General features: G+C 71.7%; 48 protein-coding genes, 1 tRNA gene and 1 riboswitch (1 of these 50 running past the window's edge). Of the genes, 23 read left to right on the top strand and 26 right to left on the bottom strand.

The genetic code is table 11. The annotated features are described in order from the left end of the window. The 3 genes in view from KVT45_RS33505 to KVT45_RS33495 are tightly spaced (each overlapping or abutting the next) and all read right to left on the bottom strand, a layout consistent with a single transcriptional unit that may run on beyond the window. Positions 1 to 172 carry the start of a maleylpyruvate isomerase family mycothiol-dependent enzyme gene (locus tag KVT45_RS33505; protein WP_217552914.1) on the bottom strand. 509 nt of this gene lie to the left of the window's left edge, so only the first 172 of its 681 coding nucleotides appear in the window; the start codon lies at positions 170 to 172; its stop codon lies off the left edge, out of view. After that, entirely contained in the window at positions 169 to 1,083 is a 915-nt protein-coding gene (locus KVT45_RS33500) for a fumarylacetoacetate hydrolase family protein (protein ID WP_217552913.1), read from the bottom strand. The genes KVT45_RS33505 and KVT45_RS33500 overlap by 4 nt, the downstream gene beginning before the upstream one ends. Beyond that, positions 1,080 to 2,294, bottom strand: coding sequence for a cupin domain-containing protein (locus KVT45_RS33495; RefSeq protein ID WP_217552912.1), 1,215 nt, complete (start codon positions 2,292 to 2,294; stop codon positions 1,080 to 1,082). Before KVT45_RS33495 ends, KVT45_RS33500 begins: the two co-directional genes overlap by 4 nt. Positions 2,295 to 2,335: 41 nt before the next feature. On the opposite strand from KVT45_RS33495, the gene KVT45_RS33490 reads away from it, so the two are divergent. The 5 genes from KVT45_RS33490 (at position 2,336) to KVT45_RS33470 (ending at position 8,664) form a co-directional block, all read left to right on the top strand. Next, entirely contained in the window at positions 2,336 to 3,106 is a 771-nt protein-coding gene (locus tag KVT45_RS33490; protein ID WP_217552911.1) for an IclR family transcriptional regulator, read from the top strand. 124 nt (positions 3,107 to 3,230) lie between these two features. Next, positions 3,231 to 3,466: riboswitch (cobalamin riboswitch) on the top strand. Between the two features lie 155 nt (positions 3,467 to 3,621). Next, positions 3,622 to 5,931 (top strand): 5-methyltetrahydropteroyltriglutamate--homocysteine S-methyltransferase, encoded by a 2,310-nt coding sequence (gene metE, locus KVT45_RS33485; protein ID WP_217552910.1) that lies wholly within the window; start codon positions 3,622 to 3,624, stop codon positions 5,929 to 5,931. 93 nt (positions 5,932 to 6,024) lie between these two features. After that, positions 6,025 to 6,576, top strand: coding sequence for a histidine phosphatase family protein (locus KVT45_RS33480; RefSeq protein ID WP_217552909.1), 552 nt, complete (start codon positions 6,025 to 6,027; stop codon positions 6,574 to 6,576). Positions 6,577 to 6,637: 61 nt separating this feature from the next. Then, entirely contained in the window at positions 6,638 to 6,991 is a 354-nt protein-coding gene (locus KVT45_RS33475) for a DUF6204 family protein (protein ID WP_217552908.1), read from the top strand. Between the two features lie 245 nt (positions 6,992 to 7,236). Beyond that, positions 7,237 to 8,664: a hypothetical protein gene (locus KVT45_RS33470; protein WP_217552907.1), complete on the top strand. Its 1,428-nt coding sequence runs from the start codon at positions 7,237 to 7,239 to the stop codon at positions 8,662 to 8,664. Between the two features lie 7 nt (positions 8,665 to 8,671). On the opposite strand, the gene KVT45_RS33465 is transcribed toward KVT45_RS33470, so the two are convergent. After that, complete coding sequence (locus KVT45_RS33465; RefSeq protein ID WP_217552906.1) at positions 8,672 to 9,106, bottom strand: MazG nucleotide pyrophosphohydrolase domain-containing protein; 435 nt, start codon at positions 9,104 to 9,106, stop codon at positions 8,672 to 8,674. A gap of 94 nt (positions 9,107 to 9,200) precedes the next feature. Between KVT45_RS33465 and KVT45_RS33460 the strand changes: the two genes are divergently transcribed. After that, on the top strand, positions 9,201 to 10,199 hold the full coding sequence (locus KVT45_RS33460) for a TAXI family TRAP transporter solute-binding subunit (RefSeq protein ID WP_217552905.1): 999 nt from the start codon (positions 9,201 to 9,203) through the stop codon (positions 10,197 to 10,199). A gap of 103 nt (positions 10,200 to 10,302) precedes the next feature. On the opposite strand, the gene KVT45_RS33455 is transcribed toward KVT45_RS33460, so the two are convergent. Together KVT45_RS33455 and KVT45_RS33450 are read right to left on the bottom strand one after the other, a co-directional pair. Further along, on the bottom strand, positions 10,303 to 11,700 hold the full coding sequence (locus KVT45_RS33455) for a HAMP domain-containing sensor histidine kinase (protein WP_217552904.1): 1,398 nt from the start codon (positions 11,698 to 11,700) through the stop codon (positions 10,303 to 10,305). 9 nt (positions 11,701 to 11,709) lie between these two features. Beyond that, a complete protein-coding gene (locus tag KVT45_RS33450; RefSeq protein ID WP_217552903.1) occupies positions 11,710 to 12,393 on the bottom strand; it encodes a response regulator transcription factor in 684 nt (227 codons plus the stop codon). Positions 12,394 to 12,710: 317 nt separating this feature from the next. Between KVT45_RS33450 and KVT45_RS33445 the strand changes: the two genes are divergently transcribed. From KVT45_RS33445 to KVT45_RS33415, 8 genes are all read left to right on the top strand, one after another. After that, on the top strand, positions 12,711 to 13,487 hold the full coding sequence (locus KVT45_RS33445; RefSeq protein WP_217552902.1) for an amino acid ABC transporter ATP-binding protein: 777 nt from the start codon (positions 12,711 to 12,713) through the stop codon (positions 13,485 to 13,487). A gap of 72 nt (positions 13,488 to 13,559) precedes the next feature. Continuing rightward, on the top strand, positions 13,560 to 14,396 hold the full coding sequence (locus KVT45_RS33440) for a glutamate ABC transporter substrate-binding protein (protein WP_217552901.1): 837 nt from the start codon (positions 13,560 to 13,562) through the stop codon (positions 14,394 to 14,396). Between the two features lie 172 nt (positions 14,397 to 14,568). Beyond that, on the top strand, positions 14,569 to 15,234 hold the full coding sequence (locus KVT45_RS33435) for an amino acid ABC transporter permease (RefSeq protein ID WP_217552994.1): 666 nt from the start codon (positions 14,569 to 14,571) through the stop codon (positions 15,232 to 15,234). Then, positions 15,231 to 16,133, top strand: coding sequence for an amino acid ABC transporter permease (locus KVT45_RS33430; protein WP_217552900.1), 903 nt, complete (start codon positions 15,231 to 15,233; stop codon positions 16,131 to 16,133). Before KVT45_RS33435 ends, KVT45_RS33430 begins: the two co-directional genes overlap by 4 nt. 236 nt (positions 16,134 to 16,369) lie before the next feature. Continuing rightward, the gene (locus tag KVT45_RS33425; RefSeq protein WP_217552899.1) at positions 16,370 to 18,007 is read left to right on the top strand and encodes an FAD-dependent monooxygenase; all 1,638 of its coding nucleotides are present in this window, start codon (positions 16,370 to 16,372) and stop codon (positions 18,005 to 18,007) included. A gap of 63 nt (positions 18,008 to 18,070) precedes the next feature. Further along, the gene (locus KVT45_RS58490) at positions 18,071 to 18,157 is read left to right on the top strand and encodes a putative leader peptide (protein ID WP_350779852.1); all 87 of its coding nucleotides are present in this window, start codon (positions 18,071 to 18,073) and stop codon (positions 18,155 to 18,157) included. Between the two features lie 70 nt (positions 18,158 to 18,227). Then, a complete protein-coding gene (locus KVT45_RS33420) occupies positions 18,228 to 18,776 on the top strand; it encodes a cysteine dioxygenase (RefSeq protein ID WP_308310932.1) in 549 nt (182 codons plus the stop codon). Beyond that, the gene (locus tag KVT45_RS33415) at positions 18,773 to 19,183 is read left to right on the top strand and encodes a rhodanese-like domain-containing protein (RefSeq protein WP_217552897.1); all 411 of its coding nucleotides are present in this window, start codon (positions 18,773 to 18,775) and stop codon (positions 19,181 to 19,183) included. Before KVT45_RS33420 ends, KVT45_RS33415 begins: the two co-directional genes overlap by 4 nt. A gap of 135 nt (positions 19,184 to 19,318) precedes the next feature. Here the strand turns inward: KVT45_RS33415 and KVT45_RS33410 are convergent, their stop codons facing one another. From KVT45_RS33410 to recA, 3 genes are all read right to left on the bottom strand, one after another. Further along, positions 19,319 to 20,278, bottom strand: a complete 960-nt coding sequence (locus KVT45_RS33410) for a sugar ABC transporter substrate-binding protein (RefSeq protein WP_217552896.1) — start codon at positions 20,276 to 20,278, stop codon at positions 19,319 to 19,321. Between the two features lie 657 nt (positions 20,279 to 20,935). Then, positions 20,936 to 21,778 carry a recombination regulator RecX gene (gene recX, locus KVT45_RS33405; RefSeq protein ID WP_217552895.1) on the bottom strand — a complete coding sequence of 281 codons (843 nt, stop codon included), beginning with the start codon at positions 21,776 to 21,778 and terminating at the stop codon, positions 20,936 to 20,938. A gap of 4 nt (positions 21,779 to 21,782) precedes the next feature. Beyond that, entirely contained in the window at positions 21,783 to 22,913 is a 1,131-nt protein-coding gene (recA, locus tag KVT45_RS33400) for a recombinase RecA (RefSeq protein ID WP_089104418.1), read from the bottom strand. A 527-nt stretch (positions 22,914 to 23,440) separates the two neighbouring features. Between recA and KVT45_RS33395 the strand changes: the two genes are divergently transcribed. The 4 genes from KVT45_RS33395 to KVT45_RS33380 all read left to right on the top strand — a co-directional run bounded on the left by KVT45_RS33395 (position 23,441) and on the right by KVT45_RS33380 (position 26,908). Beyond that, positions 23,441 to 23,716, top strand: coding sequence for a polyprenyl synthetase (locus KVT45_RS33395; RefSeq protein ID WP_217552894.1), 276 nt, complete (start codon positions 23,441 to 23,443; stop codon positions 23,714 to 23,716). Then, complete coding sequence (locus KVT45_RS33390) at positions 23,709 to 24,761, top strand: polyprenyl synthetase family protein (protein ID WP_217552893.1); 1,053 nt, start codon at positions 23,709 to 23,711, stop codon at positions 24,759 to 24,761. Before KVT45_RS33395 ends, KVT45_RS33390 begins: the two co-directional genes overlap by 8 nt. Positions 24,762 to 24,863: 102 nt before the next feature. Next, positions 24,864 to 26,024, top strand: a complete 1,161-nt coding sequence (locus KVT45_RS33385) for an oxygenase MpaB family protein (RefSeq protein ID WP_217552892.1) — start codon at positions 24,864 to 24,866, stop codon at positions 26,022 to 26,024. Between the two features lie 89 nt (positions 26,025 to 26,113). After that, entirely contained in the window at positions 26,114 to 26,908 is a 795-nt protein-coding gene (locus tag KVT45_RS33380; protein WP_217552891.1) for a hypothetical protein, read from the top strand. A gap of 53 nt (positions 26,909 to 26,961) precedes the next feature. On the opposite strand, the gene KVT45_RS33375 is transcribed toward KVT45_RS33380, so the two are convergent. Together KVT45_RS33375 and KVT45_RS33370 are read right to left on the bottom strand one after the other, a co-directional pair. After that, the gene (locus KVT45_RS33375) at positions 26,962 to 28,215 is read right to left on the bottom strand and encodes an AI-2E family transporter (protein ID WP_217552890.1); all 1,254 of its coding nucleotides are present in this window, start codon (positions 28,213 to 28,215) and stop codon (positions 26,962 to 26,964) included. Positions 28,216 to 28,275: 60 nt separating this feature from the next. Further along, a complete protein-coding gene (locus KVT45_RS33370; RefSeq protein ID WP_217552889.1) occupies positions 28,276 to 28,470 on the bottom strand; it encodes a DUF3046 domain-containing protein in 195 nt (64 codons plus the stop codon). An 80-nt stretch (positions 28,471 to 28,550) separates the two neighbouring features. Between KVT45_RS33370 and KVT45_RS33365 the strand changes: the two genes are divergently transcribed. Continuing rightward, on the top strand, positions 28,551 to 29,504 hold the full coding sequence (locus tag KVT45_RS33365) for a hypothetical protein (RefSeq protein ID WP_217552888.1): 954 nt from the start codon (positions 28,551 to 28,553) through the stop codon (positions 29,502 to 29,504). 65 nt (positions 29,505 to 29,569) lie between these two features. On the opposite strand, the gene KVT45_RS33360 is transcribed toward KVT45_RS33365, so the two are convergent. From KVT45_RS33360 to KVT45_RS33350, 3 genes are read right to left on the bottom strand one after another with little or no spacing between them, the layout of a single operon-like run. Further along, a complete protein-coding gene (locus tag KVT45_RS33360; protein WP_217552887.1) occupies positions 29,570 to 29,878 on the bottom strand; it encodes an AzlD domain-containing protein in 309 nt (102 codons plus the stop codon). Next, complete coding sequence (locus KVT45_RS33355; protein ID WP_217552886.1) at positions 29,875 to 30,627, bottom strand: AzlC family ABC transporter permease; 753 nt, start codon at positions 30,625 to 30,627, stop codon at positions 29,875 to 29,877. Before KVT45_RS33355 ends, KVT45_RS33360 begins: the two co-directional genes overlap by 4 nt. A 10-nt stretch (positions 30,628 to 30,637) precedes the next feature. After that, positions 30,638 to 31,489: an AraC family transcriptional regulator gene (locus tag KVT45_RS33350; RefSeq protein ID WP_217552885.1), complete on the bottom strand. Its 852-nt coding sequence runs from the start codon at positions 31,487 to 31,489 to the stop codon at positions 30,638 to 30,640. Between the two features lie 546 nt (positions 31,490 to 32,035). Here KVT45_RS33350 and KVT45_RS33345 point away from each other — a divergent pair. From KVT45_RS33345 to KVT45_RS33335, 3 genes are read left to right on the top strand one after another with little or no spacing between them, the layout of a single operon-like run. Continuing rightward, a complete protein-coding gene (locus tag KVT45_RS33345) occupies positions 32,036 to 37,021 on the top strand; it encodes an ATP-dependent helicase (RefSeq protein ID WP_217552884.1) in 4,986 nt (1,661 codons plus the stop codon). Positions 37,022 to 37,069: 48 nt separating this feature from the next. After that, a complete protein-coding gene (locus KVT45_RS33340) occupies positions 37,070 to 37,912 on the top strand; it encodes an Fpg/Nei family DNA glycosylase (protein WP_217552883.1) in 843 nt (280 codons plus the stop codon). Between the two features lie 32 nt (positions 37,913 to 37,944). Beyond that, positions 37,945 to 38,709, top strand: a complete 765-nt coding sequence (locus KVT45_RS33335; protein WP_217552882.1) for an SDR family NAD(P)-dependent oxidoreductase — start codon at positions 37,945 to 37,947, stop codon at positions 38,707 to 38,709. On the opposite strand, the gene KVT45_RS56655 is transcribed toward KVT45_RS33335, so the two are convergent. From KVT45_RS56655 to KVT45_RS33290, 10 genes are all read right to left on the bottom strand, one after another. Then, the gene (locus KVT45_RS56655; protein ID WP_254647719.1) at positions 38,657 to 38,935 is read right to left on the bottom strand and encodes a hypothetical protein; all 279 of its coding nucleotides are present in this window, start codon (positions 38,933 to 38,935) and stop codon (positions 38,657 to 38,659) included. The two genes, KVT45_RS33335 and KVT45_RS56655, sit on opposite strands and share 53 nt — an antisense overlap. A gap of 101 nt (positions 38,936 to 39,036) precedes the next feature. After that, on the bottom strand, positions 39,037 to 39,507 hold the full coding sequence (locus tag KVT45_RS33330) for a Dps family protein (protein WP_217552881.1): 471 nt from the start codon (positions 39,505 to 39,507) through the stop codon (positions 39,037 to 39,039). Between the two features lie 205 nt (positions 39,508 to 39,712). Next, positions 39,713 to 40,087 carry a helix-turn-helix domain-containing protein gene (locus KVT45_RS33325; RefSeq protein WP_089104432.1) on the bottom strand — a complete coding sequence of 125 codons (375 nt, stop codon included), beginning with the start codon at positions 40,085 to 40,087 and terminating at the stop codon, positions 39,713 to 39,715. A gap of 109 nt (positions 40,088 to 40,196) precedes the next feature. Then, complete coding sequence (locus tag KVT45_RS33320) at positions 40,197 to 40,742, bottom strand: CinA family protein (RefSeq protein WP_217552880.1); 546 nt, start codon at positions 40,740 to 40,742, stop codon at positions 40,197 to 40,199. Further along, positions 40,739 to 41,494, bottom strand: coding sequence for a CDP-diacylglycerol--glycerol-3-phosphate 3-phosphatidyltransferase (gene pgsA / locus KVT45_RS33315; RefSeq protein ID WP_217552879.1), 756 nt, complete (start codon positions 41,492 to 41,494; stop codon positions 40,739 to 40,741). Before pgsA ends, KVT45_RS33320 begins: the two co-directional genes overlap by 4 nt. Then, entirely contained in the window at positions 41,491 to 42,963 is a 1,473-nt protein-coding gene (rimO, locus tag KVT45_RS33310) for a 30S ribosomal protein S12 methylthiotransferase RimO (RefSeq protein WP_217552878.1), read from the bottom strand. The genes pgsA and rimO overlap by 4 nt, the downstream gene beginning before the upstream one ends. A 92-nt stretch (positions 42,964 to 43,055) precedes the next feature. Beyond that, a complete protein-coding gene (locus KVT45_RS33305; protein ID WP_217552877.1) occupies positions 43,056 to 43,898 on the bottom strand; it encodes a helix-turn-helix domain-containing protein in 843 nt (280 codons plus the stop codon). A 277-nt stretch (positions 43,899 to 44,175) separates the two neighbouring features. Next, positions 44,176 to 46,920: a DNA translocase FtsK gene (locus tag KVT45_RS33300; protein WP_217552876.1), complete on the bottom strand. Its 2,745-nt coding sequence runs from the start codon at positions 46,918 to 46,920 to the stop codon at positions 44,176 to 44,178. Between the two features lie 122 nt (positions 46,921 to 47,042). Then, entirely contained in the window at positions 47,043 to 47,723 is a 681-nt protein-coding gene (locus KVT45_RS33295; protein ID WP_217552875.1) for a two-component system response regulator, read from the bottom strand. Between the two features lie 274 nt (positions 47,724 to 47,997). After that, positions 47,998 to 53,454 carry a HAMP domain-containing protein gene (locus tag KVT45_RS33290; protein ID WP_217552874.1) on the bottom strand — a complete coding sequence of 1,819 codons (5,457 nt, stop codon included), beginning with the start codon at positions 53,452 to 53,454 and terminating at the stop codon, positions 47,998 to 48,000. Between the two features lie 398 nt (positions 53,455 to 53,852). On the opposite strand from KVT45_RS33290, the gene KVT45_RS33285 reads away from it, so the two are divergent. Next, a complete protein-coding gene (locus KVT45_RS33285) occupies positions 53,853 to 56,609 on the top strand; it encodes a SpoIIE family protein phosphatase (protein ID WP_217552873.1) in 2,757 nt (918 codons plus the stop codon). Positions 56,610 to 56,668: 59 nt separating this feature from the next. Here KVT45_RS33285 and KVT45_RS33280 read toward each other — a convergent pair. Continuing rightward, positions 56,669 to 56,744, bottom strand: a tRNA-Thr gene (locus KVT45_RS33280). Between the two features lie 76 nt (positions 56,745 to 56,820). After that, positions 56,821 to 57,483 carry a DegT/DnrJ/EryC1/StrS family aminotransferase gene (locus tag KVT45_RS33275; RefSeq protein ID WP_217552993.1) on the bottom strand — a complete coding sequence of 221 codons (663 nt, stop codon included), beginning with the start codon at positions 57,481 to 57,483 and terminating at the stop codon, positions 56,821 to 56,823. Positions 57,484 to 57,671 lie beyond the last annotated feature (188 nt).

The following is a 57,671-nucleotide window of genomic DNA, read 5'->3' as shown; positions in this document are numbered from 1 at the left end:
AGTGCACGAGGTTGCCCAACGCGTCGGCGTTGGCGGCCACATGGGCGACCAGGTGGCTTCGGGTCCAGCCGGGCAGCCCGCTGGGCGGGTCCAGGTCGGCGTCGGCGGCCTTGAGGAACAGCTCGGTGCCGGACCGGGCCCAGCGCCGGGCGTCCGCGAGGGTACGGCTCATCGGGCGGACGTCTCCCGTACGACCCGGTTGGCCAGCCGCCCGATGCCCGCGATCTCCGTGACGACGGTCTCGCCGCCCAGCAGGAAGCGCTGCGGCTCGCGGGCCTGGCCGACCCCGCCGGGCGTGCCGGTGGCGATGAGGTCGCCGGGGTTGAGCCGGACCATCGTCGACACGTACTCCACCAGCGCGACCGGGTCGAAGAGCAGGTCCCCGGTGGAGTCGGACTGCATCACCTCGCCGTCGACGGCCAGCCGGATGTCGAGCGCGGGCCGGACACCGCCCGGCAGTTCGTCCGGGGTGACGAGATACGGCCCGACCGGCGTGCTGGAGTCCCACGCCTTGCCCTGAAGCCACTCCCGGGTGCGGAACTGCCAGTCCCGGCAGGTGATGTCGTTGAGGACGGTGAACCCGGCGATCGCCGCCGCGGCCTCGGCCCCGCGTGCCCGCCGTACCGTCCTGCCCACCACGACGGCGAGTTCGGCCTCCCAGTCGAACTGCCCGGTCTCCTCCGGCCGCACGATGTCGTCGCCCGCACCGATCAGGCAGTCCGCGAACTTCGCGAACAGGGTAGGGTGTTCGGGCAGGTCGCGGCCCATCTCCTGAATGTGGTTGCGGTAGTTGAGGCCGACGCACACCACCTTGGAGGGGGCGGGGACGACGGGGGCGAAGTCGGCGCCGGCCAGCGGGTAGGCCGGGCCGGTCGCCGCGGCGGCGAACTCCCGCCAGCCGTCCTGGCGCAGCACGGCACCCACGTCCGGGAGGCCGAGGTCGACCAGCGTCCCGCCGGCCCCGCCGGGCTCGCCGCTCTGGCCGCTCTGGCCGCTCTCGCCGCTCTCGCCGCTCTCGCCGCTCTCGCCGTCGAGGCGTACGGCCCGGGTGGTGGCGCCGGTGCGGAGGGTCGCGAGCTTCATCGGGTGGTTCCTTCCACGTGCGTGCGGTTGAGCCGGAGGGCCTCGAAGACCGGGGAGTCGCTGAACCGGAACAGGTCCAGCGCGCCGGAGTCGGAGTCGGTCGCCCCTGCCTCGGAGCGGACCGACAGCGGCTGCCAGGAGGGCACGACGAACAGGTCGCCGCGCGTGACGGACCAGGACGTCTCCCCGACGGTGACCGTGCCGGAGCCGTCGAAGACCTGGTACACCGACGAACCGGTCTCGCGGACGGGCGCGGTCTCGGTGCCGCGCGTGACGCGGTGCATCTCGGCGCGGACGGTGGGCAGCACGTCGGCGCCGGTCGCCGGGTCGGTGAAGCGGACGGCCGCGTGGCCCGGCTCGACGGTGCCGGCGAACCCCTCGGACTCCAGCGCGAGCTGGTCGGCGAGGGCGCGGTCGGTGTGCTCCCAGCGGTAGGCCAGGAGGGGGGTGCCGGGGGCGGCGGCCTCGGCTGCCTCGGTGGCCGCCACCGGACTGAGGCCCGGATGCCCCCACAGGCGCTCGGAGCGCGAACGCTCCGGGGTGATCCGCTCGGCGTCGCTGATCTCGTCCCGGCCGAACTCGAAGAACTGCGACTCGGTGAGGTACTGGAACGGGATGTCCAGCCCGTCGATCCAGGCCATCGGCTCGGCGGTGGCGTTGTGGTGGGCGTGCATGTGCCAGCCGGCCTGCGGCAGGAAGTCGCCCCGCCGCATCGCGACCGGGTCGCCGCCGACGACCGTCCACACGCCCTCGCCCTCCACCACGAACCGGAAGGCGTGCTGGGTGTGGCGGTGCTCGGGGGCGTCCTCGCCGGGCATCAGGTACTGGATCGCGGCCCACAGGGTCGGCGTCGCGAAGGGCCGGCCGCCGAGTGCCGGGTTGGCGAGCGCGATGGCCCGGCGCTCGCCGCCGCGGCCCACCGGAACCAGGTCGCCGGACCGCGCGGCCAGGGCGCGCAGCTGCTGCCAGCGCCATACGTGGGGCACGGCCCGGGAGCGCGGGTGGGCCGGCATGAGGTCGCCGATCTCGGTCCACAGCGGGACGAGGAGCTCCCGCTCGAAGCCCCGGTACAGCTCTTCGAGGGCCGGGGTGACCTCGGGCTGCCCCGGCGCCGCGGCGGCCCGGAGGCGCACCGGGGAGTCCGTGGCCCGGTCTGGGGTAAAGGTCTGCGTCACAACCCTCAGGGTGCGCCGTGTCCACCTGGAAGACATGGAGATTCTGGAGAACAGAATCCCGTGTCTACTCTGGAGGGATGGACAAGCCGCTGAAGAATCCGCCGCCGTACGCCATCGCGAGTGTCGACCACGCGCTGCGCGCCGCGGCGATGCTCCAGCTGGAGGGCGGGCTGACCGTGTCGCAGATCGCCGAGCGGCTGGGCGTGGCCCGGTCCACCGCGCACCGGCTGCTGGCGATGCTCGTGTACCGGGACTTCGCCGTCCAGGACGAGGACCGGATCTACCGCGCCGGGCCGGTCCTGGAGCTGGCCGCGCACTCGCAGTCGCAGGTGTCGCGGCTGCGGGCGGTCGCGCTGCCGCATCTGCGGCGGCTGGTCGAGGTGGTGGAGGAGACGGCCAACCTCGTCATCCGCACGGGCGACTCCGTCCGGTTCATCGCCAGTGTGGAGTGTGCGCGGGTGCTCCGGGTGGGGTCCCGGGAGGGGATGGTGTTCCCGGCGCACCGGACCACGGGCGGACTGCTGCTGCTGGCGGACCTGCCGGAGGAGCAGCTGGCTGAGGTGTACGCGGAGGAGCGGTACCGGGACCGGCCGACCGAGCGGCCGGACCTCGCCGGGCTGCGGCGGGAGCTGGCGCGGGTGCGGCGGGGTGGCTTCGCCGTGAACCGGGAGCGGTCGGAGCGGGGGCTGGTCGCGGTGGGGGTGCCGGTTCGGGGGGCCGACGGGAGGGTGGTGGCGGGGGTTTCGGTCTCGCTGCCGAGCGTGCGGTATGAGAAGGGCCGGCTGGGGGAGTTGGTGGCGGCCTTGGGTGGAGTGGTTCGGGGGATCGAGGAGGAGTTGTCCGCCTAGGGATCGGGAGGGTCTTGTTGGAGGGCGACTGCGGGTAGTCGGGGGCTGGTCGCGCCCACGCGGCGGAGCCGCATATCGACGACGCCCCGCGCCCCTTTCGGGGCGCTTCCCTCACGTGGGTCGTAAGGTGGACCCCGCAGCTGGTTCGTCCCGTTCGCCAGACGGGATGTCGTAAGAGGGAACCCGGTGTGAGTCCGGGACTGCCCCGCAGCGGTGAGTGGGAACGACCGCCGTCATACGCACTGGATCCACCGGATCCGGGAAGCGACGGCCAGTAGGGGTCTCGTACGACTAGGTACGACTTTGTACGACGAGACGCGCCCGCGAGTCCGAAGACCTGCCAACTGCCCGTGTGCGAACCACTCGTGCGCGGACATCCCGGTGACCTCGTGGGCGGGTCGGCGTGCAGGTCGGACGGACGGTCGGGTACGACCGTCGCCGTCCGGTTCGTCACCCCTTCGCGCTCTCGTCCCGTCGCCGGGATCTCAGGGAATCGTCTCGCGAAGGAGATCTCCGTGACAGCCAAGTCCGCAGCCGCGGCAGCCCGGGCCACCGTGTACGGCTACCCCCGCCAGGGGCCGGCCCGGGAACTGAAGAAGGCGATCGAGAGCTACTGGAAGGGCCGGATCACCGCCGACGCCCTGCGTGCCACCGCCGCCGAACTGCGCCGCTCCACCTGGCGGCAGGTCGCCGAGGCCGGCATCCACGAGGTGCCGACCGGTGACTTCTCGTACTACGACCACGTCCTCGACACCACCGTGATGGTCGGCGCCGTCCCCGAGCGGCACCGCGCCGCCGTCGACGCCGACGCCCTGGACGGCTACTTCGCCATGGCCCGCGGTACCCAGGACATCGCGCCGCTGGAGATGACGAAGTGGTTCGACACCAACTACCACTACCTGGTACCGGAGTTGGGCCCGGACACCGTCTTCGCCGCGAACTCCGCCAAGCAGGTGGGCGAGTTGCGGGAGGCGCTGGCCCTCGGGCTCGCCACCCGTCCGGTGCTGGTCGGCCCGGTCACCTACCTGCTGCTCGCCAAGCCGGCGCCCGGCGTGCCCGCCGGCTTCGACCCGCTCACCCTCCTCGACCGGCTGCTCCCGGTGTACGCCGAGGTCCTCGCCGACCTGCGGGCGGCCGGCGCCGAGTGGGTGCAGCTCGACGAGCCCGCCCTGGTCCAGGACCGCACCCCGGCAGAGCTGGCCGCCGCCGCCCGCGCCTACCGCGACCTGGGCGCCCGCACCGACCGGCCGAAGCTCCTGGTCGCCTCCTACTTCGACCGGCTCGGCGAGGCCCTGCCGGTGCTGGCCAAGGCCCCGGTCGAAGGGCTCGCCCTCGACTTCACCGGGGCGGCGGCCGCCAACCTGGACGCCCTGGCCGCCGTCGGCGGGCTGCCCGGAAAGCGGCTGATCGCCGGTGTCGTCAACGGCCGCAACATCTGGGTCAACGACCTGCCGGCGTCCCTCACCACCCTCGGCACCCTGCTGGGCCTCGCCGACCAGGTCGACGTGGCCGCCTCCTGCTCCCTCCTGCACGTGCCGCTGGACACGGCCGCCGAGCGGGACATCGCACCGCAGATCCTGCGCTGGCTGGCCTTCGCGAAGCAGAAGACCGCCGAGATCGTCACCCTCGCCAAGGGCCTCGCCCAGGGCCCCGACACCATCGCCGCCGAACTCGCCGCCAACCGCGCCGACCTGGCCTCCCGGGCGGGTTCGCCGATCACCCGCGATCCCGCCGTCCGCGCCCGGTGTGCCGCCGTCACCCCGGCCGACGCCCGCCGCTGCCAGCCGTACGCCGAACGCTCCGCCGCCCAACGCGCCCACCTTCGGCTGCCGTTGCTGCCAACGACGACCATCGGATCGTTCCCGCAGACCGGCGAACTGCGCACCGCACGGGCGGACTTGCGGGCGGGCCGGATCGACACGGCCGGGTACGAGGAGCGGGTCAGGGCCGAGATCCGGGAGGTGGTCGCCTTCCAGGAGAAGGCCGGTCTGGACGTCCTGGTGCACGGCGAACCCGAACGCAACGACATGGTCCAGTACTTCGCCGAGCAGCTGACGGGGTACCTGGCCACCCAGCACGGCTGGGTGCAGTCGTACGGCACCCGGTACGTGCGCCCGCCGGTCCTGGCCGGTGACATCTCCCGCCCCGAGCCGATGACGGTGCGCTGGACGTCGTACGCGCTGTCGCTCACCGACCGCCCGGTCAAGGGCATGCTGACCGGGCCGGTGACCATGCTGGCCTGGTCGTTCGTCCGGGACGACCAGCCGCTCGGCGACACCGCCCGGCAGGTCGCCCTCGCCCTGCGCGACGAGGTGAACGACCTTGAGGCCGCGGGCACTTCGGTCATCCAGGTCGACGAGCCCGCGCTGCGCGAGACCCTGCCACTGCGGGCCGCCGACCGGGCCGGGTATCTGGCGTGGGCGACCGAGGCGTTCCGCCTGACGACCGGCGGAGTCCGTCCGGAGACCCAGATCCACACGCACATGTGCTACGCCGAGTTCGGCGACATCGTCCGGGCCATCGACGACCTCGACGCGGACGTCATCAGCCTGGAGGCGGCCCGCTCGCACATGCAGGTCGCCCGCGAGCTCGCCGCACACGGCTATCCGCGCGAGGCGGGACCCGGGGTCTACGACATCCACTCGCCCCGGGTGCCGAGCCCGGCCGAGGCCGCCGACCTGGTGCGGACCGGCCTGCGGGCCATCCCCGCCGAACGGCTCTGGGTCAACCCCGACTGCGGGCTGAAGACCCGCGGCTGGCCGGAGGTCCGGGCCTCCCTGGAGAACCTGGTCGCGGCGGCACGTTCGGTGCGTGCGGAGCTGTAGCCGGGTCCTGGTGCGGGTGCCGGACGGCGTACTGTCGTGCGCGTCCGGCGCCCGCCGCCGACACCTGACGGACGACCATGGAGAAACCGCCCCGTGACCTGCCGAGTCATCCTCATAGCCCCGGCCTTCACCCCCTCGCTGCGGCGGGCCCGCTTCTACGACGGCGACTCGATCGAGAACCCCGGGACGGTGGCACTGTCCCTGCCGGCCGCGGGCGAGGTGGTCCACTCCCCCGGCGTGCGCTGCCGGGAGACGGCGGCCGCGCTGGGCCTCGACGCCTCGGCGGAGCCCGAGCTGTCGGGCCTGGACGCGGGCCGTTGGCGGGGCCGGACGCTGGAGGAGCTCGGCGCCGCCGAACCCGACGCACTGCTCCAGTGGCTGACCGACCCGGGGGCCGCGCCCCACGGGGGCGAGTCGGTACGGGAGTTGTGCGCGCGGGTCGCCGGGTGGCTGGACCGGACGGGCCTGACCATCGGAAGGACGATCGCCGTGGTGGAGCCGGAGGTGGTGCGGGCCATGGTGCTGCACGTGCTGGGGGCACCCGAAGCAGCGTTCTGGCGCGTGGACACCCCGCCGCTGTCGGCGACGGAGATCACGGGCGGGCCCGGTCGCTGGAACCTGCGGCTCGGCCAGGTCGGCGGGTAACCGCGGCGGGGCGCCGGAAATGCGGTGGAGCGGTGCGCCGCGTCCTGCCTAGGGTCGCGCCATGACCACCCGCATCTTCCGCGTCACCGTCCGCGGCGTCTTCGACGGCCTCAACGCCGGCCAGCGCGCCGAACTGCTCTCCCGGGCCGCCGAGCACGACGTGCTGCGCGCGGCCTTCACGCCCGAGGGCCACCTCAGTTACGACATCAACGCCCGCCCGGCCTTCACCTTCCGCTTCCAGGACAGCGGGGAGGAAGAGGAGGACATCCTGGAGGCGACCGAGCGCGCCGAGGAGGCGGCCAGGGCATGGCTGGCCGAGCGCGGCTACGGCTACAAGAACCTCAGGTCCAGCGCGGAGGACCTCTCCCAGGCACCCCTCGGCAAGCGGCAGCGCAGGGCGGCCGCGCAGGGCTGACGGCCGCGCTGCGGCAGGGCGGACCCCTCGCGGAAACGGCCACGGCGGCCTGAAGTCGCCGTGGTTCAGGTCACGTCGGGATGTGACCTGATTGCGGAGTTCCCATGTCGGAGGCGTGGCATGCTCGGGGCCACATCGAGTTACCGACCAGTTCTACCTGTCGGTAACAAAGAACGGTGTTCCTTTGCCACCCCCCACCCTCAGGACCGACCTTGCGCAGACGCACGAGGCCAGGGCATGCCCTCATGCCCGCCTTCGCCGTGACCGCCCTTCTCCTCGCCGCCGGCTGCTCCTCGCCGCAGCACCAGACCTCCGCCGGCGACCGTTCCCGGGAGACCGCCCGGGTCTCCGACGGTGCCACCGCCGCCGCCCGCACGGACGGCCAGGCGCTCGCCGTCGCCGCCGCACCCGCCGCGACCGCGACCACGGCCGCCGGCTCGGCGGGGAAGGGCCGGCCGGCCCATCGCACCACGCTCAGCGTCAGCTCGTACGACGGCAAGACCCGACGGGCCGTCATATCAAGTGCCGCGAAAGGGAATTCGGCGGGGAAGGGACATACGGCTGCCCCGGCCGTCTCCCCCAGCCCCACGCCATCGGCCTCCGCCTCGGCCTCCGCTTCGGCCCGGCAGGCCGCCGTCGGTGACGTCATCGCCAGTACCCCCGCGCCCGGCGCCCCGGACGGACTGCTCGCCAAGGTGACCAAGGTGCTCGGCGAGACCGACGCGGGCACCGAGGTGCAGACCGAGCCCGCCACCCTCGACGCCCTCCTCGGCGACGACACCGCCAAGGGCACCGTGCCCGTCGACCCTGCCGCCTTCGACGTCGACAAGCTGCTGCCCGACGTCAAGGTGTCCTGGTCCCGGTCCGCTGACGCGCACGTCGGTCCCGAGGGCGCCACCGTGCCGCTCGGCAGCCTCCGGCTCGACGTCAGCACCGAGGTACCGGCCCCCGAAGGCTCCCCGGCGTCCGCCGCGGCCTCGGTCTCCGGCTTCGTCCAGGTCGCGCCGCAGGTCGACTTCGCCTACGGCGGCGCGGGCACCGGCACCGCGCCCGGCTCCGCCTACCTCGGCGTCTCCGGCGACTGGGACTCCGGCTGGGCGGTCAAGGGGCGGGCGGCGGCCACGGCCACCCCGCTGCGCATCCCGTTCGCCAAGCTGCACGCCGACCCGGTCCTCCAGGTCGGCGTGGTCCCCGTCGTCGTCAACCTCGACCTGACCTGCTATCTCCAGGTGAGCGGCGACGGGAAGATCACCGTGGACGTGGAGCAGAACCTGAAGGGCGACTTCAAGGCGGGCGGCACCTTCGGCACGGCCCAGGGCTGGACGCCGGTCAGCAGCTCGACCATGACGAGCACGCCGGTGCGCACCTCGGTGACGACCGCGGGCAGCGTCAGGACCACGCTCGGCGCCGAGGCCTCCGTCGGCCTCTACGGCAGCGTCGGCGTCACCGCCGACCTGGCGCCGTACCTGCGCGGTGAGGCGACCGGCACGGTCACCGCCACCTCCGCCACCCCGGGCGCGGACGTCCAGGGCGCCTGGAACCTGTACGGCGGTGTCGACCTCTCCGGCACCCTCCGCCTCCAGCTGTCGGTCTTCGGCACACCGGTGCTGGAACGGGGCATCCCGCTGGGCGCCCTGCACCGCGAGTGGAAGCTGGCGGGCGACGGCCTCTGACCCCGGGTCAGGCCGCGCCGCCCGGTATCCAGCCCTGGCCGCGCAGCACCGCCGAGACGTCCGGCGCCCGGTAGTGCTCGCCCTTGAGCACCTTGCCGTCGGCCCGGCGGGCCACCTGCCCGTCGGGCCCCAGCTTGCTCATGTTGGACCGGTGGATCTCGGCGAGCACCGCGTCGAGGTCGATCCCGTGCACCAGCGCGGTGCCGTACGCCACGTAGACCACGTCCGCCAGCTCGTGCGCGAGCCGGTCGAGGGGCCCGTCCACCGCGACCTCGGCGACCTCCGCGGCCTCCTCGGCGAGCAGTTCCCCCCGGTGCGCGGCCAGTTCGGGGGACACCTCGGCCGGCGTGGTGCGGGCGTCCAGACCGAAGGCGTGGTGGAACTCCCGGACGAGGCGGGCGGGCGAGGTACCGGTCGGGGCACCGGGGACGGAACTGGTCATGCGAACGACTCTAGCCGCCGCCACTGACAGTCCGGGTCCGCCGCCCTGCCCCCGGCCCTGGTCAGGACCGTGCCCTGCTGGCAGGATCGCGCGCATGCCCAAGGTCTTCCTCCGTATCGGCAGGCGCCGCGCGCTCCAGGGCGCGGCCGCCTGCTTCGTCGCGTCCGGCCTGCTGCTGTGGTGGCTGCTGCCGCTGGGCGAGAAGCCGCCGACCGGGACGATCACCTTCAGCACCGGTACGCTGCGCGGCGTCTACCAGGAGTACGGCGAACGGCTGCGCACCGAGCTGGCCAAGGACATGCCGGGGCTGAAGGTGAAGCTGGTGCAGAGCAACGGGTCGTACGAGAACGTGCAGCGGGTGGCGACCGGCCGGGCCGACTTCACCATCGCGGCGGCCGACGCGGTGGAGACGTACGAACTGAACGACGGGCAGGGCGCCGGAAAGCTGCGCGGGGTGGCCCGGCTCTACGACGACTACGTCCAGCTCGTCGTGCCCAGCGACTCGGGTATCACCAGCGTCGCGCAGCTGCGGCACAAGCGGGTGGCGATCGGGCTGCCCGACTCGGGGGTCCGGCTGATCGCCACCCGGGTGCTCAGGGCCGCCGGGGTGGACCCGACGAAGGACATCACACCGGTGTCCGAGGGCATAGACACCGGCCCGGACCAGCTGCGGCGGGGCAGGATCGACGCGTTCTTCTGGTCGGGCGGGCTGCCGACCAAGGGGCTGCTGGACCTGGCCAAGAAGTTCAGCTTCACGTTCGTGCCGATCGGCGGGAGCCTCGTCACCAAGCTGCACACCGAGGGCGAGGCCGCGATCTACTACCGGGCGACCAACATGCCGGAGTCGGCGTACCCGTCGGTTCAACAGGGCACGGCGGTGCCCACGATCGCGGTGTCCAATGTCCTGATGACCCGCAAGGACATGGACCCGCGTCTCACCGAATGGGTGACCCGCACGGTCATCAAGAGCCGCGACGACATCGGCAACCACGTCCACTCGGCCCAGCTGGTGGATTTGCGCACAGCGATCTACACGGACCCGCTACCACTGCAGGAAGGGGCCAGGCGGTACTACCGCTCGGTGAAGCCATAACTGTGCAGCGCCCCTGATTGCAGCGCCCCGTCAGGGGCGCGGGGAACTGCGCGACAAGCCCCCACCGGCCCGCACCCGACCCACAACCGCACCCACCCCTCCGTCACCCACTCCGCGGCACCGAAACCGTCACCCGCAACCCCCGCGGCTCACCGTGCTCGTACGACAGCGACCCCCCACCCGTCGCCAGCAACGCCCGCGTGATCGACAGCCCCAGCCCCGACCCCTTCACGTTCTGGTGCCGCCCGCTCCGCCAGAACCGGTCCCCCACGCGCGCGAGCTCCTCATCCGTCAGCCCCGGCCCCGTGTCGGTCACCACGACCGTCGACACGTCACCGGCGGCGGTCACGGTCACGGTCACCGTGCCCCCCTCCGGTGAGAACTTGACCGCGTTGTCGATCACCGCGTCCAGCGCGCTGGACAGCGTGACCGGGTCGGCCCATCCGGTGGTCGGCGTGCAGTCCCCCGTCAGCCGGACCCCCTTCGCCGCGGCGGCCGGTGCCCACGCGGCGATCCGCTCCTCGGCCAGCCGCCCGATGTCGGTCAGCATCAGCTCCGCCTCGGCGTGCTCGGCCAGCGCCAGGTCGAGAAGGTCGTCCAGGACCTGCGCGAGCCGCTTGCCCTCGGTGCGGACCGAGGCGATCTCCTCGTTGTCCTCGGGGAGTTCGAGGGCGAGCAGTTCGATGCGCAGCAGCAGCGCGGAGAGGGGGTTGCGCAACTGGTGGGAGGCGTCGGCGACGAAGGCCCGCTGCTGCTCCAGCACGTCCTCGACGTTGTCCGCCATCTCGTTGAACGCCCGGGCGAGCCGCCTGAGTTCCGGCGGACCACCGGCCGCCGCGACCCGGGACTTGAGCCGGCCGCTGGCGATCGCGTGCGTGGTGGCGTCGAGGACCCGCACCGGCCGGAGCACCCACCCGGTCAGCCGGAGCGCCGCACCGACGGCGAGCAGCATCGCCGCGCACTCGCCGGCGCCGATGACCAGCCACTGGCGCAGGGTGCGGGAGCGCATCGGGCCGGTGGGCGAGTCGGTGACCACCACGGCGACGACGTCACCGTCCCGGATCACCGGCGAGGCCACGACCAGCCGGCTGCGCTGCCAGGGCCACACCTGCTCGGGGTCGTGGCTGCGGCGGCTGAGCAGGGCCTCGTCGAAGGCCTCCCGGACCTCGCCGGCCGTCGGGAGCACCCAGTCGTCGGGCGCGTTGGCCATGGAGGAGGCGTTCCGGTAGAAGACACCCGCGCGGATGCCGTAGACGCCGTAGTAGCTGGCCAGTTCGCGGCGCAGGGTCTCCAGGCGGTCGTCCGTGCGCGTGGGGCGCGCGGTGGTGGGCGTGTCGGTCACGAACTGGGCGAGGGCCGCGAACCGCGCGGTGTCGTCGATGCGGTCGACGACGACCTTCTGCTGCTGCGCGTAGGCCGTGCTGACGGCGAGCGGAACGCCGAGCGCGAGCAGCACGGCCGCCATCAGGACGATGAGCAGCGGAAGGAGACGTGTGCGCACCCGTCCCCGCTACGCGGCCGGGGCGACGAGCCGGTAGCCGACGCCGCGTACGGTCTCGATGAGCGCGGGCAAGCGCAGTTTGGCGCGCAGGGAGGCGACGTGCACCTCAAGGGTGCGGCCGGTCCCCTCCCAACTGGTGCGCCAGACCTCGCTGATGATCTGTTCGCGGCGGAAGACCACGCCGGGCCGCTGGGCGAGCAGCGCCAGCAGGTCGAACTCCTTGCGGGTGAGCTGGACGACCTTGCCGTCCACGCTGACCTGACGGGTGGGCAGTTCGATGCGGACGGGACCGAGCCGCAGCGCGCTGTCGCCGGCCGGGCCGTCCTCGTGGTGGGTGCGCCGGCTGACGGCGTGGATCCGGGCGAGCAGTTCCCCGGTGTCGTACGGCTTCACCACGTAGTCGTCGGCGCCGAGGTTGAGGCCGTGGATGCGGGAGCGGACGTCGGAGCGGGCCGTCACCATGATCACCGGGGTGCTGGTGCGCTTGCGGATCTTGCCGCAGACCTCGTAGCCGTCCTGGTCGGGCAGGCCGAGGTCGAGGAGGACGACGTCATAGCCGTCGCTGTCGGGGACGAGGGCCTGGAGTGCCTCCTCGCCGCTGCGGGCGTGGGTGACGGAGAACCCGTGCCGGGCCAGGACCGCGGAGAGCGCGGCGGCGACGTGGTTGTCGTCCTCGACGAGCAGCAGTCTCATTCCGGCCCCCTCCGGTTCAGCGGTCGTACGGTCGTGGTTCGTCGTCGGCTTGTCTGCGGAAAACCCGCGCATTGTAGAAAACGCGCGCACGCGCGTGTGCACAGGGCAGTCACGCTGATGGACGCCGACGGCGTCAAGTGGGTTCCCCCGACGCGCGGGTTCCGTTACCCGGCCGATACCCGGACAGCCGGTGGTGCTACGACATGTGTCCGGCTGCTACCGGATCGTGATGCTCAGATCTCCCTCAGATGTGATGACGCTGGTCATCTGCGAAAACTACATTCCTCCGCAACCGAGGAGGACGGAGCCCGAAAGCGATGACCGAAGTATCGGTGGCCAAGGAGGACTTGGCCGCGATCGACGAACTGGTCGCCCTGAAGAGCGTGAACAAGCACTTCGGCGCGTTGCACGTGCTCCAGGACATCGAGCTGACGATCGCCCGCGGCGAGGTCGTCGTGGTGATCGGACCTTCCGGGTCCGGCAAGTCCACTCTGTGCCGCACCATCAACCGCCTGGAGACCATCGACTCCGGAACGATCACGATCGACGGCCGGGCGCTGCCCCAGGAGGGCAAGGAGCTGGCCCGGCTGCGCGCCGACGTCGGCATGGTCTTCCAGTCCTTCAACCTCTTCGCGCACAAGACGGTGCTCGAGAACGTGATGCTCGGGCAGGTCAAGGTCCGCAAGGCGGACAAGAAGCAGGCCGAGGAGAAGGCCCGTACCCTGCTCGACCGGGTCGGCGTGGCCAGCCAGGCCGACAAGTACCCCGCACAGCTCTCCGGCGGCCAGCAGCAGCGTGTCGCCATCGCGCGGGCGCTGGCGATGGACCCGAAGGTCATGCTCTTCGACGAGCCGACCTCGGCCCTCGACCCCGAGATGATCAACGAGGTCCTGGAGGTCATGCAGCAGCTGGCCAGGGACGGCATGACGATGATCGTCGTCACCCATGAGATGGGCTTCGCGCGCTCGGCCGCGAACCGGGTGGTCTTCATGGCCGACGGCCGGATCGTCGAACAGGCCACGCCGGAACAGTTCTTCAGCAACCCGAGCAGCGACCGGGCCAAGGACTTCCTGTCGAAGATCCTGCACCACTGATCCGCACGGCGCTCCGAGTCGCGTCAACCGTCCCGCACGGACCTCGTCTTTCACCAGCAAAGGATGTTCATCATGCAGCTCCGCAAGGTCACCGCCGCCTCTGCCGCCGTGCTCACGCTCGCCCTGGCCGCCACGGCGTGCGGCAGCGGCGACAAGGACGACAGCGGTTCCTCGGGCGGCGGCAAGATCAAGGTCGGCATCAAGTACGACCAGCCCGGTCTGGGCCTCCAGGAGCCCGACGGTTCCTTCTCGGGCTTCGACGTGGACGTGGCCACCTATGTGGCGGGGCAACTCGGTTACAAGCCGAACCAGATCGAGTTCGTGCAGACCAAGAGCGCCGACCGGGAGAACGCCCTCGCGCGCGGCGACGTGAAGTTCATCGCGGCCACCTACTCGATCACCGACGAGCGCAAGGCGAAGGTCGACTTCGCCGGCCCGTACCTGCTGGCCCACCAGGACCTGCTGGTCAAGAAGGACTCGACCATCGCCAAGGGCGCGGACCTCAACGGCAAGAAGCTGTGTTCCGTGACGGGTTCGACCTCGGCGCAGAACATCCAGCAGACGATCGCCCCCAAGGCCAACCTCAAGGAGGTCAGCACCTACTCGGAGTGCATCGCCGGCCTCCAGAGCGGCTCCGTCGACGCGGTGACCACGGACGACTCGATCCTCGCGGGCTTCGCCGCACAGGACAAGTACAAGGGCCAGTTCAAGCTCGCCGGCCTGAAGCTGAGCAACGAGAACTACGGCATCGGCGTCAAGAAGGGCGACTCCACGACCGCCGACAAGATCAACAAGGCGCTGGAGAAGATGGTCAGCGACGGATCCTGGCAGAAGGCCGTCGACAAGAACTTCGGCCCGGCGAGCTACAAGAACGAGCCTGCCCCGAAGATCGGCGTGATCGTCAAGTAAGGCATCAGGTAAGGCGGAACCCGCGCGTATCGCACGTGGCGCGGAATCCCGCCGACGCAGGAATCCGGCAGGTTCACGCACGGTTCCTCGGGCGCGCCGCCCGTCACCGCTTCCCCGGCGGCGGCGCGCCATGCCCTTCACGTACGCCACACACCCGGAAGCGCGGGAAATCGTGTTCGACTTTCTTCAAGGCTACGACGTCCTAGGGGCGTTCTGGACGACGGTGAAACTGACCGTCTTCTCCGCCGTCGGCTCCCTGGTCTGGGGCACCCTGCTGGCCGCGATGCGGGTCAGTCCGGTCCCGCTGATGCGCGGATTCGGCACCGCCTACGTCAACATCGTCCGGAACATCCCCCTGACGGTCATCATCATTTTCACCTCGCTCGGCCTCGCCGACATCTTCGGCGTGACACTCGGCGCCTCCGACTTCAAGGTGCAGGGCTTCCGCCTCGCGATACTCGGCCTGAGCGCCTACACCGCGGCCTTCGTCTGCGAGGCGATCCGCTCGGGCATCAACACCGTGCCCGTCGGACAGGCCGAGGCGGCCCGCGCGATCGGGCTGAACTTCTCGCAGACCCTGCGGCTGATCGTGCTGCCGCAGGCCTTCCGCGCGGTGATCGGCCCGCTGGCCAACGTCATGATCGCGCTGACCAAGAACACCACGGTGGCGGCCGCGATCAGCGTCGCCGAGGCCGCCGCCCTGATGAAGACGATGATCGAGAACGAGGCCCAGACGCTGGCCATCGGCGCGGTCTTCGCCTTCGGCTTCGTGGTCCTGACCCTCCCGACCGGCCTGTTCCTGGGCTGGCTCGCCAAGCGCCTGGCGGTGAAGCGATGAGCTCCGTCCTGTACGACACCCCGGGGCCCCGCGCCAAGCGGCGCAACCTGCTGCTCTCCGTCGTCTTCTTCCTGCTCCTCGCCCTGCTGGTCTGGTGGGTCTGGCAGAAGCTGGACGACAAGGGCCAGCTGAAGTGGGACCTGTGGCAGCCGTTCACCACCTCCGAGGCGTGGACCACGTATCTGCTGCCGGGCCTCGGCAACACCCTCAAGGCCGCGGCGCTCGCCATGGTGATCGCCCTTCCGCTGGGCGCGGTCTTCGGCATAGCCCGCATGTCCGACCACGCCTGGGTGCGGATCTCGGCGGGCTGGGTCGTGGAGTTCTTCCGCTCGATCCCGGTCCTGCTGCTGATGCTGTTCGCCCAGGAGTTCTACGTCCGTTCCACCGACGTCGGCAGCGACGAACGGCCGCTGTACGCGGTCGTCACCGGCCTGGTGCTCTACAACGCCTCGGTGCTCGCCGAGGTCGTACGGGCCGGTGTCCTCTCGCTTCCCAAGGGGCAGACGGAGGCGGCGTACGCCATCGGGCTGCGCAAGGGGCAGACGATGACCGGCATCCTGCTGCCGCAGGCGGTCACCGTGATGCTGCCGGCCATCGTCAGCCAGCTCGTGGTGGTCGTGAAGGACACCGCGCTGGGCGGTGTGATGCTGCAGTTCACGGAGCTGCTCACGGCACGCGGCACGCTGGCCGCCAACTACGCCAACGTCATTCCCAGCTTCGTCGTCGTCGCGGTCGTCTTCATCCTGCTGAACCTCGCGCTCACCACGTTCGCCTCCTGGCTGGAGCGCCGGCTGCGGCGCAGCAAGCGGGGCACGGGCGCGGTCCTCGGCGCCGAGGACATCCAGGACCTGAACGCGGCCGAGGTGGCCGGCGCCTACGGCTCGGGAGCATCCGCCTGACCCGGAGTCAACCCACGCACCGGGTACGGAGGCGGCGGCCGCACGGTCGCCGCCTCCGCCGCGTTCCAGCGGCCTGACGGGCTCCGCGCGCCCGCCATGCTGACGTGTCCCCGGGTGCGCCGCTTGACCGGGTGGCGCCCAGTCTGTTGCATACGTTCTGTGATCGTGCACCCTGCTCCACCCACCTGTTCACCCATCTCCGCCGGGACTTGCGTACGGGCAGGGGGCGCCGCGCCGTGGACCCGGTGATCATCGTCGGAGCGGGGCCCGTCGGGCTCACGCTCGCCCTGGCGCTGGCCCGCCAGGAGGTGCCGTCCGTCGTCCTGGACGAGGGTCCGGGCAAGGACGAGCCGCGCCCCGCGCGCTCGGTGGTGCTCCGTGAGGACACCGCCGCCCTGGTGACGCGCCTGTCCGGGGCCCCGCTGGACGACCTGGGCGCCCGCTGGACCGGCTGGCGGTCGATGCGGCGCCGGCAGGTGATGCGCGAGGTCGTCTTCGACGACGCCGGCGAGCCGTCCCCGCTGCACATCGCACAGCACGTGCTGACCAACGCCCTGCGCGCCGCGATCGCCGACGAACCACTGGTCAGGCTCGTCACCGACAGCCGTCTGGACACCATCGAGCAGGAGCGCTCCGGAGTCACCGCGCACACCCGGGGTCCGAAGGCCACCTGGTGGCGCGGCAGCTACCTGGTGGGCTGCGACGGCCCCCGCTCGACCGTGCGCAAGCTCCTGGACATCCGCTTCCCGGGCCGTACGGCGGTGGAACGGCACGCGGTCGCCGCGCTGCGCACGGAACTTCCGTGGCCGGGTCAGGCGTTGCTCCATCGGACACCGCCGTGGCGGATGTCCGGGCCCTCGGCCGGGGAGGTGACCGCCCGCCCCCTCCCGGACGGCGTGTGGCGCCTGGACTGGCTGCTGCCGCCCGGCAAGGACCTGGTCACGCCCGAGCTGCTCGTGACCCGGATCCGCGAGACCCTCGCGGGCTGGACGGACGGCACCACCCCGCCGTACGACCTGCTCGACACCGGAGTCCACACCGTGCACCACCGCCTCGCCCGCAGGTGGCGGGTGGGCCGGGTGTTCGTCGCCGGGGACGCGGCGCACCTGCTCGGCGCGCTCGGGACGCACGGGCTCGACGAGGGGCTGCGGGACGTCGACAACCTCGCCTGGAAGCTGGCCCCGGCCTGGCACCACGGCCCGCACGAGGCGCTCCTTGACAGCTACCAGACCGAGCGGCGCGCGGCGGTCGCCGGCCGGCTGCGCGCCGCCGACCAGGTACTGCCGGTGCTGCGCAGCGGTGGCGGGCTGCGCGGGTTCGTGCCCGGCGCGTCCCGGGGGCACGACGCGCTCCTCACGGACGGTCACTTGGGGCGCGGCCCGCTCGGCGCGCCGGGGGCGTACGCCGACTCGCCCCTCGCACCCCGGCACCTGGAGCACGAGATCCCGGTCGACACCCCGCCGGGCGCACCGGTCACCGATGTCCGGGTCACCGCGGAGGACGGCACCTTCGTACAGCTCCGCTCACGGCTCGGCCGCTGCGCGCTGCTCGTCGTCCTCATCGCGCCCGGTACCGGCGTATGGGACCGCAAGCACTGGGTCTCCGCCGGGATCATGCCCCGGCTCGCGGCGGCCGTGACCGCGCTGCCGCACCCCGCCGAGCTGCTGGTCGCCGAGGCCTACCCGGGCGCACCGGCGCACACCGTGCTGCTCGTGCGCCCCGACGGCCATCTGGTCACCGCTCTCAACGGGGTCCGCCCGGCCGATCTGTACGCGGCGGCCGAGGCGACGCTGGGCGGCAAGGACCAGGGGACGACCGAGCAGACGGAGCAGAGGGCGGAGACGGAGGCGGAGGCCGGTTCCCCCGCGCGGTGACCGAGCTGTCCACATTCTGACGGTGAGTTGACCGGCCCGCACCGGCGTGGTGTACTCCGCATCGTGAACGACACCACTGTGCGCCTGTGGCGGAAGGTCCATGTGGACCTGGTCCGCTATGCGGGCTGCGTGTGTCTTCCGTCCTGCTGATTTCGCATTCCTCTTCTCTCCGGGCGCCGTCTGCGCCCGCTTCTGCGAACCCTCATCAGGATCGGTGCACGTGTCTGCCTCCCTCTCTTCGTCCTCCGTTTCCCCGTCCGCCGCTGCGCCCGGCGCCACGCCCACCCAGGCGGACCTCCTCGACTTCGTCCGGCGTACGGCCGCCGACGCCGAGCTGATCGCCTCGCTCCCGCTCGACCCCGAGGGCCGCACCTGGGTACGGCTCGACGGCCCCGCCGGCAGCGAGGCCTGGCTGATCGGCTGGCCGCCCGGCTCCGGCACCGGCTGGCACGACCACGCCGAGTCGGTCGGCGCCTTCCTCACCGCCACCGGCGAGCTGAAGGAGTACTCACTGGCCACCCGGCTGCCCACCGACGGCTGGAAGACCCTGGAACTCTCCGAGGGCGTCGACCGCGAGCGCCGGCTGCCCAGCGGAAAGGGCCGTGCCTTCGGCCGTGACCACGTCCACGAGGTGCTCAACGAGTCCGCCGAGCACCACGCGGTCTCCGTCCACGCCTACTACCCGCCGCTGCCGCGGATCCGCCGCTACAGCCGCTCCGGGCAGGTGCTGCGCCTGGAGCAGGTCGAGCGCCCGGAGGACTGGCAGTGAGCGGCGCGGAACCGGTGGAGCCGCGCCCGGTGGGCATCGACGAGCTACTGGAGCGGGTGCGCGAGGGCTACCGGCGCATCGAGGCGCAGGAGGCGTACGACGCGGCGCAGGCCGACGAGGCCCTGCTCGTCGACATCCGGTACGCGGCGCTGCGCGAGCGGGACGGGGTGATACCCGGTGCCCTCGTCATAGAGCGCAACGAACTGGAGTGGCGTCTGGATCCCCAGGGCAGCCACAAGACCCCCGAGGCCACCGGCCATGACCTCCAGGTCGTCGTGATCTGCAACGAGGGCTACGCCTCCAGCCTGGCCGCCGCCTCCCTGCACCAGCTGGGCCTGCACCGGGCGACGGACCTGGTCGGCGGCTTCCAGGCGTGGAAGGCGGCGGGCCTGCCGGTCACGCCCTGAGGCGAAGGCCCCGTCTGTCACCTGTCCGGCGGTTTCGCCGCCCACCGGCTCCGCCCGCCGCCCACCGGCTTGCTCCGCCGGACAGGCCCGGTCATCCGCGAGCCCGCTCATCCGCAGGCCCCGCCGTCCGCGGGCCTAGTCGTCCGCGGGGCAGTACACCGGGGCGATGTCCGCGTCGTCCTTGGTGACCAGCTTGATCCGCGCCTTGGCGATCTTGTCAACCTTCTCGTCACGCAGCAGGGCGATGGTGTTCTCCACCGCCAACTGACCCATGTCGGCGGCCGAGTTGGAGACCGTCGCGGCGAACCGCCCGTCCTTGAGGGCCGCCAGCCCCTCGTCCGTGCCGTTGACGGTGACGATCCTCACGCCCGTGGCTCCGGCCGCGTCGAACGCCTTGCGCACGCCGAAGGCCATCTCCTCGTTGGCGACGAACGCGTAGTCCAGGTCGGGATGGGCCTTGATCATGCCCGCGGCGACGCTCCTCGCCTTGGCCGCGTCGAACATGCCCGGCCGGTCGGCGACCACCTTCGCGTTGGCCGGCAGCGCCTTGGTGAAGCCGCCGACGAGCAGGTCGGAGGCGGCGCCGGGCGCCCCGGCGACCACCCCGACCCGCACCTGGCGTCCGGCCGCGGCGTCGGCGACCCACCCGGCGTCCAGTTCGCCCACCTCCTTCAGGTCCACCACGACCGCCCCGAGGATGTCGGAGGGATCGGCGTCGACCGAGGTCAGGAAGACGGGGATGTGCGCGCTCCGGGCCTTCGCGATGTCCTTCTCCAGGGCGTCGGTGCTCACCGTCTGGATGATGATCACGCCCACCCTGCGCGCGATCATGTCCTCGATGTTGGACAGCTCCTGTGCCGCGTCCTGATGCGAGTCGACCGTGATGATCTTGGCGAAGTTGTCCTTGGCCGTCCGCACCACGGCCCGCTGCAGACAGGTGTGGAACTGGGTGGACCCTCCGTTCACGAACCCGATCACCAGCGGGCCGTCGTCGCCGCTCGCCGGGGTCGACCCGAACCCACAGCCGCCCAGCCCCAGCCCGGCCACGAGACCGAACACGGCCAGGGCGCTTCGGGTGCGAGCAGTTCCGGGCATGGCGGGGCCGCCTTTCGGGCGCAGGAACTCACCGGCGCATCAGGGGAGTTGCCGACGTACGGAGGTCCCGGCGGGTGGCGGGACCGGGCGAAGCTACCGCCACCCCAAACAGAACGAACCCGCCTGCGCGCGCACGCTAAGAGTGCGCACGCCGTAGCCACCGCTGGGGACGCGAACCCAATCCTTCGAAGGTCGGGGACTTTCAAAAGGCGTGCCGGCTCCGCTGTCCCGGTAGACCCTCATCGAAGCCATATCCGAATCGCGGCAAGGGTGACCATGAAGCTTCTGCTTACCGACTCCGGTGTCAGGAACGCGAGCATGCTGGCGGCACTGGTCGGTCTCCTGGGCAAACCGATCGCCGAGGCCGACGCCCTCTGCATCCCCACCGCAGGGTACGGGGGCCCGTTCGGGGATCCGGGCGGGCCATGGCGTTTCATCAGCGGGCGGTCCCCCAGTCCCATGACCGAGTTGGGGTGGAGGTCGGTGGGCGTGCTGGAGCTGGCCTCCCCGTCCTGGAGCTCGCCGTGCCGGGGCCGGAGCATGAGTCCGGGGCCGAAGCGGTCCTCGCCGGCACCAGGAGTGCGTTGACCGGGCCGCCCGCGCCGCACGAGTGGGCGGGCGCGCCACTGCCCCACCCCCTCCGAGGCCGCCGCCCCGTCAGAAGTCCCCGTCCTCCAGGAACTCCGTGTCCTCGCCCTCCTCCTCCAGGGCGCGCCGGACGACCCGTAGGGCCATGCCCTCGGAGTACCCCTTGCGGGCGAGCATGCCGGCGAGACGGCGGATGCGCTTGTCGCGGTCGAGGCCCCGGGTGGAGCGGAGCTTGCGGGCGACGAGTTCGCGGGCCGTGTCCTCCTCCTGCTCGGAGTCGAGCTGGGCGACGGCCTCGTCGATGAGCGCCGACTCGACGCCCTTGGTGCGCAGTTCCTGGACGAGTGCGCGCCGGGCCAGTCCCCGGCCGTGGTGCCGGGACTCCACCCAGGCGTCCGCGAACGCGCTGTCGTTGATCAGCCCGACCTCCTCGAACCGCGACAGCACCTCCTCGGCGACATGGTCCGGGATCTCCCGCTTGTGCAGGGCGTCCGCGAGCTGTTTCCGGGTGCGCGGGGTCCCGGTGAGCAGGCGCAGACAGATCGCCCGCGCCCGCTCAGCCGGGTCCGCTGGAGGTTCCCCCCGCTCGGCCCTCGACAAGGAGGAGGAACCCCCGTCCTCACCGGACGGCTCCCCGAAGCCACGCCGACGGCGCGTCCCGGGCTTCCGCGAGCCACGGCCGGGTGACCCGTGCCCGCGGGGACCGGCCGGACCGTCGTACGAACCGTCGTCGTACGAACCGCCGTCCCGGTACGTGCCGCCCTCGCCTGTGCCGCCCCCGTAGTTGCCACCGCCCGTGCCGTAGGCCTCGTCACCGTCCCCGGCGGAGCCCGGGTCGCCCTCGGTGCCCCTCCCCCGTGGGGCACCGGGGGACGTGTACTCGTGGTCGGCCCAGTCGGTTCGTCGTGTCACGGTGTCAGCTCTTGGCGGTGGCGGCCTTGGGCTTGGTGACCTTGGCGGCGGCCGGGGCAGGCACCGTCTTCGCCGCGTCGTCCGTGGCCGCGGTGGTGACCGCCGCGTCCGCGCCCGGCTCGGCTGCGGGCTGCTCCGGACGGACGCCGACGCCCAGCTTCTCCTTGATCTTCTTCTCGATCTCGTTGGCCAGGTCGGGGTTGTCCTTGAGGAAGTTGCGCGCGTTCTCCTTGCCCTGGCCGAGCTGGTCGCCCTCGTACGTGTACCAGGCACCGGCCTTGCGGACGAAGCCGTTCTCCACGCCCATGTCGATCAGGCCGCCCTCGCGGCTGATGCCGTGGCCGTAGAGGATGTCGAACTCGGCCTGCTTGAAGGGCGGCGCGACCTTGTTCTTGACGACCTTGACCCGGGTGCGGTTGCCGACCGCCTCGGTGCCGTCCTTCAGGGTCTCGATGCGGCGGATGTCGAGTCGCACCGAGGCGTAGAACTTCAGCGCGCGGCCACCGGTCGTGGTCTCCGGGGAGCCGAACATCACGCCGATCTTCTCGCGGAGCTGGTTGATGAAGATCGCGGTGGTCTTGGACTGGTTGAGCGCACTGGTGATCTTCCGCAGCGCCTGGCTCATCAGGCGGGCCTGGAGACCGACGTGGCTGTCGCCCATCTCGCCCTCGATCTCCGCGCGCGGGACGAGCGCGGCGACGGAGTCGATGACGATGAGGTCGAGGGCGCCGGAGCGGACCAGCATGTCCACGATCTCCAGGGCCTGCTCGCCGTTGTCCGGCTGGGAGAGGATCAGGTTGTCGATGTCGACGCCGAGCTTCTGCGCGTACTCGGGGTCGAGGGCGTGCTCCGCGTCCACGAACGCGACCTGACCGCCCGCCTTCTGCGCGTTGGCCACGGCGTGCAGGGTCAGGGTCGTCTTGCCGGAGGACTCCGGTCCGTAGATCTCCACGACCCGGCCGCGCGGCAGACCACCGACGCCCAGGGCGACGTCGAGCGCGGTCGACCCGGTCGAGATGACCTCGATGGGCTCCTTCGTCCGGTCACCCATGCGCATGACCGCGCCCTTGCCGAATTGCCGTTCAATCTGTGCGAGCGCGGCGTCGAGCGCCTTCTCGCGGTCGGTTCCTGCCATGGGTTCCACCCGGTTTGCTTGAGTCGATCGCTTCACGTCAAAGACGCTAACGCCTGCCACTGACAATGCGCCCCGACGCCGGTTCGGCCTGTGGACAACTCGGGGACTTATCCACCGAAAACGTGTCGAACTGCCGCTGGAGTCCCCACCGGGAGCCTCACCGGAGCCTCCATAAGAATGGATGTTCGATTTTCGTGTCAAGCGCACCACGCGGTACTCCCGCCACTTCCCCACAGGGTGCTCACCCACCGCTCGGGACACGGAGACGGGGGCGCAGGCGGGTACACATGGCGCGCGGGGCAAGGACGGGCGACGCTCGGGAATCGGGCGTACGCGGCACGCGGGCGGGAGCGCGCGGCGGGCCGGGGGCGGCAGGGGAATGCCGGACCGCGGCACGGTGATCCGCACCACCCCTCAGGGCGTTCACCCGATCGTGAGTTTCCACGTGCCCGCGCCCGTCGTGCCGCGATGCTCGAAGAGGCGGCCGGGGAGCGGCGCCGCCCTGTGTGCCGTGGGTGGGAGAGCGCATGACACGTGAGACGGGACGACGCGGTCTGGACGAACAGGCCGTGCTGCTGGCGGCGGGGCTGGCCGATCTGGCGGTGAGCACGGTGGGCACCGCCTTCGGGACGTTACGGGGGCTGCTGCGCCGCTCGGACGCCGGCGCGCTGGCGGCGGAGGCCGAGCACGACCTGACCGCGCGGGGCCGCCTGGTCCTGGACCGGTACGCGACCGTGCCCCCGGCCCATCTGGAGATCCTGGCCCGGCACGCCCTCGCCCGCCGGACCGCCGGCGATGACTGACCGGTGGGATCCGGGCGCCTTCAAGAACCGCGTCGACGAGGTGCTGCGCCGGTTCGTCGCCCGGGAGGCGGACCTGTTCGCGGCGGTCGATCCGCTCCTGGGCCCGGTGGCCGAGCAGCTGGAGGCGGCGGTCGCGGACGGCAAACGGCTGCGGGCGGCGTTCTGCTACTGGGGCTGGCGTGCGGTGGGCCAGCCGGACAGCGACGCGCTGGTGCGGGCGGCGGCCTCCATGGAGCTCGTGCACGCCGCCGCCGTCGTCCACGACGACCTCATCGACGACAGCCCGCTGCGGCACGGGCGCCCCACCCCGCACCTCGCCCTGCGTGCTGCCGTACGGGACCGTCCGCACGCCGACGACACCGCGCGGTGGCTGGCGATGCTCGTGGGCGATCTGCTGATGTCGCTGGCCGGGCAGCTGTTCGCGACCTGCGGGCTGCCCGCCGCCTACCTCGCCCGGGCCCGCCCCCTGTGGTCGGTGCTGGCGCGGGAGCTGATCGCGGGCGAGTGCCTGGAGATCCTGCGCACCGGTGCCGGTCCGGACACCACGGCCTCGCTGAAGGTGATCCGCTACAAGACCGCCAAGTACACCGTCGAGCAACCCCTGTTGATCGGCGGCGCCCTGGCCGGGGCCGGCGAACGGCTGCGCGAGGGGTACTCCGGGTACGGACTGCCGCTGGGCGAGGCCTTCCAGCTGCGCGACGACCTGCTCGGCCTGTTCGGGGCACCGGAGCACACCGGCAAGGCCAGCGCCGACGACGTGCGCGGCCACCGGCCCACCGCCCTGCTCGCGGAGACCTGGCGCCTCGCCCGTGACGACGACCGGGAGCGGCTGGGCGCGTTGCTCGGCAGCCGTGATCTGGACGCGGACGGCCTGGACGCGGTCCGCGAGGTGATGTGCCGGCTCGGGGCGCCCGACCGGATCGAGCACATGATCGGCGCACGGGTCGCGGAAGCGCTCGGCGCCCTCCACGAACTGGACGTACCGGCCCCCGCGGTCGGCGCCCTGACCGCGCTGGCCCACTCGGCGGCGGTCCGCCTGTCCTGACACCCCCGGCTGTCCTGACACCCCCGGCTGTCCTGACACCCCTGGGTGTCAGGACACTCACCGGTGGCCCGGACGACACCCGCGATGACAAGGAGCCCTGCCGTGACCCACACCGAGGCCTCGATGGACACCCTGCGGCACGCCGGTGACGAACTCGCCGACGCCACGGTCGCCGCGCTCTTCGAGCGCGGGGAGGTGGGCACGTTCAACACCCTGATGCGCCATGTCTCCACCGCCGGCGCGCCCCTGCCGGACGGGCTGCCCGACGTCGCGCGGGAGTACCTGGAGGCCACCCGGGTGCCGCCGTCCTGGGTGGACTGGGGCGAGATGGAGAAGGCCCGGCTGTTCTTCATCGACAACAACGTGCACATCTCGACCGCGCTGTCCTTCGCCTCCATGCCCGCCTGTTACGTCGTCCCGCGCGTGGCGAAGCTGCTGTCGGCCACCCACGGGCTGCAGTACCCGTCCAAGCGCATGGCGGAGACCGGACAGTTCACCGTCTACCTCATGCAGCCCGACGCGTTCGAGGCCGGCAGCCGCTTCATCCCGGCCGCCCAGAAGGTGCGCCTGCTGCACGCCTCCATCCGGCACCACCTCAGGCGCGAGAACCGCTGGGACACCGAGGCGCTCGGCACGCCGATCTGCCAGGAGGACATGATCGGCGGGCAGATGTTCTTCTCCATGCTGGTCCTCGACAGCCTGCACCGGCTGGGCATCCATCTGTCCACGGAGGGCGCGGAGGCGTACTACTACGCGTGGCGGGTGGTGGGCGCCATGCTCGGCGTCGACCAGGAGGCCGTCCCGAAGACCCTCGACGAGGCGCGCGCCTTCCTCGACCTGTACATGGTCCGGTCCATGGGCCCCTCCGAGGAGGGCGCGGTCCTGACCCGGCAGCTCATCGACCTCTACGAGGAGGTCGTCCCCGGCACCTTCTTCGATCCGGTCGTCTCGGCCCTGATCCGCCATCTGGTCGGCGACACCTGCGCGGACTGGCTGGAGGTGCCGCGCACCCCGTGGGACACCGTCGTCAAGGCCGTGCCGCACCTCCTCGGCGTCCTGGAGACCATCGAGGACCGCTCCCCGCTGGGCGCCTGGGCCCTGGACCGCCTCGGCCACCTCACCACCGTCCTCGAACTGTCCTCGCTCACCCGTGGCCGTGTCATGCACTACGCCATCCCCGAACACCTCAGGAAGGACTACGGCGTCCAGGGCGCCGTACCCCGAACCCGGCGGTGGACCCCGCCGGCCGCCACGGTCTCCTGACCCCCTGCATCCCCCTACTCCTCAAGGCGTACGGCGGGTGTCTTCGGCCGGACGACGCCCACGCGGACGGGCCCCGGGAGGCTGGGCGCATGCCCTCCTCCCTGAAGAGTCCGCCCCGAAGGCCATCGGCGAGCCCCCTGAGCGGGGTGCGCCCCGCCGAGCGTCTCTGCCACCTGACCGGTGCGCTCCTCGTCCTCTCCGGCCTGGTGCATCTGGTGGTGTTCGCGGTGGACGGCGGCCCCTGGTACGGCCCGGTCTCCTGGCGCAAGCCCGTCACGTTCGGGCTCTCCTTCGGGCTGACGCTGATCGCGGTCACCTGGGTCACGTCGTATCTGAGGATCGGGGAGCGGCTGCGGACCGTACTGCTCCTCGTGTTCGCCGCCGACTGTGTGGTGGAGGTCGGCGGGATCACCCTGCAGGCGTGGCGCCGGGTGCCTTCGCACCTCGACATGGAGACGCCCTTCGACACAGCGGTGTCGATGACGCTCGCGGTGGGCGGCGGGGTCCTGGTGGTGCTGCTCACCGTCTTCGCGGTGGCGTCCTTCCGGCAGCGGCCGGCCGGTCCCGTGGGCATGGCGCTCGCGGTGCGCTCCGGGTTCGCGGTCCTGCTCGTGGCGCTGGTCTCGGGGGCCGCGATGATCGCGCGCGGGGTGGTGCTCGTCCGGACCGGCCACCAGGAGGCGGCGTACGAGTCGACGGCCCCGCTCAAGCCGCTGCACGGGGTGAGCCTGCACGCGGTGCTGGTCCTGCCGGCGCTGGCCTGGCTGCTGTCCCGCACCTCCTGGAGCGAGCAGGTCAGGTGGCGGACCGTGGCTGTGGCGGTGGGCTGCTACGCGGCCGCGGTGGCCGCGGCCGGGGTGTGGGCGGTGCTCACCTACCGATAGCCGCGGCCGCCTCGACCATGGCGGCCGGTCGGCGTCATCGATCACGGCGGCCGTCAGGCCGAGCCCTCCTCGGGCTCCTCGACCGGCCGCTGCCATATCAGCCGCCGCGCGCGCGTGAGCAGCCCCGGGCCGCCCGTGCCGCGCCGGGGATGCCCGTGCACCCGCGGGTCGTCCGTGACGTCGTAGCGCTTCACATAGGCGCTCAGGAACGCCTGGAGCGTGGCGACCGCCGGGATGGCGATCAGCGCGCCGACCGCGCCGAGGAGCGCGGTGCCCGCGATGACCGAGCCGAAGGCGACCGCCGGGTGGATGTCGACGGACTTGGAGGTCAGCTTGGGCTGGAGCATGTAGTTCTCGAACTGCTGGTAGATCACGACGAACACCAGCACCCACACCGCGTACAGGGGGTTGACGGTGAACGCGATCAGCATCGGCAGCGCACCCGCGAGATAGGTGCCGATGGTGGGGATGAACTGCGAGACCAGCCCCACCCAGACGCCCAGCACGGGCGCGTACGGCACCCCCAGGGCCTCCAGCAGGATGTAGTGGGCGATGCCGGAGATCAGCGCCATCACACCGCGCGAGTACAGATAGCCGCCGGTCTTGTCGACGGCGATCTCCCAGGCGCGCAGCACCTCGGCCTGGCGGGCGGGCGGCAGCACGGAGCACAGGGTGCGGCGCAGCCGGGGGCCGTCGGCGGCGAAGTAGAAGGCGAACAGGGTGATCGTCAGCAGCTGGAACAGACCGCCGAGCACCTGCCCGGAGACGTCGAGCACACCGGCGGCGCTGTTCTGCGCGTACTTGCGCAGCCAGTCGGAGTGCAGCAGGCCCTCCTGGACGTCGACCCGTCTCACGTGGCTGTGGAAGGTCTCGTTGACCCAGTTGATGACCGAGTCCAGGTAGTCCGGGAAGTCTTCGACGATCTTGTTGATCTGTCCGGCCAGCATCGAGCCGAGCAGCGTGACGAAGCCCGCGACGGCGATCGCCAGGCCGAGGAAGACCAGGAAGGTCGCGAAGCCGCGACGCATGCCCCGGGAGGCCATCCAGCCCACCGCGGGCTCGATGGCCAGCGCCAGGAAGAACGCGATGAGGATGTTGATCAGCAGGCCGGTGAGCTGGTGGAAGGCCCAGCTGCCCAGCTGGAAGGCGGCGACGAGGGCGAGCGCCAGCACCATGGCGCGCGGCAGCCAGCGCGGCATGCGGGCACCCGGTGCCGCGGCGCCGGCGGCCGGGGATCCGGCGCGCGGCGTCGTGTCTGCCGGGGATGCGTCCTGGGCGGTCCGCCCGTCGTCGTCAGTGAGTGCCACGGTGCAAGTCTCGCCCACGCCACTGACAACGCGTGGCCCGTATCCGATCTCCGTGCACGGTCAGCGCTTCTCCCCCGGAACGTTCATCACCGTGCAGACCACACTCCACACGTCCTTGGCCGCCCAGCCCGCGTCCAGCGCCCCGTGCACGGTCAGCCCGCCGAGCTCCGTCATCACATGATCGCGCGCGAAGGTGTCGGCGTACCCGGAACCGAAGTGATCCGCCATCCGCTGCCAGAAGACCGTCAACCGCATGAAACCAGTATCCCGCCCCTGAGAGTGGGCCCTGCCCGGGAGCCCTTGCCGAGACCGCTTTCCGCCCTACGGTCTTTCGCATGGCCGAAACCGGAGCTTCCCCACTCCCCCCTACGCCCCCGGCGCACCCCTCGCTCTTCCGCGCCGAACAGTTCATGTGGCTCACCGCGCGCGTGCTGGAACAGCGTCTCTTCTCGTACCACTTCCTGGACGGCGGTCCCGATGCGGTGGAGACGGCACTGGACGCCTACCGCAACGAGGACGGCGGCTACGGACACGCACTGGAGCCCGATCTGCGCGGCCCGGTGAGCCAGCCGCTGCACACCGGGCGGGCGCTGCGGGTCCTGGACGCCATCGAGCGGTGCGGCGGGCAGCGGGCGGAGCGCGTGTGCCGCTATCTGACGGCCGCCTCCACCGCGGACGGGGCACTGCCGGCGGTCCGGCCGAGCCAGCGCGGCTATCCGACGGCGCCGTTCGTCCCGGTCGTCGACAACCCTCCCAGCGAGCTCCTCGCCACCGGTCCGGTGGTGGGTCTGCTGCACCGCAACGAGGTCTGGCACGCGTGGCTGTTCCGGGCCACCGACTTCTGCTGGCAGGCGATCGAGTACCTGGAGAAGTCGCACCCCTACGAGATCGAGGCCGCGGTCGCCTTCCTGGACACGGTGCCCGACCGCTCGCGCGCCGAGGCGACCGCAGACCGGCTGGGCCGTCTGGTGCGCGAGCAGCGCTTGGCCGCGCTGGACCCGGAGCACCTCGACGCGTACCCGGTCGCGCCCGGCTACGCCCCGCGCGAGCACCACTTTCCGCACGACTTCGCGAAGTCCCCGGACTCGCTCGCGCGCGCGTGGTTCACCGACGAGGAGATGACCCGCTCGCTCGACTTCCTCACCGCCGAGCAGGAGGCGGACGGCGGCTGGCCCATCCGCTGGCGCCAGTGGGCACCGGCCGCCGCCCTGGAGGCCCGCCCCGTGGTGACGATCGAGGCCCTGCACACGCTCAGGGCGTACGGCCGCTTCGTGGCGGAGACCGGATGACGGAAGCCGGATGACCGGAAGCCGGGTGACGGAAGCCGGGTGACGGAAGCCGGGTGAGAGAAGTCTCAGCCGGTGATGGCGCGCAGTCCCGCCGTGACCAGCACGGCGACTCCGACGACGACCAGGAAGGGCGCGCGCAGCACCAGCGCCACGGCGGCCGCCCCGAGCCCCGCGGCCCGGGCGTCCAGCACGAGCGCGTGCCCGTCGGCGAACGTCTGCTGGGCCGTGAGGGCCGCGAGCAGGGCCACGGGCAGCAGGGCGGCCAGCCGTCGCACCACCGGCCGCTCCAGCACCCCCGCGGGCACCAGCAGTCCGGCGAGCTTGACGGCGTAGCAGCCGAGGGCGGTCGCGCCGATCGCGATCCAGAAGTTCACCGGGTCTCCTCGGGTGCCTCGTCGCGGGTACGGTCGCGGCCGGACCGGCGGCCGGAGACGAACAGGGCGGCCGGTGCCGCCAGCGCGGCCACCAGGACCGGCACCCCGGCCGGCAGCACGGGCAGCAGGCCGAGCCCCAGCAGCACCGCGAGGGCGGCGACCGCGCGGTCGGTCGTGGTCTTCAGCATGGGGGCGAGCAGAGCCAGGAAAACGGCGGGTCCGGCCGCGTCCAGGCCCCAGGCGTCGGTGTTCCCGACGGCCTTGGCGCCGAGCGCGCCGAGCAGGGTGGTGAGGTTCCACAGCACGTACAGGCTGAGCCCGGTGACGGTGAAACCGATCCGGGCGGCGCGCCGTGTCGGCTGGGCCAGGGTGACCGCGGTGGTCTCGTCGATCACCCACTGGGCGGCGAACGGCCGCACCGCGCGCGGGAGGGCCAGTACCTGCGAGAGACGCAGCCCGTAGAACGCGTTGCGCACCCCCAGGAAGAAGGCTCCGGCCGCCGCGGTCAGCGGGTTGCCGCCGGCCGCGAGCGCGCCCACCAGGGCGAACTGGGAGGCGCCGGTGAACACCAGGAGGCTGAGCGCGCAGGTCTGGAGCAGGCCGAGCCCGCTGCCGGCCGAGGTCACCCCGAAGGCGAACCCGGACAGTCCCACGGCGACCCCGACCCCGAGGGCGTCCCGGACGACGGCGGAGTCGGGCTTCGGCCCGCCTTCGTCGCGTATGTCTGCGAGTGCTGTCTGTTGTGCCACGCCCAGGACGTTACGGGCGGCCGTCCCGGGCGTCTTGTACGTTCTTGCGCTCGCGCTGGTAGGCGCCCGGCGGGACGCCGACGATCCGGGCGAAGTGCCGGTTGAGGTGCGGCTGGTCGGCGAAGCCCACGGCGACGGCCGCCTCGGCGGGCGTCGTGCCCGCGTCCAGCAGCAGCCGGGCACGGCGCACCCGGGCGTCGGTCAGCCAGGTGTGCGGCGGCATGCCGTAGGCGTCACGGAACGCCCGCAGCAGCGCGAAGGGGCTGGTGCCGAGGTCGGTGGCGAGCCGCTCCAGGGTCGGCGGCTCGGCCATCCGCTCCTCCAGCACGGCACGCGCGCGTGCGGCGAGCCGGGCGCCGGCGGTACGGACCTGCCGCTGCGGCAGCGGGCCGCCGTTCAGCCGGAGCACCCGGGTCACCACCACCCGCAGCAGAGTGTCGGCGGCGAGTGCGTTGCCTTCGTCGGCGGCGCGCAGCACCCGGTGCACGAGGGCGACGCTGTACGGGTCGTCGAGCACCGGGCTGACGAAGCCGGGGGTGCCCCGGATTGCGGTGGTCTCGGCGGCGATCCCCGCCACGAGGCCCGGCGCCGGGTAGACCGCCCCGTACCGCCAGCCCTCGGGCACGCCGGCCCGGCCGGTGTGCGCGGTGTCGGGGTTGACGAGCGCCAGCGCCCCCGCGCCGACGGTCACGTCGGAGCCATGGTGCCGGAAGACCTCGACCCCGTCCGCGATCCCGGCGATCACGAAGTGCTCGTGGGTGTGCCGGACGAACGTCTTGCGGATGTACCGGGCGCGCAGCAGATCGACACCGGGCAACGCCTCGTACCGCCAGTGCCGCGCCCGCTCGTCCGATCCCGTCATACGACCATTGTCGACCGCCCCACCCCACCCGGCCGTCCTCAGCCACGCCCCCCGCTCCCGCCGGTCACCTTCGCCCACCTCCCGCCACTCCCGCGTCACACCCGGCCGCCCTCAGCCGCCACCCCGCTTCCACTCCCCGCCCGGCCGCCCGGCCCGGCCACCATCCCCGTCCCGCCCTCCTGAGCCACTGCCCCCGCCCGACCCTCGCGAGCCACGGTCCCCGTCCGGCCCTCGCGAACCGCTGCCCCCGCCCGACCCTCGCGAGCCGCTGCCCCGGTCCGACCCTCGCGAGCCGCTGCTCCCGTCCGACCCTCGCGAGCCGCTGCCCCGGTCCGGTCCTCCTGAGCCGCTGCTCCCCGTCCAGCCCCTTCGCGCAGCCGCCGACGGCGAATCCGCCCCACGGGGGCCACCCGCACCCGACGACGAAACCGTCACGGGTGGTGCGGGTGGGAACACAAAGGCCGAAGGCGAAGCCGAGGCCTCGCGGCCCACCCGCATCTCCGCAGGTCAGACCCTGTTGTCAGTGGCCGGGTGCAGGATGGACGCATGGCGAAATCCGCGCACCGGGCCCTCGACGGCTTCTCCCCCGCGACCCGCGGCTGGTTCACGGGGGCGTTTTCCGCGCCCACCGCGGCCCAGGCGGGTGCGTGGCAGGCCATCGGCGCGGGCGCGGACGTGCTGGTGGTCGCCCCGACCGGCTCCGGCAAGACGCTGGCCGCCTTCCTCGCCGCCCTGGACCAGCTGGCCTCCACCCCACCCCCGGCCGACCCGAAGAAGCGCTGCCGGGTGCTGTACGTGTCGCCGCTCAAGGCCCTCGCGGTCGACGTCGAGCGGAACCTGCGCAGCCCGCTGACCGGCATCCGCCAGGAGTCCGTGCGCCTCGGCCTGCCCGAGCCGGAGGTCAAGGTCGGCATCCGCTCCGGCGACACTCCGGCCGCCGAGCGCCGCGCCCTGTCCACCCGCCCGCCGGACATCCTGATCACCACGCCGGAGTCCCTGTTCCTGATGCTGACGTCGGCCACCCGCGACGCACTGACCGGCATCGAGACGGTGATCCTGGACGAGGTGCACGCGGTCGCCGGCACCAAGCGCGGCGCACACCTCGCGCTGTCCCTGGAGCGGCTGGACGAGCTGCTGCCGAAGCCGGCCCGCCGGATCGGCCTGTCGGCGACCGTCCGCCCGGTCGACGAGGTGGCCCGCTATCTCTCGCCGCAGCGCAAGGTGGAGATCGTCCAGCCCAGGTCCGGCAAGGAGTTCGACCTCTCCGTCGTCGTCCCGGTGGAGGACATGGGAGAGCTGGGCGGGTCCCCGGCCACCGACGGCGCCGAGGGGGCGGAGAAGCCGTCGATCTGGCCGCATGTGGAGGAGCGGATCGCCGACCTGGTGCAGGCCCACCGCTCGACGATCGTGTTCGCGAACTCGCGCCGCCTGGCGGAGCGGCTGTGCAACCGGCTCAACGAGATCGCCTACGAGCGCGCGACCGGCGAGCCCCTGGACGAGCACCACTCCCCGGCCGAGCTGATGGGCGGCTCGGGCGCGGCCCAGGGCGCCCCGCCGGTTCTCGCCCGCGCGCACCACGGCTCGGTCTCCAAGGAGCAGCGCGCCCTGGTCGAGGAGGACCTGAAGGCCGGCCGGCTGCCCGCGGTGGTGGCCACCTCCAGTCTCGAACTGGGTATCGACATGGGCGCGGTGGACCTGGTCGTGCAGGTCGAGTCCCCGCCGTCGGTGGCCTCCGGTCTGCAGCGCGTCGGCCGCGCGGGACATCAGGTCGGCGCGGTCTCCACCGGCGTGGTCTTCCCCAAGTACCGGGGCGACCTGGTGCAGGCGGCCGTGGTCACCGAGCGGATGCGCACCGGCTCCATCGAGTCCCTGAAGGTCCCGGCCAACCCGCTGGACGTCCTCGCCCAGCAGCTCGTGGCGATGACCTCGCTGGACACCTGGCAGGTCGACGACCTGCTCGCCACCGTCCGCCGCGCGGCCCCCTTCGCCTCGCTCCCGGAGTCGGCGTTCACCGCGGTCCTCGACATGCTCGCGGGCCGCTACCCGTCGGACGCGTTCGCGGAGCTGCGCCCGCGCGTGGTCTGGGACCGGGTCGCGGGGACCGTCACCGGCCGCCCGGGCGCCCAGCGGCTCGCCGTCACCTCCGGCGGCACCATCCCCGACCGCGGCCTCTTCGGCGTCTTCCTGGCGGGCGCCGATCCCAAGAAGGGCGGCGGCCGGGTCGGCGAGCTGGACGAGGAGATGGTGTACGAGTCCCGGGTGGGCGATGTCTTCACCCTGGGCACCAGCTCCTGGCGCATCGAGGACATCACGCGCGACCGCGTCCTGGTCTCCCCCGCCCCCGGCGTCCCGGGCCGCCTGCCCTTCTGGAAGGGCGACCAGCTGGGCCGCCCGCTCGAACTGGGCCGCGCGGTCGGCGCGTTCCTGCGCGAGGTCGGCTCGCTCCCCAAGGACGACGCCCGGCTGCGCCTGCTGGCGGCGGGCCTGGACGCCTGGGCGGCGGACAACGTGCTGTCGTACCTGGACGAACAGCGCGAGGCGTGCGGCCATGTCCCGGACGACCGGACGATCGTCGTGGAGCGCTTCCGCGACGAGCTCGGCGACTGGCGGGTCGTCGTCCACTCCCCTTTCGGCGCCCAGGTCCACGCCCCCTGGGCGCTCGCCCTCGGTGCCCGGCTCTCCGAGCGGTACGGCATGGACGCCCAGGTCATGCACGCCGACGACGGCATCGTGCTGCGGCTGCCCGACGCCGACCTGATGGGCCTGGACCTGCTCGACCAGGCGCCCATGAAGGCGGGCACGGAATACGACGCCGAGCAGGCGCCGGTCGGCGCTGCGGACGTCGCCTTCGACAAGGGCGAGGTCGACCAGATCGTCACCGACCAGGTCGGCGGCTCGGCCCTGTTCGCCGCCCGCTTCCGCGAATGCGCCGCCCGCGCGCTGCTGCTGCCGCGCCGCAACCCGGGCAAGCGCACCCCGCTGTGGCAGCAGCGCCAGCGCGCCGCCCAGCTGCTCCAGGTGGCGAGCGAGTTCGGTTCGTTCCCGATCGTCCTGGAGGCGGTCCGCGAGTGCCTCCAGGACGTCTTCGACGTCCCCGGGCTCGTCGAGCTGATGGGCGACCTCGAATCCCGCAAGGTCCGCCTGGTCGAGGTCACCACCCCCGAGCCGTCCCCGTTCGCCCGCTCCCTCCTCTTCGGATACGTCGCCCAGTTCCTGTACGAGGGTGACTCCCCGCTCGCCGAGCGCCGCGCGGCCGCGCTCTCCCTGGACTCCCGGCTGCTGGCCGAGCTGCTGGGCCAGGCGGAGCTGCGCGAACTGCTCGACGCGGAGGTGCTGACCGAGCTGGAGCGTGAGCTCCAGTGGCTGGCCGAGGACCGCCGGATCAAGGACCCCGAGGGCGTGGCCGACGTGCTGCGGCTGCTCGGGCCGCTCACGGACGCCGAGTTGGCGGAGCGGGGCGCCGAGCCGCAGTGGGCCGCGGAGCTGGCGGGCGCCCGGCGGGCCATCAGGGTCCGGATCGCGGGTGCCGAGCACTGGGCGGCGGTCGAGGACGCGGGCCGGCTGCGCGACGCCCTCGGCACGGCCCTGCCCGTCGGCGTCCCCGAGGCCTTCACCGAGCCGGTGAAGGACCCGCTCGGCGACCTCCTCGCGCGGTACGCGCGCACCCACGGCCCGTTCACGTCGACCACCGCGGCCGCCCGCTTCGGGCTCGGGGTGGCGGTCACGGAGGGCGCGTTGCAACGGCTCGCCGCGGGCGGGCGGGTCGTACAGGGCGAGTTCCATCCTGCGGGCATCGGCCAGGAGTGGTGCGACGCGGCGGTGCTGCGCAGGCTCCGGCGCCGTTCCCTGGCCGCGCTGCGGCACGAGCTGGAGCCGGTGGCACCGGCCGCGCTCGCCCAGTTCCTGCCGCAGTGGCAGCACATCGGCAGGGGGCACGGGCTGCGCGGCGTCGACGGACTGGTGCGCGCCGTCGAGCAGTTGCAGGGCGCGTCGGTGCCGGCTTCGGCCCTGGAGAAGCTGGTCCTGCCGTCCCGGGTGGCGAACTACTCGCCCGCGATGCTCGACGAACTCACCGCGGCCGGCGAGATCGTGTGGGCCGGCGCGGGCGCCCTGCCCGGCAAGGACGGCTGGGTCTCCCTGTATCTGGCGGACGCGGCCCCCGTCCTCCTCCCGCCGCCGCACCCGCTGGAGCTGACCGCTCTCCACCAGTCCGTCCTCGACGCCCTCTCCGGGGGCTACGGCCTGTTCTTCCGTCAGATCGCCGACCAGGTCCGCGCCACCACCCATCCCGACGCCACCGATCCCCAACTGGCCGACGCCGTCTGGGACCTGGCCTGGTCCGGCCGCCTCACCAACGACACGCTGGCCCCGATGCGCTCCCTGCTGGGCTCGGGCCGTACCGCGGGCTCCACCGCCCACCGCGCCAAACGCGCCGTACCGCGCGGCCGCTACGGCTCCCTGACGGCCGCCGCCCGCCCCGCCTCCCGTACCGGCCCGCCGACCGTGGCCGGGCGGTGGTCCCTGCTGCCGCAGCGCGAGCCGGACACCACCGTGCGCGCCCACGCCCTGGCCCGTACCCTTCTCGACCGGCACGGCGTGGTGACCCGGGGCGCGGTCGCGGCTGAGGGTGTCGAGGGCGGCTTCTCTGCGGTGTACCGGATCCTGTCGGCGTTCGAGGAGAGCGGCCAGGCGCGCCGGGGTTACGTCGTGGAGGGCCTGGGCGCGGCCCAGTTCGCGATGGACGGCGCGGTCGACCGGCTGCGCGCGGTGTCCAACGCCCGCGAGCGGGGCGAGGGCCTGCCGGGCACCGGCTTCGGCAGCACCGGCGCCCCCGCGTTCACCGGCCCCAACGGCGGTCACAATGCCGCCGCCCCGGTCGACCCTCTCGGCCCCTTCGAAGCAGTCGACCCTCTCGGCCCTATCGACGCGGCCGAATTCTCCGACCTGGACGGCGACTTCACCTGGCCGCCCGAGCCGCCCACCGCCCCCGGCGCCTACGTCTCCCCCAAGGACCTCGCCCCCGCCGACCCGTTCGCCGCCCCCGGCTACGGCGGCCCCCGAGGCGGCAGCCCCGCGAACCCCTACGGCCCGAACCCCTACACCTACGGCAGCCGCCACACCCGCACTCCCGCCGCCCCCGACCCCAGAGCCGTGGTCCTCGCCGCCGCCGACCCGGCGAACGCCTACGGTGCCGCCCTGACCTGGCCCGAGCCCCCCACCGGCGCCGGGCACAAACCCGGCCGCAAGGCGGGCTCGCTGGTGGTCCTGGTCGACGGCGAGCTGACGCTCTACATGGAGCGCGGCGGCAAGACCCTGCTGGCCTGGCCCTCCGCCCCGGACACGGCCGCCACCGACGACACCCGGCTCCGTACGGCGGCCGAGGCGCTCGCGACGGCCGCCCGCGCGGGCACCCTCGGCACGGTGACGGTGGAGCGCGTCAACGGCGCCTCGGCCCTGACCTCCCCGCTGGGCACCGTCCTGGAGGGGGCGGGCTTCATCGCGAACCCGCGCGGCCTGCGCCTACGGGCATGAGCCACTGTGAGAACCCCACCTCTCGTCCCCTCGTGCCACCCTTGACCCATGCCCGAAGGTGACACGGTCTGGCAGGCCGCGAGGCGCCTGCACGACGCGCTCGCCGGCAAGGTGCTGACCCGCAGCGACTTCCGGGTGCCCAAGTACGCCACGGTCGACCTCACCGGCCGTACGGTCCTCGGCACCACCCCGCGCGGCAAGCACCTGCTCACCCGCTTCGAGGGCGGCCTCACCCTGCACACGCACCTGCGGATGGAGGGCGCCTGGAAGGTCTACGGCAGTGCCGAGCGCTGGAAGGGCGGTCCCGCGCACCAGATCCGGGCGGTCCTCGGCACCGTCGACCGCACGGCCGTCGGGTACCGCCTCCAGGTCCTGGAGTTCCTGCGCACCGGCGAGGAGGAGCGCGCCGTGGGCCACCTCGGCCCCGACCTGCTGGGCCCCGACTGGAACCCCGACCGCGCCCTCGCCAACCTTCTCGCGGACCCGGCCCGCCCGCTCGGCGAGGCCCTGCTCGACCAGCGCAACCTCGCCGGGATCGGCAACATCTACAAGAGCGAGCTCTGCTTCCTGATCGGCGCGACCCCCTGGCTCCCGGTCGGCGCGCTCCCCGCTGACCGCGCCGCGATCCTCCCCGGCCTCGCCCGGCGCCTCCTGGAGGCCAACCGCGACCGCCTGGTGCGCCGGACCACCGGCCTGCGTGACCACGACCTCTTCGTCTACGGCCGCGCGCCCCGCCCCTGCCTGCGCTGCCACACCCCGATCCGCCTCGCCGACCAGGGCGACGGCTCCCGGGAGCGCCCCACCTACTGGTGCCCGGCCTGCCAGACCGGCCCGGCCCCCGATCCGGGTTCCCGGCGCGCCCGCGAAATCCGCCCCCGCCCGAGTAATTGACGACCCGTCAGAAACGCTCGTACCGTCCCTTCATGCCCCTCAAGGCGTACGACCTCACCGGACGCACCGCATTCGTCACCGGCGCCGCCGGCGGTATCGGCCGGGCGTCCGCCGTGCTGCTCGCCGAGGCGGGCGCGACCGTGCACTGTGCCGACCGGGACGCGGACGGCCTGCACGAGACGGCGACGCTGATCAAGGACCGCGGCGGCACCGCCCGCACCCACACCCTCGACGTCACCGACCGGGCGCGGCTCGGGGAGGCCGTGCGGTCCTGCGAGCGGCTGGACGTCATGGCGGCGATCGCCGGGATCATGCACCGCAGCCCGGTCCTGGAGACCCGGGACGAGGACCTCGACCGGGTGCTGGGCGTCAACTTCAAGGGTGTGCTGTACGCCTGCCAGGAGGCGGCGCGGCTGATGCTGGCGAGGCGGGCCGGGGGCAGCATCATCACCATGGCCTCCGGCGCGATCGACACCGGCGGTCCCGGCCTGCTCTGCTACGGCGCGGCCAAGGCGGCCGTGGTCCAGCTGACCAAGACGCTCGCCAACGAGGTCGGCCGGCAGGGCATCCGCGTCAACGCGGTCGCCCCGGGCTGGACCCGTACCCCCATGACCGACCGCGACAACAGCGCGGAACAGGAGCAGACGGAGGCCCGGATGGCCCGGATGTCGCCGCTGGGCCGGGTCGGCGAGGCGGCGGACGTCGCGCACGCCGTGCTCTATCTGGCGTCCGACGCCTCCTCGTTCACGACAGGCCAGATCCTGCGCCCGAACGGAGGGGTGGCGATGCCCTGGTAGCCCCCGGTGCCCGCCAGGCCGTCCGCCACCGCGCCGGTCCCAGGGCCCCCGCCGCCCGGGCCCTCGGCACACAGTTCACCGGCAGCAGGCTCAGCCCCCACCCGCCGGCGGCCACAGTCCCTTCCAGCGCCCCGGCGCCGTCGGTGAACGCGATCCGCAGTACCGCCCACCACCACACCGCCGCGAGCCCCAGGGCAACCCCCCAGCGCACTATCCGCCCCACCATGGCCGCCACCTCCAGCCGGACGCTAGAACGTCACCCGGCCCGCCGGGGAGGCGCACCGAGGGCTCACCGATGCAACGGCCGTCGACCGGCATCGGCCTCTGCTACGCGTTCTCCGCCTGGAACATCCAGTGATGTTTCTCCAGATCGGCCGTGATCCCGATGAAGATGTCCTGGGACACCGGATCGGCCTCCGCGGTCTCCGTGACCCGCTCCCGCATCCGGGTGATCACCGCGCCCAGCCCGTCCACCAGGGCCGCCACCGCGTCCGAGTCCTTGATCCAGCCGCCGGGGACCGACCCGATGCCGCTGCCGGCGGCCACGGTGGCCGCGCGCCCGTCCGGTGAGACGCCCAGCGCCGACGCCCGCTCCGCGACCGTGTCGGAGTGCACCCGGGCCGTGTCCACGACCTCGTCGAGCTGGAGGTGGACGGTTCGGAAGCGGGGCCCGACCACGTTCCAGTGGATCTGTTTGGCGGCCAGCGCCAGATCCACCAGGTCGACGAGGGCGCCCTGCAGCGCCTCTGCCACGGTCTTCAGGTCCGCGTCGGACAGCGGGCTCTTCACGACGTACATGCGTTCTCTCCGGTCGTTCGCCCCCTGTCACGTCCCTCCACCATGACCGGACCACCGGACACCGGCAAATGGACGCACACGGTCCGCGGGCGCACGAAAGCCCCGGCCGCACCTCCCCAGGTCTGCCTGGGAAGGCCCCGGCCGGGGCCTCGTACACTTCTTCGACGCCGGGTCGGCGCCGCGTCGGTCTACACCCGCGCAGGCGTCACGCGGCGACCACGTCCACTGCCTCGGCGGGCGCCTTGATGGTCACCCGTTCCGGTGGCACGCCGGTCACCGAGACGGTACCCAGCATCGGGCGAACCGGCGTGGGCACGGGCTCGGTGGCCCGGGCGGACTGGGCCAGCTCGGCGAGGGCGAGCTCGTCGCTCACTTCTCGCATGAGCTCGGACATCCGTACGTCCAGCGCGTCGCAGATGGCGGCGAGCAGTTCGGAGGAAGCCTCCTTCTGCCCCCGCTCCACCTCGGAGAGATAGCCGAGTGAGACTCGGGCGGACGAGGAGACTTCGCGCAGAGTACGGCCCTGGCGCTGGCGCTGCCGACGCAGCACGTCACCCAGCAGGCGACGGAGCAGAATCATCGGTGGCTCCCTCCTCGGACCGCGTAGCCGCATCCTTCACGCCCCACCGTACCGCCTTGCGCCGCGGCCGTGCGGGGAGCGATGTCGTGTTCACTCAGGGCTGCAAACATCAAAACCCCCCGTTCTGTTCCGTATCCTGTGTCCGCTCATTCCCGGTCTGTTCGCTCGCAAGCTCCCTCAGAAGCAGTGCGAGTACGCTCCGTACACTCTCTCTACGAATTTCCGCGCGGTCGCCGTTCAACCGCAGGGCCTCCACTTTTCCGCCAGCGGCAGAACCGGAACCAGGGCCGAACGGCCCGTCCACGGCCACGAAAACCGTGCCGACCGGTCGGCCGTCCTGCGGTTCCGGGCCGGCGACTCCGGTGGTCGCGAGGCCCCAGTCGGCGCCCAGCGCCTTGCGCACTCCGGCGGCCATCTGGGCCGCGACCTGCGGATCCACCGCTCCGCGCTGGGCCAGCAGGGTGGCGTCCACGTCCAGCAGGTCGTGCTTGAGCTCGGTGGCGTAGGCGGTGACGGAGCCCCGGAACGCCTTGGACGCCCCCGGGACCGTTGTGATCTCCGCCGCCACCAGGCCGCCGGTCAGCGACTCGGCGACAGCGAGGGTCTGCCCTCTCACCGTCAGTAGTCGCACCAGTTCGGCGGCCGTGGAATTCACGCTTCCGTCTCCTCCAACGCTGCTGCGCGCTCGGCGATTCCCTGCCGCCGCAGCACAATGGCTTGTCTCACATAGTCGAGGCCGGTGACGACGGTCAGGACGACGGCCGCGGCCATCACCCAGAACCTCAGGGTGGCCAGCCACCCCGTCAGCGCCAGCACGTACATCCCCACGGCCACGCCCTGGGTGAGCGTCTTGAGCTTGCCGCCGCGGCTGGCCGGGATCACGCCGTAGCGGATGACCACGAAACGCATCAGCGTGATGCCGAGTTCCCGGGCGAGGATCACGATCGTCACCCACCAGGGCAGATCGCCCAGCCCGGAGAGACAGATCAGCGCCGCCCCCATGATCGCCTTGTCGGCGATGGGGTCGGCGATCTTCCCGAAGTCGGTGACCAGGTTGTAGGTGCGCGCGAGATGCCCGTCGAACAGGTCGGTGATCATGGCGATGGCGAAGGCCGCCCAGGCGAGCGAGCGCCACGCCGGGTCGTATCCGCCACCGGCCAGCATCAGGGCGACGAAGCCGGGCACCAGGACCAGCCGGAGCATGGTCAGCAGATTGGCGACGTTCCACACGCTCGCCTGGTTGACGGCGGCAGCGGCGATCTTGCCGCCGCGCGCGGGCCGCTCGCCGTCGTGGGAACCGGAGTCGTGGGAACCGGAATCCGGGGCAGCACCGGAGGTGGCGGCGGAGCCCGGGGCGCCGTGCGCGCCGGAGGAGCCGCCCGCGGCGGACGCCGGGACTCCGGTCATCTGCCGGCCTCCTCACTCCATGAGGGCGAGCCCTGCAGCGGCTCGGCCACCAGGTCGACACCCTCCGTACCGACCACCTTCGCCTCGACCATACGGCCGACGCGCAGTTCCGCGCCGCTGGTGAGCAGCACCTGTCCGTCCGTCTCGGGCGCCTGGTGGGCCGCCCGGCCGTAGACGCCGTCCTCGTCGTCCACGGACTCCACGAGGACGTGCACGGTCTCGCCGACGCGCTCCTCGGCCCGCTGCGAGACGAGCTCCTCGGCGAGCCGGGAGATGTGCGCGAGGCGGTCGGCGACGACTTCCTCGGCGAGCTTGTTCTCGTACGTCGCCGCCTCGGTGCCCTCCTCGTCGGAGTACCCGAAGACGCCGATGGCGTCCAGCCGCGCGCCGTTCAGGAAGCGCTCCAGCTCGGCCAGGTCGGACTCGGACTCGCCGGGGAAGCCGACGATGAAGTTGGAGCGGACGCCGGCCTGCGGGGCCTTGCTCCGGATGGTGTCGAGCAGCTCCAGGAAGCGGTCGGTGTCACCGAAGCGGCGCATCGCGCGCAGCACGCCCGGCGCGGAGTGCTGGAAGGACAGGTCGAAGTACGGGACGACCTTGGGGGTGGAGGTCAGTACGTCGATCAGGCCGGGGCGCATCTCGGCGGGCTGGAGGTAGCTGACGCGCACCCGCTCGATGCCGTCCACCTCGGCCAGCTCCGGCAGCAGGGACTCCAGGAGGCGGATGTCGCCCAGGTCCTTGCCGTAGGAGGTGTTGTTCTCGGAGACCAGCATGATCTCCGTCACGCCCTGTTCGGCCAGCCATCGGGTCTCGTTCAGCACGTCGCTGGGCCGGCGTGAGATGAAGGAGCCGCGGAAGGACGGGATGGCGCAGAAGGAGCAGCGCCGGTCGCAGCCGGAGGCAAGCTTGACCGAGGCCACCGGGGCGCCGTCCAGGCGGCGGCGCAGGGGCGCACGCGGGCCGGAGGCCGGCGCGACGCCCTCCGGGAGGTCGACGGGCCCGTGGCCCGGGAGAGCCACCTCGGCGGCCGAGTCCTGCCGCTCCGCGGGGCTGATGGGCAGCAGCTTGCGCCGGTCGCGCGGGGTGTGCGAGGCGTGGATGCCGCCGTTGAGGATGGTCTGCAGCCGGTCGGAGATGTCGGCGTAGTCGTCGAAGCCGAGCACGCCGTCCGCCTCGGGCAGCGCCTCGGCGAGTTCCTTGCCGTACCGCTCGGCCATGCAGCCCACCGCCACGACGGCCTGGGTTCTGCCGTGCCCCTTGAGATCGTTGGCCTCGAGGAGGGCGTCGACGGAGTCCTTCTTGGCGGCCTCGACGAATCCACAGGTGTTGACCACGGCGACATCGGCGTCCGAGGCGTCCTCGACGAGATGCCAGCCGTCCGCCTCCAAACGGCCTGCGAGCTCCTCCGAGTCCACCTCGTTACGGGCGCAGCCGAGAGTGACAAGTGCGACGGTACGGCGTTCAGGCATGGGCTCAAGACTACTTTGTCTCACCGACAGCCCACGTCGAAGGGGCTGGCCGATCATGGCCAACCCCTTGTGTACGTGCATGATCCGAACGGTTATCCGACTTCCGGGTCGCCCTTGGTGTACGTCAGGCGCTCAACCGCGCCGGGCTGGAACTGGTCCTCGATCTTCTTGCCGTTGACGTAGAGCTGGATCGCTCCGGCGTCGCCGAGGATCAGGTTGATCTTGGAGCTGTCCTGGAAGGTCTTGGACTCGCCCTTCTTCAGGAGCCCGTCGAAGAGCATCCGGCCGTTGTGGTCCTTGGCCGAGATCCAGCTGCGTCCGTTGACCGCGCTGACCTGGACGGTGACCTTGTCCTGGGGCGCTGCGGCGATCGCGCTGTCGGAGGGCTCGGGGGTCTTGTCGGGCTTGCTTTCCTTCGGGGTCGGCGAGACCGGCTTGCTGGTCGTCGGGGCGGGGCCCTCCGCGACCGACTGCTTGGCGTCGTCACCGCCGCCGCCCTTGAAGGCGGTGAAGCCGACGAAACCGATCACGACGACGATCGCGGCGACCATGGCCGCCGTCCAGTTGGGACCGCGTCGCTCGGGGCGGATACGTTCCGCCTCGAACAACGGCGCGGCGGGCGTCGGCGCGGGCCGCCCACCACCGTGCTCGGCCGCGAACTGAGCGAGCAGCGGCTCCGGGTCGAGGCCGACGGCCTTGGCCAGGGTCCGGATGTGCCCGCGGGCGTAGACGTCGCCGCCGCAAGGGGCGAAGTCGTCGGCCTCGATGGCGTGCACGATGGCGATACGGACCCGGGTGCTCCCGCTGATGTCGTCGACGGTCAGCCCGGCGGCGATGCGGGCCTGTTTGAGGGCTCGGCCTACGGAGGGGCGGTTTTCCTCGGACACGTCTGGGAACGGACGCTCGTCTTCAGGGGAGTTGCTGCCGATGGACACGGGGGCGCCTTTCGAGCGTGTAGCCACCTGTGCTGGAGGTTCAGTCTAGGGGGGGTGCGAAAGGGTGAGGCAACCGGGCGGTACGACTTTGTACGCCATCGGTATGGCCGGACATCCCGATGACGGGTCAGGTGTGCGCCCCAGGATGGAGTACACACCTTTCCTCTCGCTCAACTTGACGTGCGTCAAAGGGAAACGGTTGCCCGACGATCCCTAACAGGTGGATCACGACAATGACTCCACCCGGTCTCCAGGCGCCCGTAGCCCTGAGACAGACCTACCCCTCGGACTCCCCACGGATCACAGCAAGCACTCCATCCAGCTCATCAGGTTTCACCAGAACGTCACGCGCCTTGGACCCCTCGCTCGGCCCGACCACGCCGCGCGACTCCATGAGGTCCATGAGCCGGCCGGCCTTGGCGAAGCCGACGCGCAGCTTGCGCTGGAGCATGGACGTGGAGCCGAACTGCGTGGAGACGACCAGTTCGGCCGCCTGGCAGAGCAGGTCGAGGTCGTCGCCGATGTCCTCGTCGATCTCCTTCTTCTGCTTGGTGCCCACCACGACGTCGTCCCGGAAGACCGGCGTCATCTGGTCCTTGCAGTGCTGGACGATCACCGCGACCTCCTCCTCGGTGACGAACGCGCCCTGCATACGGGTCGGCTTGTTCGCCCCCATCGGCAGGAAGAGGCCGTCGCCCTTGCCGATGAGCTTCTCGGCGCCGGGCTGGTCGAGGATGACGCGGCTGTCGGCGAGCGAGGAGGTGGCGAAGGCGAGCCGGGAGGGCACGTTCGCCTTGATGAGACCGGTGACCACGTCGACCGAGGGACGCTGGGTGGCGAGCACCAGGTGGATACCGGCGGCGCGCGCGAGCTGCGTGATGCGCACGATCGAGTCCTCGACGTCGCGCGGGGCGACCATCATCAGGTCGGCGAGCTCGTCGACGATCACCAGCAGGTACGGGTACGCCTGGAGCTCGCGCTCACTGCCCTCGGGCGTCTTGAGCTTGCCGTCGCGGATGGCCTTGTTGAAGTCGTCGATGTGCCGGTACCCGAACGCGGCCAGGTCGTCGTAGCGCAGGTCCATCTCGCGTACGACCCACTGGAGCGCCTCGGCGGCCCGCTTCGGGTTGGTGATGATCGGCGTGATCAGGTGCGGGATGCCCTCGTAGGCGGTCAGCTCGACGCGCTTGGGGTCGACGAGGACCATCCGCACGTCCTCGGGGGTCGCCCGCATCATGACCGAGGTGATCAGACAGTTGATGCAGGACGACTTGCCGGAGCCGGTGGCGCCCGCGACGAGCATGTGCGGCATCTTCGCCAGCGAGTGCATGACGTAGCCGCCCTCGACGTCCTTGCCGAACGCGACCAGCATCGGGTCGTCGTCCTCGGCGGACTCGGCGAGCCGCAGCACGTCTCCGAGGTTGACCATCTCGCGGTCGGTGTTGGGGATCTCGATGCCGACCGCGGACTTGCCGGGGATCGGGCTGATGATCCGCACGTCCGGGCTGGCGACGGCGTACGCGATGTTCTTGGTGAGCGCGGTGATCCGCTCGACCTTCACGGCCGGGCCGAGTTCGACCTCGTAGCGGGTGACCGTCGGCCCGCGGGTGAAACCGGTGACGGCCGCGTCGACCTTGAACTCCGAGAAGACGTTGGTGAGCGAGGCGACCACCCGGTCGTTGGCCTCGCTGCGCGCCTTGCCGGGGCCGCCGCGGGTGAGGAGGTCGAGCGACGGCAGCGAGTAGGTGATGTCGCCGGAGAGCTGGAGCTGCTCGGCGCGCGGGGGCAGGTCGCGGGGCTCCTCGGGCGCCGGTTTGGTCAGGTCCGCGACGACCGGCTCGACCTTGAGCCTCTCCTGCTTGGGCCGCGCGGCCGGCACCGGACTCGGGCTCGGCGCCGGCAGGGGCGTCGGCGTGGTGTCCTCGCGGTCGCCGACGCTGACACCCTGGGTGAGGTCGGCGACGAGCGGGGAGGGCGGCATGCCGTGCAGGACGGCGCCGTCGAGCGCGGCGGCGGCCGCCGCCGCGACGTCCACGGCGTCCATCTGGCGGCCCAGCTCGGGCTGCGGCACGGCGGAACGCCGCGGGCGGCCCCGGCGCTTGGCGAGGGCCTCCTGCTCGGCGACGTCGGGGTCGTAGTCCTGGGGGGCGCCGGGGCGCCTGCGGGAGCGCGCGGGCAGCGCCTGGCGCCACTGCTCGTCGTAGCGCTCGTCGTCCTCGCCGTACTCCGGGTACTCGTCGGGCTCGGGGTCGTGCAGCAGCCCCAGGCGCGCGCCGAGCGCCCGCAGCCGCTGCGGGACGGCGTTCACCGGGGTCGCGGTGACGACGAGCAGCCCGAAGACCGTGAGCAGCACCAGCAGGGGTACGGCGAGGACCTCGGTCATGGTGTACGTCAGCGGGGTCGCCGCCGCCCAGCCGATGAGACCGCCGGCGTCCCTTATGCCCTGCATGCCGTCGCTGCGGGCGGGCGAGCCGCAGGCGATGTGGACCTGCCCGAGCACGCCGATGACCAGCGCGGACAGACCGATCACGATCCGGCCGTTGGCCTCCGGCTGCTCGGGGTGGCGCATGAACCGTACGGCGATCATCGCGAGCAGTATCGGCACCAGCAGGTCGAGACGGCCGAAGGCGCCGGTGACGAGGATCTCGACCAGGTCGCCGACCGGACCGCGCAGGTCGGCCCAGGTACCGGCGGCGACGATCAGGGCGGTGCCGAGCAGCAGGAGGGCGACGCCGTCCTTGCGGTGCGCGGGGTCCAGGTTCTTGGCTCCCTGTCCTATGCCGCGGAAGACAGCGCCGACGGCGTGCGCGAGGCCCAGCCAGAGGGCGCGCACCAGGCGGTAGACGCCCCCGGTGGGGCTGGGCGCCGGCTTGGGTGCCGGCGCGGACTTCTTCGCCGCGCTCCTCTTGGCGGGCGCTTTCTTGGCCGGGGCCTTCTTCGCGGCGGCCTTCTGCACCGGAGCCTTCGAGGGAGCGGCCTTCTTCGCGGGCTGCTTCTTGGCTGCCGAGGGACGTGAGGCCATGGGTGTGAGGTTACCGGGGGAGACGGCAGGGGACACGTGTGCCGACTGCTTCACCCGTTCGTGTCGCCTTTGTCGAGGCACGAAACTGACGCGCGGTCATGGGCAACTGGCCGCCCTCGCGGTCAGTTCTGCGACGGCAGCGCTGCCGTGCCGCCGCCCGTGCCCGGTTCGAGGGCATCGAGCGCCCGGCGCAGACCGGTGAGTTTGCGCTCCAGATGAGCCGCCGTGGCCACCGCGGCCGCGTCCGCGGACTCGTCGTCCAGCTGCTTGGAGAGCGCCTCGGCCTGCTCCTCGACGGCCGCGAGCCGGGCGGACAGCTCGGCGAGCAGCCCCGCGGACTCCTTGCCGGCGACCGCGCCCTTGCCGCCGCCCTCCAACTGGAGCCGCAGCAGCGCCGCCTGCTCGCGCAGCTGGCAGTTCTTCATGTACAGCTCGACGAAGACCGAGACCTTGGCGCGCAGCACCCACGGGTCGAAGGGCTTGGAGATGTAGTCGACCGCGCCTGCGGCGTAGCCCCGGAAGGTGTGGTGCGGGCCGTGGTTGATGGCCGTGAGGAAGATGATCGGGATGTCCCGGGTCCGCTCCCGCCGCTTGATGTGCGCCGCGGTCTCGAAACCGTCCATGCCCGGCATCTGGACGTCCAGCAGAATGACCGCGAAGTCGTCCGTGAGCAGTGCCTTGAGCGCTTCCTCCCCGGACGATGCCCGCACCAGTGTCTGATCGAGCGCAGAGAGGATGGCCTCCAGCGCCAGCAGATTCTCCGGCCGGTCATCGACCAGGAGGATCTTGGCCTTCTGCACCATGGCCCGCCCTCCTCGCCCCGGATGTGCACCGGGCGCCGCCCCAGGGGACGACTCCCTTTCGCCGCCCGTCCTTGTGCCGGTCATGGTAGCCGCACCCCGCCTGTCGCCACACCCTGTCACCGCGATGTCACTGTGCACGTAGCAGAAACGCAGCCGGGGACCAGAAGGTTCCCCCAATCCCGCACTTCTACACGGGTTCCGCCACCGTGAGTCAGCAACTCCCCGTGCACACGGAAGGTTCCCGAAACGTTCACATCACACCTGACCGTTCCGGTCACTCCTCGCGCATCCACTGCTCCATCACCGCCAGAAGGTGATCGGGGTCGACCGGCTTGGTGACGTAGTCGGAGGCGCCCGACTCGATGGCCTTCTCCCGGTCGCCCTTCATCGCCTTCGCGGTGAGCGCGATGATCGGCAGCCCGGCGAACTGCGGCATCCGGCGGACCGCCGAGGTCGTCGCGTAGCCGTCCATCTCGGGCATCATGATGTCCATCAGGACGACCGCGACATCGTCGTGCTGCTCCAGCACCTCGATGCCCTCCCGGCCGTTCTCGGCGTACAGCACCGAAAGGCCGTGCTGCTCCAGGACGCTGGTGAGCGCGAAGACGTTGCGGATGTCGTCGTCGACGATCAGCACCTTCTCGCCGCCGAACCGCATGCCCCGGCGCGGCTGCGGCGACATCGCCTCCTGCTCGGCCAGCACCGGCCAGGCCTCGGCCACCGGAGCCCCCCGGCGCCGGCGCCGGAAGAGCGCGGCGGCACCGTTCTGGGTCTCCTGGTACGACTTCACCTCGGCCGGCGTCTCGATCTCCACGCCGGACAGCTCCGAGGCGAGGTTCTGCGAGGCGACCAGGTCCCCCGCCTCCAGCTGGGGCACGGACTGCTGGTAGCCCTGCGGCGGCAGCTCACTGGGGTGCAACGGCAGGTACAGCGTGAACGTGGAGCCGCGGCCCGGCTCGCTCTGCGCGTGGATCTCACCGCCGAGCAACTGCGCGATCTCCCGCGAGATCGACAGTCCGAGGCCCGTACCGCCGTACTTGCGGCTGGTCGTGCCGTCGGCCTGCTTGAACGCCTCGAAGATCACCCGCATCTTGCTGGCCGCGATACCGATGCCGGTGTCGGTCACCGAGAACGCGATCAGCGGCGCGTCCGGATCACTGAGCGAACCGGCCTCGAGCAGCTGCTCCCTGATCCCCACCGGCACCGCGCTGCCGGCCGGACGGATCACCAGCTCCACCGAACCGGAGTCGGTGAACTTCACCGCGTTCGACAGCAGGTTGCGCAGCACCTGAAGGAGCCGCTGTTCGTCGGTGTGCAGGGTGGCGGGCAGCTCCGGCGAGACCCGTACCGACAGGTCGAGGCCCTTCTCCGCGGTCAGCGGCCGGAAGGTGGCCTCCACGTAGTCCACGAGCTGGACGAGCGCGATACGCGTCGGGGAGACGTCCATCTTGCCCGCCTCGACCTTCGACAGGTCGAGGATGTCGTTGATCAGCTGGAGCAGGTCGGAACCGGCACCGTGGATGGTCTCGGCGAACTCCACCTGCTTCGGCGAGAGGTTGCCCTCGGCGTTGTCGGCGAGCAGCTTGGCCAGGATCAGCAGCGAGTTGAGCGGGGTGCGCAGCTCGTGCGACATGTTGGCGAGGAACTCGCTCTTGTAGCGCATGGAGACGGCGAGTTGCTCGGCGCGCTCCTCCAGGACCTGCCGGGCCTCCTCGATCTCGGTGTTCTTCACCTCGATGTCCCGGTTCTGCTGGGCCAGCAGCTCGGCCTTCTCCTCCAGTTCGGCGTTGGACGCCTGGAGGGCCTTCTGCCGGTTCTCCAGCTCGGCCGACCGCTCCTGGAGCTGCTCGGTCAGCTCCTGCGACTGCTTCAGCAGCACCTCGGTCTTGGTGTTGACGGAGATGGTGTTGACGCTGGTCGCGATCATCTCGGCGATCTGGTTGAGGAAGTCCTTCTGGATCTGCGTGAACGGCGTGAAGGACGCCAGCTCGATCACGCCGAGCACCTTGCCCTCGAACAGCACCGGAAGCACGATCACCTGCGCCGGCGGAGCCTCGCCGAGCCCGGAGGAGATCTTCAGGTAGCCGGTGGGCGCCTTGTCCACCAGGATCGTGCGTTTCTCCTTGGCCGCCGTGCCGATCAGAGCCTCACCGGGCCGGAACGACGTAGGCATGGAGCCCATCGAGTAGCCGTACGACCCGAGCATGCGCAGTTCGTACGCGTCCTCGTTCTCGGCGCTCGCGTCCTTGCCGTCGACCAGGGGCATCCCGAAGAAGAACGCGCCGTGCTGCGCGGAGACCACCGGCGTCAGCTCGCTCATGATCAGCGAGGCCACGTCCGCCAGGTCGCGGCGGCCCTGCATCAGCGCGGAGATACGCGCCAGGTTGCCCTTGAGCCAGTCCTGCTCCTGGTTGGCGACCGTGGTGTCACGCAGGTTGGCGATCATCTTGTTGATGTAGTCCTGGAGTTCCTGGATCTCGCCGGCCGCGTCCACGTCGATCTTCAGGTTCAGGTCACCGCGGGTCACCGCGGTCGCCACGCGCGCGATGGCACGCACCTGCCGGGTCAGGTTCCCGGCCATCTCGTTCACGGACTCGGTGAGGTCCCGCCAGGTGCCGTCGACATCACGCACGCGTGCCTGGCCGCCCAGCTGCCCCTCGGTGCCCACCTCGCGGGCGACCCGGGTGACCTCCTCGGCGAAACTCGACAGCTGATCGACCATCGTGTTGATCGTCGTCTTGAGTTCGAGGATCTCACCACGGGCGTCAATGTCGATCTTCTTGGTCAGGTCGCCCTTGGCGATGGCCGTGGTGACCATCGCGATGTTGCGCACCTGGCCGGTCAGGTTGGACGCCATCTGGTTCACCGACTCGGTGAGGTCCTTCCAGGTACCCGCCACACCCGGCACGTGCGCCTGGCCGCCCAGGATGCCGTCCGTGCCCACCTCACGGGCCACCTTGGTGACCTGGTCGGCGAACGAACTCAGCGTCTTCACCATCGTGTTGATGTTGTCGGCGAGCTGGGCCACCTCGCCGCTCGCCTCGATGGTGACCTGCCGGGTCAGGTCACCGTTGGCGACCGCCGCCGAGACCTGGGAGATGTTCCGCACCTGCGTGGTCAGGTTGTTGGCCATCAGGTTCACATTGTCGGTGAGGTCCTTCCAGATGCCCGTGACGCCCGAAGCATGCGCCTGGCCGCCCAGGATGCCCTCGGTACCCACCTCGCGGGCCACCCGGGTCACCTGCTCGGCGAAACTCGACAGCTGGTCGACCATCGTGTTGACCGTCGTGACGAGTTCGAGGATCTCGCCCTTCGCGTCGACGGTGATCTTCTTCGACAGATCGCCCTTGGCGACCGCCGTCGTGACCTCGGCGATGTTGCGCACCTGGATGGTCAGGTTGTTCGCCATGAAGTTCACGGACTGGGTGAGGTCCTTCCAGGTGCCCGCGACCCCCTGCACCTCGGCCTGGCCACCGAGGATGCCCTCGGTACCCACCTCGCGCGCCACGCGCGTGACCTCCTGGGCGAACGACGACAGCTGGTCGACCATCGTGTTCAGGGTGTTCTTCAGCTCCTGGATCTCACCGCGCGCGTCCACGGTGATCTTCTGGGAGAGGTCACCGCGGGCCACCGCGGTGGCGACCTGCGCGATGTTGCGCACCTGGGCCGTCAGGTTGCCGGCCATGCCGTTCACGGAGTCCGTCAGGTCCCGCCACACACCGGCCACACCGGGCACCTGCGCCTGGCCGCCCAGCCGTCCTTCCGTACCCACCTCCCGGGCCACCTTGGTGACCTGGTCGGCGAAGGCGGACAGTTGATCGACCATCGTGTTGATCGTGTTCTTCAGCTCGAGGATCTCGCCGCGCGCGTCGACGTCGATCTTCTGGGACAGGTCGCCCCGCGCCACCGCCGTCGTCACCTGGGCGATCTGCCGCACCTGCGAGGTCAGGTTGCCGGCCATGAAGTTGACGGAGTCCGTCAGCTCCTTCCAGGTGCCCGAGACGCCGTCCACACGCGCCTGACCGCCCAGCCGGCCCTCGGTGCCCACGTCCCTGGCCATGCGCGTCACCTGGTCGGCGAAGCTGGAGAGCTGGTCCACCATCGTGTTCACGGTGTTCTTCAGCTTCAGCATCTCGCCGGAGACGTCGACCGTGACCTTCTGCGACAGGTCGCCGTTGGCCACCGCCGTCGTCACCTGGGCGATGTTGCGTACCTGGCCGGTGAGGTTGCGGAATGCAGTGTTGACGGAGTCCGTCAAGTCCTTCCAGGTACCGGCGGCTCCGGGCACCTGCGCCTGGCCGCCCAGTTCACCCTCGACACCGATCTCCCGGGCCACGCGGGTGACCTCGGCACCGAACGACGACAGTTGATCAACCATGCCGTTGACGGTGTTCTTCAACTCCAGCATCTCGCCGGCCACGTCGACCGTGACCTTCTGCGACAGATCACCGTTGGCCACCGCCGTCGTCACGGCGGCGATGTCCCGCACCTGGGTGGTCAGGTTCCGGAAGACCGTGTTGACCGAGTCCGTCAGGTCCTTCCAGGTACCCGCCGCGCCCGGCACGTTCGCCTGCCCGCCGAGCCGCCCCTCGCCGCCGACCTCGTTGGCCACGCGTGTGACCTCGTCCGCGAAGATCCGCAGCGTCTCGGTCATCTGGTTGATCGTCTCGGCGAGCTGCGCGACCTCACCGCGGGCCGGGACGGTCACCTTGCGCGACAGGTCACCGTTGGCGACCGCGGTGGTCACCTCGGAGATCCCACGGACCTGCGCCGTCAGGTTGCCGGCCATGGTGTTGACCGAGTCGGTGAGTTCCTTCCACGTACCGGCCACACCGGGCACGTTCGCCTGGCCGCCCAGGATGCCGTCGGTGCCCACCTCGCGGGCGACCCGGGTCACCTCGGAGGAGAACGCCGACAGCTGGTCCACCATCGTGTTGACGGTTTCCTTCAGCTCCAGCATCTCGCCGGCGACCTGAACCGTGACCTTGCGGGACAGATCACCCTTGGCGACCGCCGTCGTCACCAACGCGATGTCACGCACCTGTGCGGTCAGCCGGTACGCCATCGTGTTCACCGAGTCCGTGAGGTCTCGCCACGAACCGGACATACCCCGCACGCGGGCCTGCCCGCCCAACTTGCCCTCGGTGCCCACCTCGCTGGCCACGCGCGTGACCTCGTCGGTGAACGTCGACAACTGGTCGACCAGGTTGTTGACGGTCCGGCCGACCTTCAGGAACTCACCGCGCAGCGGATGCCCGGCCCCGTCCGCCGACGGCGACCGCAGCTCCATGCGCGGCGACAGATCGCCCTCGGCCACCGCCGTGAGCACCCGGCCCACTTCGGAGACCGGCCGCACCAGGTCGTCGACGAGAGCGTTGGAGTTGTCGATGGCAGCCGCCCAGGAGCCCTCGCAGGCACCCGTCTCCAGCCGCTCCGTGAGCTTTCCCTCACGTCCGACGACACGCCGCACCCGGGACAACTCACCCGTGAGGTGGAGATTGCGGTCGGCCACCTCGTTGAAGACCGCCGCGATCTCCGACATCACGCCGTCCCCGGACACCGTGAGCCGCTTGCGGAAGTTGCCGTCCCGCATCGCCAGGAGCGCCACCAGCAACCGGTTCAGGGAAGCCGTGTCCACCGCGGTGGTCCCGTCACCGCCCCGCTGCCTGCTCAGGGACGGTCCGCCCTTCGCGCGCGCCTTAGTGCCCCGCGCCGCTGCGCCAGACTCCACTGTGTCCCTCCCGCAGGGGTCGACCGTTACTGCTGTGCTCGGACACCGCCATACTCGGCGTACCGCTTACTTCGGCGTACCAGTTACTGCTGCGTAGTTCTGCCAGATGAGATCCGGCCACACCAGGGGCTGTTGCCCGCCGTACACGGAATGCACTCAGGCTGACCGGACCTTCATCAGAAGCTTGCCCAGTGTTTCACCCTGGCCGAACCAGGCCATAACAGTTCGGCAGCTTCGCACATCGTCCGCACACCCTGGGGGCGTAAACACTGGCGACCGGCATCCGCTCGGACGGCGAAGGTAAGTAACCTTGCATGCGGCTGTCCAGCCGCACCGGTCCGTCCGGCCTGGGCGGTGGCACGAGAACGAGCGGGCATTCGGAGGGGCGGCCGCAGACCATGACCACCGGAGTGATCCCCGGGGGACACAACCCGGAGCCACGGCCCACAGGCGAGCGCATGCCGCACCAGCGGCACCAGCCGGCCGGCCAGGGAAGCCCGCATGTCGAGACCCGGTCGAGGAGTTCTGTGATCACCGCGCGCGCGGCCGCCAGCTTCGAGCCCGTAGGGCGATCGGTCGCGACCGCCCGGTCCTTCGTCCGAGACACCCTCCAGGGCTGGGGCTTCGCGGACGTCGTCGACGACGCGGTGGTCCTCACCAGCGAACTGGTGACCAACGCGGTGGTGCACGCCGGCACCCATGCCGACGTGCTGTGCCTGCGCGCGGACGACGGAGTGCGCATCGAGGTCTCCGACCGCTACCCGGAACGCGAGGTCCCGCTCCAGGGCTCCGCCGTCAACATGGGCAGCCCCGACCGCGAGGGCGGCCGCGGACTCCAGCTCTGCGCGGCCCTCGCGGCCCGCTGGGGCGTCGAGTACACGTCCACGCACAAGAATGTCTGGTTCCAGCTCGACCTCCCCGAGCGCCCGGTGGGCACCCGCGCCGCCGGACCGTCCCTCCCGGCCGACCTGCTGCCCCTCGCCGACGGCCGGGTCCGGGTCGCGGTCGTCCAGATCGACCGCAAGGGCTCCATCTCGGCCTGGAACGAGGACGCCGAGGAGATCTTCGGCCACACCTCCGGCGAGGTCACCGGCAAGCCCCTCACCGACCTCGCCGCCTGGCCGCACACCCCCGGCACCGGCACCGGGATCGCCGAGGCCCTCCAGCTCTCCCGCTGGGAGGGCAGCTACGGCATCCGCGGCGCCGACGGCCGGGTGACCCCCGTCTACGCCTCGCACCTGAGAGTCCGTGACACCGGCGGCGAGCCCTCCACCGTCTGCCTGCTCGTACGCGACCACGAACGGGCCGTCCTCCAGACCCCGTTGCGCGTCCCCGCCTCCGACGCCGGCGGCGCCTCCGACGGCCAGAGCAGCGACCCCTTCGAGGTGTTCATCGGCTCCCCGGCCCCGGACGACCTCGACGGCCTCCTCCAGCGCACGGTCGAGCGCGCCCGGGACATGCTCGACGGCGACTCCGCGTTCCTGCTCCTCGCCACCGACGACGAGACCGAGCTGGAGGTCCGCGCCTCCACCGGACTCCCGTCCGCCCGTCAGCGCTTCGCCCGCGTGCCCGTGGAAGCCGGCCCCGGCCGCTACGGCTCGGCCCGCATGCCGGCCGTACACGACGATCTGGCGGCCGTTCCGGGCGCGGTCCCCCTCCTCTCAGGCACCGGCATGCGATCGGTCGTCACGGTCCCGCTGAAGGTCGAGGGCCGCCTGACCGGCTCCCTGGGCGTCGCGGCCGAGGCACCGGGCAGATACTCCAACGAGGAGGCGCTGCGCCTCCAGTTCGCCGCCGACCGCATCGCCCTGGCCGTCGAGTCGGCCCGCCTGGGCGAGCTGGAACGGCTGCGCCGCGGCTCGCTCAGCTTCCTCGTCGAGGCCTCCGACCTGCTCGCCGGCACCCTGGACCGCGACCAGACCCTCGCCCTGATGGCCCAGATGACGGTCCCGACCCTCGCTACCTGGTGCGCGGTCTACACCATCGCCGACCAGGCCTCCGAGCCGTACCTGTCGTACGTCCTGCACGAGGACGAGGAACTCATCGACGGCATCAAGTCGTTGCTCTCCAAGGTGCCGCCGCCGGACCCGGTGCCCACACCCGGCGCCCGCGTCTGGACGGCCCCCGGCGAACACGCCCACCAGGCCGCCCTGCGCAGCTCCATGCGGAGCCTCGGCCTGACCGGCGGCCCCACCCGCCAGGTCTCCTCCGGCATCGGTCCGACGCTCGCCACGGCCTCCGCGGTGGGCGGCGAGACAGTGGTCCTCCCCCTGGTCGCCCGCAACCGCGTCATCGGCATGCTCACCCTCGGCAAGCCCACCGACGAACACTTCCGCCAGGAGATCCTGGAACTGGCCGAGGACCTGTCCCGCCGGGCCGCCCTGGCCCTGGACAACGCCCGCCTGTACTCGGAGCGCACGGCCATCAGCCAGGCCCTCCAGCGCAGCCTGCTGCCCCCGGGCACCCCGCACATCGAGGGCATGGAGGTCGAGGTCATCTACCGCGCGGCCGGCGAGGGCAACGAGGTCGGCGGCGACTTCTACGACGTCTTCCCCATCGCCGACAACGCGTACGGCTTCGCCATCGGCGACGTCTGCGGTACGGGCCCCAACGCGGCCGCCGTGACCGGCCTCGCCCGGCACGCGCTCCGCCTCCTGGCCCGCGAGGGCCTCAGCGGCCCGGCCGTCCTGGAACGCCTCAACTCCGCCATCCTGGACGAGGGCGCCCGCAGCCGCTTCCTGACCCTCCTGTACGGCGAGATGCGCCTCCAGGAGGACGGCAGCGCGGAGATGAAGGTGGTCTGCGCCGGCCACCCGCTCCCGTTGCGCCTGCGCCAGGACGGCACCGTGGAGGCGGCCGCCGAGCCGCAGCCCCTCCTCGGCGTCATCGAGGACCTGGAGCTGTACGAGCAGACGGTCACCCTCGACCCGGGCGACGTCCTCCTCTGCGTCACGGACGGCGTGACGGAACGCCGGGAGGGCACGCGCATGCTGGGCGACGACGGCCTCGCGGACGTTCTCACGACCTGCACGGGCCTCACGGCGGGCGCGGTCGCCGCACGCATCATGCGCGCGGTGGAGCGCTTCGCGTCGGACGCCCCGTCGGACGACATGGCGATCCTCGCGATGCGGGTCCCCGGCCTCCAGAAGGATTGAGGGGGACGGGGAAAGAGGGCATGAAAAAGGCCCCGCCCTTACGGGCGGGGCCTTCTGGCTGGAGCCCCCAAACGGAATCGAACCGTTGACCTTCTCCTTACCATGGAGACGCTCTGCCGACTGAGCTATGGGGGCCTGTTGCCTTTTCGGGGTTTCCCCCGCCGCAACGGAATAGATCATACCCCGAACAGGCCCGAGTTCCCAAACTCGTTCAGAAGGCGGCCTGAAGCAGTCCGCCGAGGGCATTGCAGGCGGACACGATCCGCTGCATCTCGCGCTTCGTCAACGAGGCGTCCACGGGCAGCGCCAGCGTCTCGTCCGCGGCCGTCTCCGTCTGCGGCAGCGAGACACAGCGCCGGAATTCCGGCAGTCGGTGCACGGGCGTCTTCACCGGCACCCGGCAGTCAACTCCCCTGCCCCGCAGGGCCCGAGCGAAAGCGTCCCGGTCGGGCCGGCCGTTCCCCGGCACCCGCACCACGTACTGCTGGTAGGTGTGCCCGTCACCGCCGTCGGGCGTCCGCACACCGCGCAGCTTCGCATCGAGATAGGCGGCCCGCTGCCGCCGCTGCGCGATCTCGTCGTACGGGGCCTCGGACTCCCCCTGTTCCAGCACCAGCAGTCCGTGCCGCTGCCCCAGCTCACGCAACTGCCTGATGTCGGCCCACCGCCCAAACCGGTGTACGACAACCACCGCCGCGGAACGGGCGGTTACGGCCGCCTCCACCGCCGTCACGTCGAGGCAGTAGGTCAGCGGATCTATGTCGGCGAACACCGGAAGCGCACCGGCCAGTGTCACGGCCTCGGCGACTTCGACGTTCCCGAAGGCCGGCACGATGACCTCGTCGCCCACTCCGACACCGGCGGCCCTGAGCATTGCAGCAGTACCCATGCTGGGATGCTCGGCGCGGAACGTGAACGACACGTTACGCAAAACAAAAAAGGATTGGACCCGGAACCGAAGTTCCAGATCCAACCCTTTCAATATTTGTTCGGCGGTGTCCTACTCTCCCACAGGGTCCCCCCTGCAGTACCATCGGCGCTGTAAGGCTTAGCTTCCGGGTT

The organism is Streptomyces sp. GbtcB6 (assembly GCF_019091475.1).
GTDB classification, from domain to species: Bacteria; Actinomycetota; Actinomycetes; order Streptomycetales; family Streptomycetaceae; genus Streptomyces; species Streptomyces hyaluromycini.
This window is presented reverse-complemented; position numbering and strand designations above follow the sequence as displayed.

Coding starts and splice junctions, on each gene's coding strand:
- KVT45_RS33500 (WP_217552913.1), bottom strand. CDS start 1,083: ATGAAGCTCGCGACCCTCCGCACCGGCGCCACCACCCGGGCCGTACGC.
- KVT45_RS33495 (WP_217552912.1), bottom strand. CDS start 2,294: ATGTCTTCCAGGTGGACACGGCGCACCCTGAGGGTTGTGACGCAGACC.
- KVT45_RS33490 (WP_217552911.1), top strand. CDS start 2,336: ATGGACAAGCCGCTGAAGAATCCGCCGCCGTACGCCATCGCGAGTGTC.
- KVT45_RS33475 (WP_217552908.1), top strand. CDS start 6,638: ATGACCACCCGCATCTTCCGCGTCACCGTCCGCGGCGTCTTCGACGGC.
- KVT45_RS33470 (WP_217552907.1), top strand. CDS start 7,237: ATGCCCGCCTTCGCCGTGACCGCCCTTCTCCTCGCCGCCGGCTGCTCC.
- KVT45_RS33465 (WP_217552906.1), bottom strand. CDS start 9,106: ATGACCAGTTCCGTCCCCGGTGCCCCGACCGGTACCTCGCCCGCCCGC.
- KVT45_RS33460 (WP_217552905.1), top strand. CDS start 9,201: ATGCCCAAGGTCTTCCTCCGTATCGGCAGGCGCCGCGCGCTCCAGGGC.
- KVT45_RS33450 (WP_217552903.1), bottom strand. CDS start 12,393: ATGAGACTGCTGCTCGTCGAGGACGACAACCACGTCGCCGCCGCGCTC.
- KVT45_RS33445 (WP_217552902.1), top strand. CDS start 12,711: ATGACCGAAGTATCGGTGGCCAAGGAGGACTTGGCCGCGATCGACGAA.
- KVT45_RS33440 (WP_217552901.1), top strand. CDS start 13,560: ATGCAGCTCCGCAAGGTCACCGCCGCCTCTGCCGCCGTGCTCACGCTC.
- KVT45_RS33430 (WP_217552900.1), top strand. CDS start 15,231: ATGAGCTCCGTCCTGTACGACACCCCGGGGCCCCGCGCCAAGCGGCGC.
- KVT45_RS33410 (WP_217552896.1), bottom strand. CDS start 20,278: ATGCCCGGAACTGCTCGCACCCGAAGCGCCCTGGCCGTGTTCGGTCTC.
- recA (WP_089104418.1), bottom strand. CDS start 22,913: ATGGCAGGAACCGACCGCGAGAAGGCGCTCGACGCCGCGCTCGCACAG.
- KVT45_RS33395 (WP_217552894.1), top strand. CDS start 23,441: ATGACACGTGAGACGGGACGACGCGGTCTGGACGAACAGGCCGTGCTG.
- KVT45_RS33390 (WP_217552893.1), top strand. CDS start 23,709: ATGACTGACCGGTGGGATCCGGGCGCCTTCAAGAACCGCGTCGACGAG.
- KVT45_RS33380 (WP_217552891.1), top strand. CDS start 26,114: ATGCCCTCCTCCCTGAAGAGTCCGCCCCGAAGGCCATCGGCGAGCCCC.
- KVT45_RS33370 (WP_217552889.1), bottom strand. CDS start 28,470: ATGCGGTTGACGGTCTTCTGGCAGCGGATGGCGGATCACTTCGGTTCC.
- KVT45_RS33365 (WP_217552888.1), top strand. CDS start 28,551: ATGGCCGAAACCGGAGCTTCCCCACTCCCCCCTACGCCCCCGGCGCAC.
- KVT45_RS33350 (WP_217552885.1), bottom strand. CDS start 31,489: ATGACGGGATCGGACGAGCGGGCGCGGCACTGGCGGTACGAGGCGTTG.
- KVT45_RS33345 (WP_217552884.1), top strand. CDS start 32,036: ATGGCGAAATCCGCGCACCGGGCCCTCGACGGCTTCTCCCCCGCGACC.
- KVT45_RS33340 (WP_217552883.1), top strand. CDS start 37,070: ATGCCCGAAGGTGACACGGTCTGGCAGGCCGCGAGGCGCCTGCACGAC.
- KVT45_RS33335 (WP_217552882.1), top strand. CDS start 37,945: ATGCCCCTCAAGGCGTACGACCTCACCGGACGCACCGCATTCGTCACC.
- KVT45_RS56655 (WP_254647719.1), bottom strand. CDS start 38,935: ATGGTGGGGCGGATAGTGCGCTGGGGGGTTGCCCTGGGGCTCGCGGCG.
- KVT45_RS33330 (WP_217552881.1), bottom strand. CDS start 39,507: ATGTACGTCGTGAAGAGCCCGCTGTCCGACGCGGACCTGAAGACCGTG.
- KVT45_RS33325 (WP_089104432.1), bottom strand. CDS start 40,087: ATGATTCTGCTCCGTCGCCTGCTGGGTGACGTGCTGCGTCGGCAGCGC.
- pgsA (WP_217552879.1), bottom strand. CDS start 41,494: ATGACCGGAGTCCCGGCGTCCGCCGCGGGCGGCTCCTCCGGCGCGCAC.
- rimO (WP_217552878.1), bottom strand. CDS start 42,963: ATGCCTGAACGCCGTACCGTCGCACTTGTCACTCTCGGCTGCGCCCGT.
- KVT45_RS33300 (WP_217552876.1), bottom strand. CDS start 46,920: ATGGCCTCACGTCCCTCGGCAGCCAAGAAGCAGCCCGCGAAGAAGGCC.
- KVT45_RS33295 (WP_217552875.1), bottom strand. CDS start 47,723: ATGGTGCAGAAGGCCAAGATCCTCCTGGTCGATGACCGGCCGGAGAAT.
- KVT45_RS33285 (WP_217552873.1), top strand. CDS start 53,853: ATGACCACCGGAGTGATCCCCGGGGGACACAACCCGGAGCCACGGCCC.
- KVT45_RS33275 (WP_217552993.1), bottom strand. CDS start 57,483: ATGCTCAGGGCCGCCGGTGTCGGAGTGGGCGACGAGGTCATCGTGCCG.